The organism is Microbulbifer agarilyticus S89 (assembly GCF_000220505.1).
Classification (GTDB): domain Bacteria; phylum Pseudomonadota; class Gammaproteobacteria; order Pseudomonadales; family Cellvibrionaceae; genus Microbulbifer; species Microbulbifer agarilyticus_B.
The window spans coordinates 1-55,996 of the sequence record NZ_AFPJ01000055.1 but is presented as its reverse complement, the minus strand read 5'-3'; the positions used below and the strand labels follow the sequence as shown (position 1 = coordinate 55,996).

Sequence of the window (55,996 nt, the reverse complement as noted above, 5' to 3'; positions counted from 1 at the left end):
GAGTGGTAACAATCTGTCCGCAACCAGCGACAGCTTCACCATGGGCACCGCTGCCAGCTTGCAAGTGGCGAGTGACTTCGATGCGACCACCGCCAACGAGCAGCGTTACGCACTGGTGGATGTAGATGGCAATGCAGTTCTGACCGCCGGTGGCGATATCGCCTTCAGCGAAGCCGCTAACATCGGTGCCGACCTCACCATCGTCGATGGCGACAACCTGACCATGACCGACCACGTTGCGGTCACCGGCACTGCGAACCTCACCCTGCGCGGTGACGTCACTCAATCTGCCGGACAGCAGTTCACCATCGGCAACGACCTGACCGCTTCCGCGAACAGCTGGACCATGGGTGACAACGCTCTGCTGCAGGTTGGTGGTGCAATCGATATCGCCACTGTGGCAGGCATGCGTCTGGCGAGGGTGGATAGTGGCAGTGCACTGTCCCTGAGCAGTTCTATGTCTGACATCCAGCTGCGCGATCACCTGACTGCCGGTGGGCCTGTGCTGTTGTCTGCAGCGGGTGCTGTCAGCGTAGATCCCACTCTGGATGTGGTGAGTGGTGATGCATTTACCCTGAGCGCCAACAGCTTTGTGATGGGGCAGGGCAGCCTGTTGCAAGTAGCTGGAAATACTCAGCTCGATAGCGCGGGCGATGTTGTATTGGCCGAATTCATTGGCCAGGGCAACACCGAAATTACCGCCGGTGGAGCGCTTCAGCTGAATGAGCGTGCGGAAACCTTCGGTAGCATGAAGTTGGATATCGCCGCTGACATGGCTCAGGCCGAAGGTCAGCATCTGGTCGTGCATGGCGATCTGTCTGCATCGGCAGCAAGCTGGCAAATGGATAGCGATGCGCGCCTGCAGGTTGTCGGTGACGGCGATGTTACGCTGGTTGGCGATGCGGACCTGCAACTGCTGAATGTCGGTGGTGATTTCGCGCTCATCAATGGTGGTGACGTAGCGCTGCGCCGCGACGCGCATACCGGTGGCGCGCTGACCTTGCACGCTACTGGCGACATTGCCCAGTCTGCGAGCACCCTGGTGAGAGCGGGTGGTGCTGTGGCAATCGATACCAACCGTTGGACCATGGGCAGTGGTAGCCGCCTGGAGTCGCAAGGTGGTATCCGCGTGCACAGCTCCGAAAGCATGTTGCTGTCGGAACTGAGCAGTAGCTGGAGTGGCGATTACGCATTTGACCTGCTGAGCGGCAACGGCCGTATTGACGGACGCAGCGATGCCGACCTGCACCTGCAGGGTGTGGCCGGTGGTCGCAGCTACCTGAGCGCGGCAACGGGCATCGGCGATCCTCTGATCATGGATGTGCCCTGGTTCTCCGCTGTCACCGATGAAGGTGATATCAACCTGATCCTGTTAAACGACGCGCATGCGGAACTGCTGTCTGCGCAGAATGGCGACATCCATATGCGCGCCTTCGGCGATGTAGAAATTGCCGAGCTGATTGGTACCCCGCATCTGTGGATCGACGGCTTCCTGCTGGCGAACCAGATGACCATTCCAGAAGGCAGCTTTATCGCCGAGGAGGGTATCCAGATTGATCAGGTGTTGATGACCGCTTCTGGCGAGCTGGAGCTGCGGGCACCAACCATCGATATGAACGTGGATAGTCAGGGCAACCCGGAGCTGTTCCTGACGTTGACCAACATCGATGGCGCAGCCGCTCAGTGGGTAGGCGTCAATGTGGAAAACAATGAGCGTTTGACCATCGACCGCCTGATGACTGATTACGGCGCAATCTCCACCAGTGGTGACCTGCGGATTGAAAGTGCAGAAGTGATCTCTGAGCTGGATATGCAGAGTGGCGTGTTGAGTTTGACCCTGGATAACGTCGACCTGTCACCACAGGACCTGAATGGCCAGCTAGTTACGCCTTATGGGGAGTTCTGGTTGGATGTGCAGGGCAACTTGCTGCTCACCAACGCGCAGGTCACTCGCTATCGCGATCCTCTGGTTCTGACCTATCAGGGTAAAGACGGTGAGTATGCGATCGGTGACCCCGGCTTCAGCCGTCTTTCCATCGAGCACCAGCTGGAAAATTCCATCGACGGCGAACGTGCCGAAGGTCGCGACTTGTGGCGCTTGTGGTTCAGTCGTCCGCTGGATTATCTGAATGCGGAAGAGTACTTCTGGAACCCGGTCGATTGGCTGGACCCGGATGAGTACAGCGAGATGGATCCGGAAAGTGACGAACCCGGTTATGCGGAAATCTCTCGGGACGACACGCTGGCCATGCGCTAATTCTCTCCCCCTCGCTTGAGGGGGTAAGCGCGAACGACGTTTATATAGACGTTTATATAAAAAGATGTAATACGGCCGTTCCGGCGCGAACCGGCGGAAATTGGCGATAAACCTGAATGGTGGTGAAAGTGGCAAGGTTGGAATTTGGAAAACTCGCGCAGGCACTGGTGCTCGCAGTAGCGGCGCCCTGTGCCTGGGCGCAGACGGAAGTTGATCTGCCCGACCACATTCCAGGGGCTGATGCCGGCGAGCAGGCCGCGGAGATCCGTCGTCGCGAGCAGTTGCTGATGGATCGCCCTGCGATGCCCGCTTTGCGGTTGATTGATGAAGTTGAAGTGACCGGTGATCCCCGGGAGCTTGAGGGGCCGGTGTTCGAGTTGCGCAGCGTACGCTTCAGTCCATCGGAGCTACTTACCGAGCAGCAGCTGCGGGACATCGTCCTGCCGTACCTGGGGCAGCAGGTAGCGCACAGCCAGCTGATGGAAATCGTCGAGTCGGTTAACCGCACCTACCGCGAGTCGGGCGTCTACACCGCCGTAGCGGTCTTGCCGCAGCAGGAAGTAAAAGAGGGCGTAGTGTCGATTCGCCTGATTGAGGGCAAGCTGGGTGAAATCCGCTTTGAAGGCAACGAATACACGCCGGATGCCTTCTTCTCGGAATGGATGGTCAAGCACCAGGGGCAGGAAACCGTGGATATGCCGCTGCTGCAGGCGGATATCCTCGAGTTCAACCGCTTGCATGACGAACGCATCCGGGCGGAACTGCGCCGTGGTGAATCCTTCGGCCTGACCGATATTGTGGTCACGGTCCAAGAGCCCGAACGCGGCTTTTTCCAGACGTTCGCCGATAATTACGGTTACGAGAGTTCCGGGCGCGAGTCACTCGGCTTTATGTATCGCCGCCAGCACCTGTTGTCTGGTGGCGACCGCGCCATTGCTTACCTGTCGGGTAGTGAGGGGGCGCAGTCCCTCAGTCTCAGCTACAACCGGCCTCTGCCGGGTACCCTTTGGCGTGTCGGTGGCAGTGCGTCACTGACCCGTACCGACCTGACCGAAGGGGATTTCGCCACTTCCGATGTGCAGGGTGATTCTCACCGCCTCGGCCTCGAGTCCTCCTGGCTAGCGTGGTCCGGCGAGCGCGGCTGGCTGAATGTGCTTGGCGCCGCGGGCTATACCCGTTCTACCACTGAAATTGCTGGGGTTGTCTTTAGTGACGACGCTATCCTGCAGGGTCAGGTTGGTGTGAGTGTGAACTGGGTGGGGCGCAACTGGCAGCTGACCGGTCGCCAAATGCTGGCCTACACTGATTTTGACGACAAGTCGGACGTGGGGTCTGCGCGTCAGGCTACCCAGGAAACCCTGTATAACGGCGCCCTGACCGGATATCTGCGTGCAGGTACTACAGGTTTCTACGGCATTCTGCTTTCCTCCTGGCAGTACAGTAATGACGCACAGCTGCCGGGGTCGTTATCGTTCTCGCTGGGTGGTCCTACCAGTATCAGGGGCTATCTGCCCAGCGCTGTCAGCGGCGACCGAGGGTGGTACGGGCAGGTTGAGCTGCACTACGATGCCTGGCAGCCATGGGGGGTGACCGTCGAGCCGTACCTGTTCTTTGACTACGGTGAGGCCAAGTCCCTGGACCGCAGTCAGGACGGCTCCGGCAATATCAATGTCGAGACACCTCTGGGTGCCGGTGGGCTCGGAATGGCACTGTCCGGGTCTTCATGGTCACTGTCGATGAACTACGCGGAGCCCACCAAGGAAGCGATTCCGGAGCAGGAATCTGCCGTGTTTTATGCCCGCATGAGTGTTCGCTATTAGCGGTTGACAGCTCAAAACTTCGCCCGTAGAATTCGCGCTCCTTTTCGCCCGCCCTCGGGGTTGCGTAAAAGGACGTTCTTTAGTTTTTATTATTGGAGTTTGATTCCATGCAGGGTCAACGCATCCGAATTCGCCTGAAGGCGTTCGATCACAAGCTGATCGACGCGTCTACCCAGGAGATTGTTGAGACGGCCAAGCGCACTGGCGCACAAGTACGCGGTCCTATCCCGCTGCCGACTCGTAAAGAGAAGTACACCGTACTGATTTCTCCGCACGTCAACAAAGACGCGCGCGACCAGTACGAAATCCGTACTCACAAGCGTTTGCTGGACATCGTAGAACCTACCGAGAAAACCGTTGACGCGCTGATGAAGCTCGATCTGGCGGCCGGTGTTGAGGTTCAGATTAGTCTCGGCTAACACGTTAAATTAACTACCGAATCCCAGGCGAAAACGGTCTGGGTAGTGTAACGCTCTGAAATTGGGCGGCCGCAGTGGGTTAAAGCCCCGTGCACTGAGAGGTTGAAAAGATGACTATAGGTATTGTCGGCCGCAAGAGCGGCATGACTCGCATCTTCACCGAAGATGGCGCTTCTATCCCGGTAACTGTTATCGAGGTAGCTCCGAATCGCGTCACTCAGGTGAAAACTGTGGAAACTGACGGCTACTCCGCGGTTCAGGTAACTGTGGGTTCCCGTAAGGCTTCCCGTGTCTCCAAGCCCCAAGCGGGCCACTTCGCCAAAGCCAACACTGAGGCTGGCTCTGCACTTTTCGAACTGCGCACTGACGGTTCTGAAGAGTCCTTCGAAATCGGTTCTGAAATCACTGTATCTGGCTTTGAAGCTGGTCAGAAGATCGACGTAACCGGCACTTCCAAAGGTAAAGGTTTCCAGGGTGGCGTTAAGCGCTGGAATTTCCGTACCCAGGACGCTACTCACGGTAACTCCCTGTCTCACCGCGCTCCCGGTTCTATCGGTCAGTGCCAGACTCCTGGTCGTGTGTGGAAAGGCAAGAAAATGGCCGGTCACATGGGTGCTGAGCGTGTAACTACGCAAAACCTGGAAGTGGTTCGTGTTGATGCCGAACGTAACTTGCTGCTGGTTAAAGGTGCCGTACCTGGCGCTCCCGGTGGTGACGTAATCGTTCGTCCGGCAGTTAAAGCCTAAGTCTGAGGGGAAATAGATATGGAACTGAATATCGCTACTCCCGAAGGCGCTAAAGGCACTGTTGCAGTCTCTGAAGTGGCTTTCGGTCGTGAATTCAATCAGGACCTGGTGCACCAGGCAGTCGTCGCCTACATGGCTGGCGCTCGTCAGGGTACCAAGGCTCAGAAAAACCGCTCTGCGGTTTCCGGCGGCGGCAAGAAGCCGTGGCGCCAAAAAGGTACTGGCCGTGCTCGTGCCGGTACTATTCGCAGCCCGCTGTGGCGTTCCGGTGGCGTAACCTTCGCCGCTGAGCCGCGTGATCACAGTGTAAAGCTCAACAAGAAAATGTACCGCGCTGCACTGCGCTGTATTCTTTCTGAGCTGGCTCGTCAGGAGCGTCTGGTTGTAGTTGAGTCTTTCGACGTTGAAGCGCCGAAGACCAAGCAGCTGGTAACCAAGCTGGCACAGTACGATCTGTCCGACGCGTTGATCGTGACCGAAGAGGTTAATGAAAACCTCTACCTGGCCGCGCGCAACCTGCACAAGATCGATGTTCGCGATGTACAGGCTATCGATCCAGTAAGCCTGATTCGCTTTGACAAGGTCGTGGTTACCGTTTCTGCACTGAAGAAAATTGATGAGGTGCTGGGATGAACCAAGAGCGAATCTACAAAGTATTGCTGGGTCCGGTAATTTCCGAGAAGGCTGCTGTACTGGCGGATGCCGCCAACCAGGTAGTGTTTAAGGTGACCACCGATGCCACCAAGGCTGAAGTGAAAGCTGCGGTTGAAAAGCTGTTCAACGTTTCTGTTGAGCAGGTTCGCACCGTGAACGTTAAAGGCAAAACCAAGCGCACCCGCTACGGCATGGGCGTGCGCAACGATTGGAAAAAAGCCTACGTTCGTCTGGCCGAAGGCAGCGACATCAACTTCGAAGCTGCTGAGTAAAGGGGAAAGTTGCAATGGCTATTGTAAAAACAAAACCGACCTCTGCCGGCCGTCGTCACCTGGTTAAGGTTGTTAACTCCGACCTGCACAAAGGTGCGCCTTACGCTCCGCTGGTTGAGAAGAAGTCCAAGACCGGTGGCCGTAACAACAACGGTCGCATTACCACCCGTCACATCGGTGGTGGTCACAAGCATCACTATCGCGTAGTGGATTTCAAACGCAACAAAGATGGCATTCCAGCCACCGTTGAGCGTCTGGAATACGATCCTAACCGTACTGCGCACATCGCTCTGGTGTGCTACGCCGACGGTGAGCGTCGTTACATCATTGCGCCGAAAGGCCTCAAGGCCGGTGCCAAGATCCAGTCTGGCGACGCTGCGCCCATCGCTGTAGGTAACACCCTGCCGCTGCGCAACATCCCGGTTGGTTCTGTCATTCACGCCATCGAGCTGAAGCCTGGTAAAGGTGCTCAGCTGGCCCGCTCTGCCGGTGCCTCTGTACAGCTGGTTGCCCGTGAAGGTCAGTACGCGACTATCCGTCTGCGTTCTGGCGAAATGCGTAAAGTTCTGTCTGAGTGCCGCGCCACCCTGGGTGAAGTGAGCAACTCTGAACACAGCCTGCGCAAGCTGGGTAAAGCTGGTGCCAAACGCTGGCGCGGTGTTCGTCCTACCGTTCGCGGTGTGGCGATGAACCCGGTAGACCACCCGCATGGTGGTGGTGAAGGTCGTACCTCCGGTGGTCGTCACCCTGTGACACCTTGGGGCGTTCCGACCAAGGGTAAGAAAACGCGTAAGAACAAGCGCACCGACAACATGATTGTACGTCGTCGCGGCAAATAAGCCGCGCGATGTCTGAGCTGCTAGAGAGGAATCGACAGTGCCACGCTCATTAAAGAAAGGTCCCTTTATTGATCTGCATTTGATCAAGAAGGTGGAGGCAGCGATCGAGAAAAATGATCGCCGGCCGATTAAAACCTGGTCCCGCCGTTCCATGGTTATGCCGGAAATGGTGGGCCTGACGATTGCTGTACACAACGGTCGTCAACACGTGCCCGTTCTGGTCAACGAAGAAATGGTTGGCCACAAGCTGGGCGAATTCGCCGCTACCCGCACTTACCGTGGCCACGCCGCGGATAAGAAAGCGAAGAAGCGCTAAGCCGAGGTTATAGAGATGGAAGTGCAAGCAAAACTACGCGGTGCTCGTCTTTCGGCACAGAAAGCGCGTCTGGTAGCTGATCAGATTCGCGGCAAAGGTGTCGAGGAAGCCCTGGATATCCTGGCTTTCAGCCACAAGAAGGGTGCTGCGATCGTCAAGAAGATTCTGGAATCTGCAATCGCCAACGCCGAGCACAACGAAGGTGCCGACGTCGACGAGCTGAAGGTTTCCACCATCTTCGTGGATGAGGGTATGACCATGAAGCGCATTAAGCCGCGTGCAAAAGGTCGTGCCGATCGTATTCTGAAGCGTACTTGTCACATCACTGTGAAAGTAGCCGAGAAATAAGAGAGCAGGCGAGAAAACCATGGGACAAAAAGTACATCCTACCGGCATTCGTCTGGGTATCGTTAAAAAGCATACTTCTGTTTGGTATGCCGGCAGCGACGAGTACGCAGACAAGCTGTACACGGATCTGAAAGTTCGCGAATTCATTCGCAAGAAACTGGCCCACGCTTCTGTGAGCCGCATCGAGATCGAACGTCCGGCCAACACCGCTCGTGTGACCATTCACACTGCGCGTCCGGGCATCGTAATCGGTAAGAAAGGCGAAGACGTAGAGCGTCTGCGCAACGAGGTGAGCAAGCAGATGGGTGTGCCCGTGCACATCGACATCGAAGAAGTGCGCAAGCCTGATCTGGACGCCACTCTGGTTGGCCAGAACGTTGCTCAGCAGCTGGAGCGTCGCGTTATGTTCCGTCGCGCTATGAAGCGTGCCGTACAGAACGCCATGCGTCAGGGCGCAGAAGGTATCAAGATCCAGGTTAGCGGCCGTTTGGGCGGCGCCGAGATCGCGCGTACCGAATGGTACCGTGAAGGTCGTGTACCGCTGCACACTCTGCGCGCCAACATTGACTACGGCACCGCTGAAGCCAGCACTACTTACGGCATCATTGGTGTGAAAGTTTGGATCTTCAAAGGTGAAGTCATCGGTGACGAAGTTGCCGAAGAGAAGCCAGCGAAGCCTCGCAAAAAAGCTAAGTAAGGGGTGCGCAGATGCTACAACCAAAGCGTACAAAATTCCGCAAGGTACAGAAGGGTCGCAACCGCGGTCTTTCTCAGCGCGGCTCTAAAGTGAGCTTTGGCGAGTTCGGCCTCAAGGCCATCGGTCGTGGACGCATTACTGCGCGTCAGATCGAAGCGGCTCGTCGCGCAATGACTCGTCACGTTAAACGTGGCGGTAAAATCTGGATTCGTGTGTTTCCGGACAAGCCCATCACCAACAAGCCTCTTGAGGTTCGGATGGGTAAAGGTAAGGGTGGCGTTGAATACTGGGTTGCCCAGATTCAGCCAGGAAAAGTCCTCTATGAAATGGAAGGCGTTTCCGAAGAATTGGCTCGCGAAGCATTTGAGCTCGCCGCAGCCAAGCTGCCTGTAAAGACAACTTTCGTTAAGCGTTCGGTGATGTAATGAAGACTGCAGATCTACGCTCAAAGTCAGTTGAAGAACTGAACCAGGAACTGATTACTCAGCTTGAAGCACAGTTCAAGCTGCGTATGCAGAAGTCCACCGGTCAGCTGACTCAGACCCATCTGCTGAAGCAGACTCGTCGCGACATTGCTCGCATTAAGACTGTGTTGACCGAGAAGGCAGGTAATTAATCATGGCTGAAGCAAAACTGAAGCGTACTCTGACCGGTAAGGTTGTGAGTGACAAGATGGATAAAACCATCACCGTTTTGATCGAGCGCCGTGTTAAGCACCCGATCTACGGCAAAATCGTGAGCAAGTCCACCAAGCTCAAGGCACACGACGAAAACAATGAATGCGGCATCGGTGATGTTGTGACCATTGAAGAATCTCGTCCGCTGTCCAAGAGTAAGTCCTGGTCCTTGCAGACTATTGTAGAGCGTGCGGCGAAGGTTTAATCCTGGGCCCATTGACTGTGAAGACCTAAACAGGTTTTCGGAGAGGAACAATGATTCAAGCAGAATCCTACTTAGAAGTAGCCGATAACAGTGGGGCTCGCCGTGTCATGTGCATCAAGGTGCTGGGCGGCTCCCACCGTCGCTACGCTGGCGTTGGCGACATCATCAAGGTAACCGTTAAGGAAGCAATTCCCCGCGGTAAAGTGAAAAAGGGTCAGGTAATGACCGCTGTTGTGGTTCGCACCAAAAAAGGTGTGCGTCGCCCGGACGGCTCCCTGATCAAATTTGACGATAACGCAGCGGTGTTGCTGAACCAGAACCAAGCTCCGGTTGGCACCCGTATTTTTGGCCCGGTAACTCGCGAGCTGCGCGGTGAGAAGTTCATGAAGATCATCTCACTGGCTCCCGAAGTTATCTAAGCCACGAGCGGAGAAGAGTAATGCGCAAGATCAAGCGTGACGATGAAGTGATCGTTATCGCCGGTCGCGACAAGGGCAAGCGTGGCACCGTACGTAAGGTGCTGAACGATGGCCGTCTGATCGTGTCCGGTGTTCAGATGATCAAGAAACACCAGAAGCCGAACCCCCAGCTGGGTGTTGCCGGTGGAATCGTTGAGAAAGAAGCCGCTATTCAGGTTTCCAACGTAGCCATCTTCAACCCGAATACGCAAAAAGCTGACCGGGTAGGCTTCAAAGTACTGGAAGATGGCACTAAGATCCGCGTCTTCAAATCCAGCGGCGAAGCCGTTGACGCATAAGTCAGGTGGAAAACATGGCAAGGCTTAAAGAGCTCTACACCAAAGAACTCGCGTCCAAGCTGAAAGAAGAGCTGGGACTTGAGAACGTAATGTCCGTGCCGCGCATCACCAAAATCACCGTCAACATGGGTGTCGGTGAAGCCATTGGTGATAAGAAGGTACTGGAACATGCAGTCAATGACATGACTGCAATCACTGGTCAAAAACCTATTGTGACCAAAGCGCGCAAGTCTATCGCGGGTTTCAAAATCCGTGATGGCTGGCCGATCGGCTGTAAGGTAACTCTGCGCGGTGAGCGCATGTATGAGTTCCTGGAGCGACTGATCGGTATCGCTATCCCACGTATCCGCGACTTCCGTGGCATTAGCCCGAAGCAGTTCGACGGTCGTGGTAACTTCTCAATGGGTGTAACAGAACAAATTATCTTCCCGGAAATTGACTACGACAAAGTAGACAAAATCCGCGGCCTGGATATTTGTATCACTACTACAGCAGCTACCGACGAACAAGGTCGTGCACTGCTGAAAGCATTCAACTTCCCTTTCAAGGGTTAAGAGGATTCCATGGCGAAGAAATCCATGATTGCGCGTGAGAACAAGCGCGCTCGAACCGCAGCTAAGTACGCCGAAAAGCGTCAAGAGCTGAAGGCGATCATCGCCAGTGCCAGTGCTTCCGATGAGGAGCGCTGGGAGGCTCAACTCAAGCTGCAACAAATGCCGCGCGATGCAAGCCCGGTACGTCAGCAACGTCGCTGTCGTATCACTGGTCGCCCCCACGCTGTCTACCGCAAGTTCGGCCTGTGCCGTAACAAACTGCGTGAAGCCGCTATGCGTGGTGATGTCCCCGGTCTGGTTAAGTCCAGCTGGTAATACGGCAGACTTGAGGAGTCTTAAGTAATGAGTATGCAAGATCCGTTGGCAGATATGCTGACCCGCGTCCGCAACGCCTTGGCGCGCGGCAAGGGCAGTGTTTCTATGCCTTCTTCCAAACTGAAAGTAGCCGTAGCAAACGTCCTCAAGGGCGAAGGTTATGTTACTGACGTAGCTGTCAGCGAAGGTGCCAAGCCTGAACTGACTATCGAATTGAAATACTTCCAGGGCAAGCCGGTAATTGCTGAGCTGGATCGGGTTTCCCGTCCAGGCCTGCGTAACTACGCAGGTAAGAAAGCATTGCCGTCCGTTCGCGGTGGCCTGGGTATCGCAATCGTCTCCACCTCCAAAGGTGTGATGACCGATCGTGCTGCCCGTCAGGCTGGTGTCGGCGGCGAAGTGCTCTGCACCGTATTCTAAGCGGGGGTTAATATGTCTCGAGTAGCTAATAGTCCCGTAAGCATCCCCGCTGGCGTGTCCGTGAGCCTTTCAGGTCAGGACATCGCTGTGAAAGGTGGTAATGGCAACCTGAACTTCTCCGCACACAGTGACGTTGAAGTTAAACAGGAAGAGAATCAGCTGACCTTTGCTGCACGCAACGGTTCCAAGCAGGCTCGTGCCCTCGCCGGCACTACCCGCGCGCTGGTTAACAACATGGTGGTCGGTGTCAGTCAGGGTTTCGAAAAGAAACTTCAGCTGAACGGTGTAGGTTACCGTGCGAAAGCATCTGGTAAGACCGTTAACCTGACTCTCGGTTTCTCGCACCCGGTAGATTACGCACTGCCGGAAGGTGTTACTGCTGAAACCCCGAGCCAGACTGAAATCGTACTGAAGAGCAGCGATAAGCAGCTGTTAGGTCAAGTGGCCGCTGAGATCCGCGCATTCCGTCCGCCGGAGCCCTACAAAGGTAAGGGTGTCCGCTACGCCGATGAGCACGTGTATCGCAAAGAGGCCAAGAAGAAGTAAGGCATAGATATGAACGTTAAGAAGCAAACTCGCTTGCGTCGTGCACGTCGTGCCCGCGCCAAGTTCCGTGAGCTGGGCGCCGTTCGCCTGACAGTGAACCGCACTCCCCGCCACATTTACGCACAGATCCTGACCGCCGATGGCGACAAGGTATTGGCCACCGCCTCTACTCTGGATAAGGACCTGCGTGAAAGCAAAACTGGTAACGTCGACGCTGCTAAAGCTGTTGGCACCCTGATCGCTGAGCGCGCGAAAGCCGCTGGCGTTGAAGCGGTAGCCTTCGATCGTAGCGGTTTTAAGTACCACGGCCGTGTTAAGGCCCTGGCAGACGCTGCCCGTGAAGCCGGTCTGAAATTCTAAGGGTTGAGTTATGGCTAGAGAAAAAGTCGAGAAGAGCAACGACGAAGGCCTCCAGGAAAAGCTGGTCCAGGTCAATCGTGTTGCCAAAACCGTTAAAGGTGGTCGTATCTTCGCGTTCACCGCTCTGACCGTAGTTGGCGATGGCAATGGCCGCGTTGGCTTTGGTCGTGGTAAAGCACGTGAAGTGCCAGTAGCCATCCAAAAGGCTATGGAAGCTGCGCGTCGCAACATGATCCAGGTAGATCTGAATGGAGACACCATCCAGTACGCTACCAACGGTCGCCACGGCGGTTCCAAGGTATACATGCAGCCCGCTTCCCAGGGTACCGGTGTAATCGCCGGCGGTGCTATGCGCTCCGTACTGGAAATGGCTGGTGTCCACAACGTACTGGCCAAGTGCTACGGCTCTACCAATCCGGTAAACGTCGTACGCGCCACCTTCAGTGCGCTGGGCAAAATGAGTAGCCCAGAAGACGTTGCTGCCAAGCGCGGCAAGTCTGTGGAAGAAATCCTGAACTGATTCGGCTCGGGCTGCAGTGATCTGCTGCAGTCCGGTCTGAACTTGCTTTGAGTGAATGAGTCATGGCTAAGAAGACCATCAAAGTAACCCAGGTTAAAAGCATCAACGGTCGTCTGAAAAACCATCAGGCATGTGTTGCTGGTCTGGGTCTGCGCCGCATTGGTCACACTGTGGAAGTGGAAGACACTCCCTCTGTGCGCGGCATGATCAACAAAGTGAACTACCTCGTTAAAGTGGAGGAGGCGTAACATGCGTTTGAATGAACTGTCTCCCGCTGAGGGTCACAAGCACAGCGCCAAGCGCGTTGGTCGCGGTATTGGTAGCGGCCTGGGTAAAACCGGCGGTCGCGGCCATAAAGGTCAAAAATCCCGCTCCGGCGGTAGTGTTCGTCCGGGCTTCGAAGGCGGTCAGATGCCTTTGCAGAAGCGTCTGCCGAAGTACGGTTTCACCTCTCGCGTTGGCCGCTTTGTTGCGGAAGTGCGTCTGGCGGAGCTGGCGAAGGTAGAGGGTGACACTATTGATTTGGCAGCGCTGAAGAATGCCGATATTATCGGCAACCACATTAAGCGCGCCAAAGTGTTCCTTTCTGGTGAACTGACCAAAGCGGTTACCGTTAAAGGTCTGGGTGTCACCAAGGGTGCTAAAGCAGCCATCGAAGCTGCTGGCGGAAAAGTAGAAGACTAAATCGAGGCCCCAATGGCACGACCAGGAACTGGTGTTAACTCCCTGGGCAACGGCAAGGGATTAGGCGAGCTTTGGGCTCGCCTTCGTTTTCTGTTTCTCGCGATTCTTGTTTATCGCATAGGGACCCATATTCCGGTGCCCGGTATTGATCCGGAGAAGCTGGCGAATCTGTTCAATCAGAATCAGGGAACGATCCTGGGTCTGTTTAACATGTTTTCCGGTGGTGCACTGGAGCGGATGAGTATCCTTGCGCTCGGCATCATGCCTTACATCTCCGCGTCCATCATCATGCAGTTGATGACCGCGGTAACGCCTTCTCTGGAGGCGTTGAAGAAGGAAGGTGATGCAGGCCGTCGCAAAATCAACCAGTACACGCGTTATTTGACCGTGTTTCTGGCCCTGATCCAGGGTATCGGTATGACCTTTGGTCTTGCCGGTCAAAACCTGGCTTATTCCGCAGAGCCGGCATTCGGTTTCTACTTCGTGGCGGTAGTGTCACTGGTAACCGGTGCAGTGTTCATGATGTGGCTGGGTGAGCAGATCACTGAGCGCGGTGTGGGCAATGGCATTTCGATGCTTATCTTTGCCGGTATCGTTGCGGGTCTGCCCAGTGCCATCGGTCAGGCTTTCGAGCAGGCGCGTCAGGGTGAATTGCACATCCTGATGCTGCTGGCCATCGGTTTCGTAGCGCTGGCGGTTGTCTACTTCGTAGTGGTGATGGAGCGCGGTCAACGCCGTATTACCATCAACCACGCACGTCGCCAGGCGGGTCGTTACTCGCAGGCGCCTGCGGCACAGTCCAGCCACTTGCCGCTGAAGGTGAACATGGCCGGTGTGATCCCGGTGATCTTTGCTAGCAGTATCCTGCTGTTCCCTGCGACTCTTGCGCAGTGGTTCGGTCAGGGTGGCGAAGGCATTGGTGCACAGATTCTGCAGTGGATGGCACTGCAGCTGGGCCCGGGTCAGCCTTTGAACATTATTCTGTTCGCTCTGCTGATCGGCTTCTTCTGCTTCTTCTATACGGCGTTGATGTTTAACCCGAATGAAGTTGCAGACAACCTGAAGAAATCCGGTGCCTACGTACCCGGTATTCGCCCAGGTGAACAGACCGCTCGTTATATCGACAGCGTTCTGACTCGCTTGACCCTGGTGGGTGCCTGTTACATCGCATTGGTATCCCTGCTGCCGCAGTTCCTGGTAGTTGGGCTGAACATTCCGTTCTATCTGGGCGGTACATCACTGCTGATCGTTGTGGTCGTTGTGATGGACTTCATGGCGCAAGTGCAATCGCACCTGCTGTCCCACCAGTATGATGGGTTAATGAAAAAGGCAAATCTGCAAAGCTACGGCCGCCGTTAATCGGTAACCCGGGCAGCAGGATTGAATTGAGGTAAGGTCATGAAAGTACGCGCTTCTGTTAAAAAGATCTGCCGTAACTGCAAAATTGTACGTCGCAAAGGCGTTCTGCGGGTTATCTGCAGCGCTGAGCCTCGTCACAAGCAGCGGCAGGGCTAATCGGCACCGCTTGCCGATTAGTGACTCACCAGGGACGGTGAGTTCCGGTGTCTAGACATCGGAGAGGTTAGGAAACCAATTGTTCGTCAAAGAATTTGCCTCTTGGCACAGCCCCGTGTTAAAAGGCGCACCGCAGATTTAGATCTGTGGTGAGACTGCAAAGTCAGCGAAAGTTGTCTGGGCAGTCTCAAAAAGGGGGCGTTGACTGTCGTCCGTTTCACCCTGAGTTTCGGCTCTGGGAAGGCGGGCTATTGCAATTTGGTGTATGAAAAGCTATTCTTGCGCGCCTTTTTGGTGGTGCTGGTGGCTTTTTATTCGCTGTCAGCGCCGAATTAAGAATTGAATCGCGCCACAACCAAAGTTGTGCGGTTCACAATACGTGGAGTACGCCTCTATGGCACGTATTGCTGGTGTAAACGTACCAGACCACAAGCACGCCGTGATCTCCCTGACCCATATCTATGGTGTCGGACGCACTACGGCCAAGTCTATTCTGGCAGCGGTAGGTATCGCTGAATCCACCAAACTTCGTGATCTGTCCGAAGACCAGATCGAAACCATCCGCGGTGAAGTTGCGAAACTGACCGTTGAAGGTGATCTGCGTCGTGAAGTATCCATGAACATCAAACGTCTGATGGACCTGGGTTGCTTCCGCGGTCTGCGTCACCGTCGCAGCCTGCCGCTTCGCGGTCAGCGCACCAAGACTAACGCCCGTACCCGTAAGGGTCCGCGCAAGCCGATCCGTAAGTAATTACTTACATCGGCAAGTCTTCACAAGTACAGGATTTAGGATATAGGTATGGCTAAGCCAAAAACTACTGCTCGCAAAAAGGTCAAAAAGACCGTTGTCGACGGTGTTGCCCACATCCACGCATCGTTCAACAACACGATCGTGACGATCACTGACCGTCAGGGCAATACTCTGAGCTGGGCTACCGCTGGTGGTTCCGGTTTCCGCGGTTCTCGTAAGAGCACCCCATTCGCAGCCCAGGTTGCTGCTGAGCGCGCAGGCACTGCTGCTCAGGAGTATGGCCTGAAAAACCTTGATGTCGAAGTTAAGGGCCCTGGCCCCGGTCGCGAATCTGCTGTTCGCGCACTGAACAACTGCGGCTACAAGATCACCAACATCACCGACGTGACGCCGATCCCGCATAATGGTTGTCGTCCGCCCAAGAAACGTCGCGTGTAAGAGGGGGTTGACGAAATGGCACGTTATATTGGACCAAAATGTAAGCTTTCCCGTCGGGAAGGTACCGATCTTCAGCTGAAAAGTGGCGTTCGCCCACACGACTCTAAGTGTCGTGCAGAGACCAAGCCGGGTGTTCACGGCGCTGGTCGCGGCCGTCTTTCCGACTACGGCATTCAGCTGCGTGAAAAACAAAAAGTACGCCGTATCTACGGTGTGCTGGAAAAGCAGTTCCGCAACTACTATAAGGAAGCGGCGCGTCTGAAAGGTGCAACTGGTGAAAACCTGCTGCAACTTCTGGAAAAACGCCTGGACAACGTGGTTTACCGCATGGGCTTCGGCTCTACTCGTGCTGAAGCACGTCAGCTGGTATCTCACAAGGCGATCCTGGTGAATGGCGCTACCGTAAACATCCCTTCTTACTCTGTTAAAGAAGGCGACGTTATCTCCATTCGCGAGAAGTCCAAGAAGCAGATGCGTATCCAGAACTCCGTTTCCCTCGCTGCACAGCGCGGTGACGTAGAGTGGGTAGACGTGAACGCGAGCAAGCTCGAAGGTACCTTCAAGCGTGTTCCGGATCGCGTAGATCTGCCGGCAGAGATCAATGAAAACCTTATCGTGGAACTCTACTCCAAGTAAGGCTCTGTTCCATTTAAGGAATAAAACTGTAATACAGGTATGGCTATGCAGACTGCTGTCAACGAGTTTTTGACACCTCGTCGTATTGACGTCACCGAGTACAACCAGAACCACGCTAAAGTGGTTCTGGAACCGCTGGAGCGTGGTTTCGGCCACACTCTCGGCAACGCGCTGCGCCGCATCCTGCTGTCCTCCATGCCGGGCTGCGCCGTCACTGAAGTTGAGATCGACGGTGTTGAGCACGAGTACAGCGCAATTGAAGGTGTGCAGGAAGATGTAATCGAAATCCTGCTCAACCTGAAGGAAATTGCGGTGGTGATGCACGGCAAGGACCAGGCAGTGCTGAGCCTGAGCAAGAAAGGCCCAGGTGCGGTTACCGCAGGCGACATTCAGGTGGACCACGACATCGAAATCGTGAACCCCGAACATGTGATCGCAAACATCACTGGCGATGTTGAGCTCAACATTCGTCTGACCGTTGCGCGCGGCCGTGGCTACCAGCCCGCCGACGCACGTCGCGAAGACGAAGAAGAGACCCGCGCCATTGGCCGTCTGCAACTGGACGCATCTTTCGGCCCGGTTCGTCGCGTGTCCTACAGTGTGGAATCCGCACGTGTGGAACAGCGTACTGACCTGGACAAGCTGGTTCTGGACCTGGAGACCAACGGTACTCTGGACCCGGAGGAAGCGATCCGTCGCGCCGCCACTATCCTGCAGCAGCAGCTGGCAGTATTTGTGGACCTGGAAGGCGAGAAGGATGCCCAGCCTGAAGCGAAGGAAGAGGAAGTTGATCCGGTGCTGTTGCGCCCGGTCGATGACCTGGAGCTGACCGTCCGTTCGGCTAACTGTCTGAAGGCAGAAAACATCTACTACATCGGCGACCTGATTCAGCGTACCGAAGTAGAGCTGCTGAAGACTCCGAACCTGGGTAAGAAGTCTCTGACTGAGATCAAAGACGTTCTGGCCTCTCGCGGTCTCTCCCTGGGCATGCGTCTCGAGAACTGGCCGCCGGCCAGCCTCAAAGGCGATAGCAAGCTGAGCCCCCTGTAAAGCGTTTGTGGTGCGGGTGTTGAGCCCGGCCCTGTAAGAAACCCGAGTGGTGTGTGCCCATAGCAAATACCACTCACAAACGACTTGCTGAGAAAGCAATTCTAGTCGTGAGGAATTGAGTTATGCGTCATCGTTATAGTGGCCGTAAATTCAGTCGTACTAGCTCTCACCGCAAGGCCATGTTCAAGAACATGACCGCCTCTCTGGTAGAGCACGAGCTGATCAAAACCACACTGCCTAAAGCCAAGGAACTGCGTCGCGTTGCCGAGCCGCTGATCACCCTGGCCAAGAAAGACAGTGTTGCTAACCGCCGTCTGGCTTTCGCCCGTATCCGTGATAAGGATGCAGTGCGCAAGCTGTTCGACGAGCTGGGTCCTCGTTACGAAGCCCGTCCTGGTGGATACATCCGCATTCTGAAATGTGGTTTCCGCGCAGGCGACAAGGCGCCGATGGCCTACGTCGAGCTGGTGGATCGTCCGGTTGCGGACGAGACTGCAGAAGCTGCAGAAGCTTAAGACCTCGAGTCTTAAGTCATCGGTAAGCTACCGGTCTTAGGGCCGGTGGTCTCCGAGCAAAGGAAAGCCGGTCATTGACCGGCTTTTTTTTGGTGTGTCTGTCTCGTTGAATACAAAGGGGATTCGAAGATGTTTCAGTCGCTCGATGAACTATTGAAAATACTCAATCCGCAGATTGTCGGCAGCTTAAAGCGGGCAATTGAGTTGGGTAAATGGCCGAATGGTGTGGCGATAACCGCTGAGCAGAAAATGCTGTGTGCGGAAGCGGTTGCACATTGGGAGCAGCAGCATACGGACCCGAAAAGCCGTGTGGGTGTGGTTCCCCCCAAGTCGACGCCCTGCGCGGACAAGCATAATGACGATGAGTCTTCCATAACCTGGGTTGATTCTTGAACGTTGTTGACTCGTCGGCATAGCGCATTCGCGCTACTGACTGCCTTCCTTTCCCTGCTTGCATGGTGTTTCGTGCCAGCAATCCGTGCGGCTGTATCCGCATCTGTCCTCTTGCCGCGTGCCTGGCGTTCATGTATCGATATATCAACCGAGCGTCTGATCCTGGGTGAGTTGAGCCATTAGTGCGTGTTTGTCTCGCAGTACTCTATGGGCTGTATCCAGTGTTACACGGGTGAAGTTGATACGGTCATACGGTTTAAGCTGGCCAAGCAGGTGCTGATCGGCGCTGATCACGTGGCCAATACGCGGATACCCGCCGATTGTTTGCGCCTCGACAAATGAAATAATGGGTGTGCCACTCGGTGGAACCTGTATGGTACCGGGGCAAAGGCAGGATGAGGTCATTTGCGGTAAACCGCTGGTTTCTAACGGCCTACACGCCAAACGAATCCCCATGCGATTGCTTTGGGGTGAGACCTCGTAAGTCGCGCCGGTGAAGCGCTCACGTTCGCGTGGACTCAAGTAATGCGCCTCAGCACCGTCAATTATGCGCAGCTGGGGGCGCCCGGCGTAATTCAGTCGATATTCGGCCGGTAATCGGCGTTTGGCCGCCAAGCGGGTGTTACTCAGGGGGACTTTGTCGCCGCCCTTGAGTGCGCGGTTGTGGAAGCCGCCAAGACCAATCTGTAACTGCGTGGCAAGGCTACCGAAGACACGGGGAACCTGTATGTCTGCCGATATGGCGAGATAAGCACGGGCACCGCTGCGTAACCTGCCAAAGTTGAGGGTGTCACCCGGTTGGACATGGATGACAGTGTCGTTTTCGACCGGTATATCATTGAGTGTCAGGTCAAACCGTGCCCCACACACGGCAAGGCACAATTCCGCCTCGAATTGAATGCGCGGGCCTACCATGGTGACTTCAAGGCAAGCCGCTGCTGGCCGGTTGCCCAGCAGTCGATTTGCCAACGTCATGGCCACGGGGTCGGCCGCACCACCTGGCGCAACGCCATATCGCATCAAGCCACGATACCCGCCGTCTTGAATACTGGTTTGTAGTCCACCCGACAGGACAGTCAGCATGATGGTGTTTTCCCAGGCTGCTCCTGCGCCGGATCTTGCGCCGACTCCTGTGCCAAGATCAGAGCCAGGGCCTTAAATTTTTCTGCCGAAATAGGGACAAACCGAACACGATCTAGGGGGCGCGCGACAAAAGGGTATTCTCGCGTTGGATCAAATAATCGAATCGGTGTGCGGCCAATGATCTGCCAGCCGCCAGGCGTCTCCTGTGGATAAATACCCGTTTGGCTACCACCAATGCCAACCGAGCCTGCCGCGAGCTTCACTGCGGGTTGCGACTTGCGCGGGCAGGTAAGTTCTGGGTCAAGGCCACCAAGATAGAGAAACCCGGGTGTGAAACCCAGCATATGCACCAGGTAGCAGGGGGCGCTGTGCCGGCGAATCACTTCATTGCGGGTAAAACCGACGCGTGCGCACAGCGCATCCATATCAGGCGCGTAATCGCCTTCATAGCAGACCGGGATTTCGATCGTAGTGCTACCTGCCGACGGGCTGGGAACTCGGGCTTTATCGCTTGTAACAATGAAATCGCGCACCAGCGTATGCAGCCGCTCCCTCAGCGGCGGCTGGTCTTGAGGAGAGGGCTGCAGCGGGTCGTAGCATACAGTGAGGCTGCGGTACGCTGGAATCAGTTCGATAACTTCGGGCCAATCACCGCTCGCTATCTGTTGCTCAAGATGGGTTTCGAGACCAATAATTAGCGCGCTCAATGCCTCAGATACTGCGCCGTCAAAACAGATATCCCAGGCGGAGTCGCCGTTGCTCTGAAGAACGTAGCCGGGGAGTTGCAGTGATTCGATCATGTGCCGACGTGGATGCCTTCGCGCTGCAGGGCGCCCACCAGCTTTTCCGCTATTTGCACAGCATTGGGATTGTCACCGTGCAGGCAGATGCTGTCTGCGGTGAATGAGAGCTCAGTGTCGTCGATGGAGGGGAAACCGTGGCCGCGGATGAGCCCCAGAGTTTGTTGGATACAAAGGTCAAAGTCTGCGATCACGGCGCCGGGCATCGACCTCGGGGACAGCCGCTGCTTGTTGAGATAGCGGCGGTCCATAAAGCCTTCACGAATAAATGGGTGTGCGAGCTCTTTTGCGGCTGTTTCCATCGCGCCGTTTGCAAGCCCAAGAATACCCAGGTCGGGAAACTTGCGATGGATCAGGTCGGTGAGAAGTGACGCCAGTTTCGGATCGGCCTCGGCATCGTTGTAGAGAGCGCCATGCAGTTTCACGTGATCAAGCGTGACGCCCTGTTGCCTGGCGAGAACCGTGAGAGCCTCGATTTGTGTGGATACCGATGTGGCGAGTTCTTCTGCTGAAATATCGAGACTTCTACGGCCAAAATTCTCGCGATCGGGATAGCCAGGGTGCGCACCGATGGAAAGGCGATGTTCCAATGCATTTTCCAGTGAAATGGCCATGGTTTGCGGGTTACCCGCATGGCCACCACAGGCAATATTACAGCGGGAAATATAGGGCATGAGTAGCGCATCCCGCGCGCAGTCCTCCGCGGTGCTCCCCTCGCCGAGATCGCAATTGATATCGATATTCACGCGTAGATTCCTCCCCCAAATGGCCTTCCAAAGTTCCAGATTATGCAGCCAGCGTACTGGGGCGCGTAAATCTGGATGGAGGAGCTGCAGTGCGCGAAAGGCCTCTCACTCCCCGGATTGATTCGACTCTTGTGCTTGCACAGGATGCGCCGGCCTGGGCCTGAATCCCATGCGGCATTTCTCTCTCAGCAGCTGACAGGCAAACGCGCAATTGGTTACCAGGTAGCGACGCCACATGCGGCGTGGCTCTTGCAGCAGGCGGAATAACCACTCCAGACCAGCCCGTTGCATCCACTTGGGTGCACGCTGCACCTTGCCTGCCACCACATCAAAGGTGCCTCCAACGCCCATAACAAAGTCGACATTGAGTTGATCACGCCAGCGGTGGATAAAATTTTCCTTGTGTGGCGATGTGATGGCAACGAACAATAATCTCGCCCCGGAACGGCGGATATCGTCGACCACCGATTGCTCGTCTTCCCAGAAGTAGCCGTGGTGCCAACCGGCCACTTTAAGCTGTGGATAGCGCGATTTTAGCCGTAATACGGCTTTTGATACTACCGCCGCACGGGCGCCCAGAAAATAGACAGGGAAGCCCTTTTCCGCGCTCATTTCCAACAGACTATAAAACAGGTCGATACCCGCTACCCGTTCAGGAACATCGTGACCAAGAAAACGGGCACCCCATACCACGCCAGTGCCATCGATGTTTATGATGTCACATGACCCGACCGACTCCGCGAGCGCGGGGTCACTCTGCATGTGGATCAGCTTTGCAACGTTGACAACCACATGCTGGGTAAATGTATGGGATTGAATCCTGTCGCCAATCAGCGCTACCGTATCTTGCCGCGATGCAATATCCATGGGCGCACCGAGCAATTCAATTCTATGCATGGGGGATCCTTTTTCTTTACGTATTCGTGTAACCCACAAGAGTCAATGGCATACGCATATGCGGGGCCATTGCGGAGGGTGAACTATTCGTGGAGTGCCTTTCTGGCCAACGCGATGGCATCCGCTTGGGCGGGCGGCGGCCGGTGATAACCCGATAGCTGGAGCCCCTCGCTGTACACGTCTTGCAGCCAGCTATTCAGCTGGTTGAGGCTGAAAGGGGTAAGGGATTTCGGGTGCCCCATCGCGATGAAACATTCCTGCCGCTTGCGCCTTGCCTCGCTGAATGCGCGCTGCAACAGGCTTGCTTTAAAGCCATCCACCGATACAGCCATGTGCGAATAATGCGTGAGCAGGTGCAGCAGATCCGTACGGCTGTTGCCCAGCGCGTAACCATCCCCGAAGCGTGTGTGGTATTCGCCGCGCGCGAGCAGCCGGTTCAGGGCAAAGCGCCAGTAAAAGAGCGGGGATACCCGGTGAGAAGAGATCGCCACCTCGGTAAATACGCCGTTAACCATGGGGCGGCATGGATCGCGATCAAATTTCCAGCGCGCACCGGTGGGAGCAGAGCGGAAGTCAAATTCGTGTGCTTGCGAGCTGGCGCCACCGCCGTGATAGACCGAGCTGTCTATGTGGATGCCATTGTCGATCAGTGGTTGGGCAAGTGGCATAAATGGTTGTACACACCAGCCGCCGGCACGAAACACAAATACCTTGTGTTGGAGGTGCCGGTTCAACTCCGAGGTGCATCGATCAATAATAGAGACGATATCCTGCTCAGGCCATTGCGAGAGCCTGTAGCGGTCGATCACTGTATGCCACTGCTGACCGTCGTGCCATGAGTCAAACCAGTGCGGATGTATGTGCAGCTGAATTTGATGGCCGCGCGCTTCCAGCTGGCGGATGTGCGCTACCACCGCAAGATACTCTTGCTGCAGGTGTGGAAACTGGTGTGTAAATTCGCGCAGACGGACCAGATAACTGGCGTCGACAAAGAATACCGCGGGTGCTGAATATGCCTCGAGGACACGTAACAGGGCATCGCAGGGCTGAATCAAGCAAGCGTCAGGGGTTCCTGTCTGCCTGCCAAAGAACAGCTCATAATCCAGTGTTAATGCGATATCCATACGCGGCAATCCGGCGTAGCTATTCAGATATTCAGCTATTCAGCTATGTCAACTATGGTCGTACAGCTAGCCACAGGCTCTGCCTGTTTCTCGAGCCGCGGAAGTAACCCGCGTGTATCGACCACCGTTTTCCCAGCGAGCAGACCACTGTCGATATCGAGAAATGACGAGTGATCGACGAGCACTACAACGATATCTGCGTGGGCCAGCGCCTCATCAAGCGACACAAGGGCGACTCCTTTTGATGAGAGCTCCACTGGTAAGCTGTCGATATTTGGTTCTACGGCAAGCAATTGATTATCACTGCGCTCCGATAGTTCTTTCACCACGTCCAAGGCCGGGCTTTCCCGCAAGTCATCGATATCCGGCTTAAATGCGAGCCCGAGACAGGCGATGATTGGGTTTGCATGCTTCTGTGTCGCTTGGAACACCTGGTCCGCTACGTAAGCCGGACGCGCATCATTGACTTTGCGCGACTGTGCGATGAGCTTTGCCTGTTGCGGCGCACTACTGACAATAAACCAGGGATCCACGGCGATGCAGTGACCGCCCACCCCCGGCCCGGGGTTGAGAATACTGACTCGCGGATGCCGATTGGCCAGCCGAATCAGCTCCCAGACATTCACACCGAGCTCATCGCAGATAAACGCCATCTCATTGGCAAATGCGATGTTTACGTCCCGGTACGCGTTCTCCGTCAACTTGGACAGCTCGGCCGTGCGTGCATCGGTGATGATGCAGTCGCCTTCAACAAATAGTTGATAAAGGCCGAGTGCGGCAAGACTACAAGCCTCACTCACCCCGCCAATGATTCGATCGTTAGCGACCAGTTCCTCGAGCGCTTTGCCCGGCAGGATGCGTTCGGGACAGTAGGCAACGTGCACATCTGTCGCCCCGAGTTCACCTTGAACCGGGAAAGAAAGATCAGCGCGCGCATTGCGCAACCAGCCCATCAGCTTCTCTGTGGTCCCCACCGGAGACGTGGACTCCAGGATAACCAAGTCACCCGGTTTCAAAACCGGTACTATCGACTCTGCGGCGGCCTGGATATAGCTTAAGTCGGGCGCTGGCGTTTCAGACTGTTCCGCTTCGACGAATGGCGTTGGTACCGCAATAATGAAAGCGTCAGCGGGCTCAGGGCGCGTTACTGCGCGCAGTTTTCCCGCGCCAACCACCTGGTTTACCAGTCGCTCCAAACCGGGTTCGCTAATATGCACTGTGCCTGCATTTACTGCTTCCACTGCGGTAGCTACGACATCGACCCCAACGACATCAATGCCTCTTGACGCAATAACCGTCGCGGTGGGCAGGCCTATATAACCAAGCCCAATAACGGAAATCCGATTAAACGGCAACTTCCTGCGTTGCATGCAAAATTCCTTTCAATATCTTCTCGCAGGCGAATCCATCGCCGTATGGGTTTACTGCTGCACTCATTGCCTCATAGGCAAATTCATCATTGAGCAGCGTGTTCACCCCGGCGACGATTTTCGCACTGTCGGTGCCCACTAGCTTCACCGTCCCCGCCCTCACCCCTTCGGGACGTTCGGTGACATCGCGCATGACCAGTACTGGCTTTCCTAAAGATGGCGCTTCTTCCTGAATTCCGCCGGAATCGGTCAAAATAAGGTGCGCACGGTGCATCAGGTAAACGAAGGGAAGGTAGGTAAGTGGGCTTATCAAATGCACATTGTCGAGCTCTGATAGCATTTGATTGACCGGCTCCTGTACACGTGGGTTGAGATGCACAGGATAGACAAACTGTACGTCATCTCGTGCGGCGAGCTCACGGATAGCGTGGCAGATATTCTCCAGACCGGTGCCAAAGTTTTCCCTTCTGTGACCGGTAATCAGGACAATCTTTTTGTCCGGATGCAGGAACGGGAACTGAGACTCGAGTTCTGCGCTCAGCTTGTCATCCGTTTCAATGCGGCGTACCACATCAATGAGTGCGTCGATGATGGTGTTGCCAGTGACCGTGATCTTCTCTTCTGACACAGATTCATTGAGCAGATTCTGACGAGACAAGGTGGTGGGCGCGAAATGGTATTCAGCGATGGCCCCGGTCAGCTTACGGTTCATTTCTTCCGGCCAGGGACTGTAAATATCGTCCGTACGCAAGCCGGCTTCCACATGGGCAACGGGTATCTTGCAATAGTAAGCTGACAGGGAAGCGGCAAGGGTGGTCGTCGTATCGCCATGCACGAATACTCGGTCGGGCTTGCAATCGTTCAGTACATCCCGCATACCCAGCAAAATACGTGAGGTTACCTGAAAGAGATCCTGGTTCGGCGCCATAATATCCAGATCATAATCTGGCTCAATCTCGAATAGCGACAACACCTGGTCGAGCATCTCCCGGTGTTGTCCGGTGACACAGACCTTGGTGTCGAATCTTGAGTCTCCACGTAACAGATTCACCAGTGGAGCCATCTTGATTGCTTCGGGTCGTGTTCCGAAAACAAGTAATACACGCATAACTTGTCGATTCCAGCCTAGGGAAATGTATTAACACCGCTTCTTTCTTTATAGCTGTGAGCCGTCCGCTTGGCCTGTTTTATTCCGAAAAACCTGAGGGAATAAATGCCCTTATTTTTGGGCGCATTTTCTTGTTTACTGGAAGTGGATGGGGAGAAGGACCACTAAATCGAATCGATGTTGCGCAGGGCACATCATGAATGATCGAATTAAATACAGCAGAGAGGCTGCGAGGGATAGGTGCCTGTAGCCACGTATATTCGTGACTACAGGCAGGTGTGCTTAGGGAATACATACTTTACCGGTGACGCACCCGCGCGATGTATCCCAGTGGATCACTTCTTGGCTGCACGTTTGGCGCGGGCACGCTTTTTACGTTGTTTCCTTTTTGCCCGTGATCGTTGACTTCTCGGGGAGCGAGACTTCTTTTTTGGCTTGTCGTCACTAACGGGATTTGTCTCCTCCTCGATCTCGCCCTCTGCAGAGGATGTATCGTCTGCGCACTCATCAGAATCAAATTGCGGCAGTGTGAAGCCTTCGGCGTCGGTGAAAAACTCACGCTCAGTCGTAGCCTCCGCTGTACTCTCTGCTTGGGAAGCGAGCATGCCAGACGAATCGCTCGCGGTGATATTGTCCGCAGTGCCATTTAATCTGCTTGCAGTTGTCGTCTCCTGGAAAGTTTCTTGGGAAGTTTCCTGGGAAGTTTCCTGGACAATTTTTTGGGTAGTTTCTTGGGCAGTTTTCTGGACAGTTTCTTGAGTATTCTCCGCGATAGTCTCTTCGATGACCTGCGGAAGAGCGTCTTGCGCAACTTGTTGTGCAGTCTGTTGGGCAAGATCCGTATCGACACCCGTATCAATGGCCACATCGTCACCATTGATAAATTCATCCGGTACGTGATCCTCGGCACGTACGACTACAATTTCCTCGGTCTCTATCGCAACCTCTGCGGTGAGTTGATCCTCCTCTACCACTGCGGCATCCGTCGCTGCTAACTCGACGTCTTGCGTCATCGCTAGCTGTTCTTGCGACTCATTATCTGGTGCAGAAACAACGGCAACATCGTCATCAAGTGCCAGGGTAGTTGACGCCCGACTATGCGCGGTAATATCGACATTACCCGTGTGCACCGATGTGCGACTATCACGCTTTTCTGGGCGAGAGAGAGCATGGGCATCGTCCGTGGCGGCCGCCGTGAATCGGGCAGACGTTGAGCGTGGATGCACATCAGGGACGAAGGACGACTCAGTCGGCTGGGAGCTCGCAGTAGACACGTTCACTGGCGCACTGTCGCGTCGGCTGTTGCCATAGTCGTAGTCATAATACTCATCGGCGTAGATCGCGTCCTTGCTGGTATCTACGTGCGTGAGCACTACTCCATCTATCTTGCTGTTGAGCTTGGTGAGTCGTTCAACGCCGCGTGAAACAGTCCGCTTATTGGTGGAGTCATACTTCACCACGTAAAGCAGGGCATCCGCCAGGCGTGAAATGATCAGTGCGTCGCTTACGGCCTGGACCGGTGGGCTATCAATGACAACCCGATCATAGTCCTGAGCCAGCGTGCTGATGGTTTCCGCAAAGCGCGCAGACACCAACAACTGTTGTGGGTCTGGCAGGTGGCTCCCAGATGGCATTACATGCAAGTTACTGCCAATGTCCTTGTAGACGCAGTCTGCCACTGACTTGTTACCCTGAATTAAGTCAGTAATTCCAGGGTGGTTGGAGCCAATACGAAAATCTGCGCCGACTGTGGGCTTGCGTAGGTCCAAGTCTACCAGCAGCACACGTTCAACCTGGCTGAGAGCGAAAGCAAGATTCTCGGCGACTGTTGTTTTGCCCTCTGCGGGAACGGAGGATGTCACCAATATGGTGCGCATGGACTTGCCCAGGCCGGTCAGTACGACTCCAGTACGCAGTGTGCGGACCGCCTCACTAAATGTGTAATGATCCGGGTCGAAAAAGGTGCGCAGATTTAGTTTTGAGCCTTTGGGCGTACTGACTTCTGGCAGCAAGCCGATCAGGTTCTGACCGAGATGCACCTCGACATCTTCCGGGCTGCGTACTCCCAGGCGAATGAAGTCGAGTAACAGGGCGATTGCCGTTGCAAACACGGCGCTCAGGGCGAGTGCCATCATTGCCAAGAGCTTTTTGTTGGGCTTGGTCGCGGTATTGGGAGGCACCGCTGAATCAAGGAAGCGCGCCGGAGCGATTTCGAAGCCAGATGCCTCGCGTGTTTCGTTCGCCCGGGTGAAAAAGGTGTCGTAGAGCTGACGGTTGACTTCTACTTCTCGCACCAGCTCCTGATAGCGGAACTCTTTTTGTGAAACGTTCTGGTAGGCAGCTTTTGCCCGTTGCACTTCCTGTTCTTGCGCTGCAACTCGTGCCTGCGCCGTGTTGTACTGGCTTTCGATGGATTCCGCCAGAATGCGGACTTCACTGGCTAACTGCTCGCGGATCATGTCCAGTTCATTACTGGCCGCAATCATCGTCGGGTGCTTGGGTTTGTAGCGCCTGGCCAACTCCGCAACATTGCGTTCAGCGGCTGCCTCATTGCGCTTTATCTCTTGGATCAGCGGATTACTGATTACCTCTGGCAAATTGGCTAGCGCCAGCTCATTGCCTTTGAGACGCTCAAACTGGTTGAAGATACTGGCAATTTGCTTGAATTCCCGTCGTGTTTCCTGGAGTTGGCTGGTAGCAGAATTCAAGTCCTGCTCGGAAAGACCACGCACACCACTAAGATCAACGAGATCTTCGGTCTCGCGAAAGTTTTGTAAGTTCTTTTCCGATGCTTCCAGCTTGGAACGCAGGGTTTCCTGCCGCTCGTTTAGCCAGGATGTTGCACGATTTGTGAACTGCTCTTTCGCTTCCGATTGGAAAAATATGAACTCCTCGACCAGGGCGTTGGCAACGTCGGCAGAGAGCTTTGCCGATTGGGCTTCAAACTGCACCTTCACCAGGTTCGTATTGCGCGCTGGAGATATAGTCAAACGCTTGAGAAATGTCGAGGTGACCTTCTCGAGCGAGGCCGTTCCTTTCGCATCCGACACCGGGCTGCCTGTCGTATTGCGGCTTGCAAATAAAGTGGATAGCCCGGACTTCTCCTGTGGCGCGAATTCAGGGTGATTTACCAGGTCGAGGCGTCTGATGACCCGCTCGGCCAGCTGTCGTGACTTTAGCATCTCTGTTTGTGTGAGAATGTAGTCACGGCGCTGTGCGCCAAGATCGTAGATTTCCTCGACCGAGACCGGATTGGCTTGATCCACTTCAAAAACCAGCGATGCGGTGGCCTGATAGCGCGATGGCATTTTGTAAATAAATGCGATCGCGACAGCGGAAATAGCCACACTGAGGCCAAAGATCAGCCAGCGCCTGGCGAAGAGAATTTTCCAGTAGCGCAGTAGATCCAGGCTTTGTTCCTGTGGTAGTTCGTCGCCACCATTGCCCTGTGCATAGTTCATATGGTTTCTCTACTAAAAAAAGCTCTGCTTTACGGTAATAATGTCACCGGGATATAGCTTGGTATCCAGGTCCGCTTCGATCGTGATTTGCCCGTTGCCCTGGCCGCGCTTGATCAGAATCTTGTCTCGTGATGCGCGCGGGGTAAAACCACTGGCCATTGCGACGGCTTTGTTGATCGTGAGTCCCGGCAAGTAGGCGTAGCTTCCTGGCGTGTTGACCTCGCCATCCACAAAGAATGACCTGTATTGGGTGATCGTGACCTCGACGCTGGGATTCACCAGATAGCCGTCAAGCAGTCCGGCTGCAATTTTTTTCTCGACAAGTGACGCACTGAGGCCGGCGACCTTTACCTCGCCAAGGAAGGGGTAGTTGATAACCCCGCTATCACTGAGGCGCACTTCAAGCGAAAGCTCCTCTTCGCCAAATACACGGATGTTAATGACGTCGCCGGCACCAAGTTGATACTGGTCATCAAGTAATTTTGAAGACACCTCGGCATTCGCCTGGGTGATGATTGCAGCTATAAACCATGGAGCTAGTAAGCACATGGTCCAGCGGATTCTATATTTGCGCATAAAATCTCCTCACATCTTTAGTAGGACGCGTCAAATCCGATGAATACTTGGTTGCGTTGGTAGGAAAACAGTTGGCTGGTTGCCCCTTGATTCAGGGTAGATATGCCAGTTCGAAGGTCCATCCAGGGACGGAATTGGTAACGCAAGGTGGTACCCCAGCGACGGATGTTTTCAGTCAATTGCGTGCCGGTAAAATCGGCCTTCGTGTAACGGAAGAACAGATCGCTTTCGATTTTTTCATTCCACGAATGTCTCCACGCGACCGAAGCGGAAGTTGCATCTACAAAGTTTGCGATACCAGCTGCCGAATCGACAGGACGCCGTTCCGCAGTGAGTAGTAATTCACTTGTCTCCAATGGGCTCCAATTCAGCGATGCTTGCCAGCGTGGCCGGCGATAGTCTGTGATCGCGGAGTCGGTGTAGCTCTTTTTGACCAGGCCGCCGAGAATTGTGGCGGTGATTTTTTCGGTTTCGCGCTCAATACCGACCATCAGGCTGGTTTCATCGTTATCGCGATCTAGTAGGTCGCCCACAGGCGTGTCGTAACGGATTCGCCGTCCTTCGAGATTCGCGAGAAGCGCGGTTTTACCGCCGATGTTTGCGGAAAATGTACCGTTGATAAACGGAGAGCGTCGATCACGTGCGACGATTTCTTCCCGGTAGTCTCGGTTACTGGTACCCAGGGTGACGCCGAGAAATCCACGTGCGCCTTCTGCACCGAAGCCATAGGACACGTACAGGTCGGACTGCCGATAGCGGTCTCGCTCGAAAATGAGGCTTTCGAGGTCATCTACCACTTGATCGTTGAACTCGTCATTGATGCTGAGGTAGGCAGCACCGAAGGTCAGGTTGTGCCTTCTTCCCAGGTCCCAATCCGCAGTACCGCTTAGTGCGTGATCGGTAAATGAGCTGCGTCCACTATTCAGGTAATTGCCATGGGAAAGTGCATACTCCATCGAGTAGACAATAGCCCCGCGATCGTACTCGAGCCCCATGCGGGGTGTGGTGAGTAACAGAAAGCTGTCGATTCCATCTTGGGGCGCGTTGTTGATGTTGTCGTCGTATCGCAGATCCATACCGACGGCGGGCGTCAGCAGTATTCCAGATCCAAGTTTTATGGGATCGGCAGAGGCGACAACACAATATGCAGAGAGCGCGGTGGCAATAATACCTGTTGCCAATGAGCGGGTACTGGAGAGCATATATGTCCTTCCTGCTTGCGATATCGCGTTGAGGCGGGGACTGCTACTAACCCGTCTATAACAATTGCGGTGGTTCTTTTCTTCTGAAACCTGAGTTTAGAAGCACCTGCGAAGTGTGCACATCAACTGCACAAAAACAGCCAATAATCGGCGCGGTGTTAATTCAGTATGCATTTTTGCCGACGAAACCACGTGACACAGTGAGGCATAAGATTCGCAGGTCGAGGAATATCGACCAGTTGCGAATGTACTCCAGATCGTGTTCGACACGTTTGTGCATTTTTTCCAGCGTATCGGTTTCACCGCGCCAGCCATTGATTTGTGCCCAGCCGGTAATACCGGGCTTCACTTTATGGCGCAGCATGTAGCCGCTGACGATGGAGCGAAATTGTTCGTTGTGCGCTACCGCGTGAGGGCGTGGGCCGACGATGGACATAGAGCCACCGAGCACATTGAATAGCTGTGGCAATTCATCCAGTGAAGTGCATCGCAAGAAGCGACCGAAGGGGGTAACTCGCGCATCGTTTTTTTGTGCCTGTTGGATGTGAGGCCCATCTTCGGTGCACGTCATGGAGCGAAATTTCCAGACGTCGATGGTATGCCCGTTCAGACCATAGCGACGCTGCTTAAACAGCACTGGGCCCGAGCTGGTGAGTTTTACACCAAGCGCGATGAGTAACATTAATGGGCTCAAAAGGACTAATGCCAGTGTCGAAACCAGAAGGTCTTCGAGCCGCTTTAACCAACTGTTGATTCCTTGAATAGGGCTGTCATAAATACTCAGGACCGTGCTGCCTCCGATCCGCTGCCAGCGCGTTTGCAGTAAATTACTACCGAAGATGTCTGGTAGAAGAAAGACGGTGGCCGTGGTATCCCCTAAAGCCGCCAGCAGTTCGCCAATATGACGTGCCTCTCCCATTGGCAACGCGATGTAGATCAAATCGAGATCGCCAGCCCTTGCCGCGGATAACGCCTGTTCTAATTCACCTGCGAGCAGGTGGGCGTTTTCATGCGTGATCGCATCAGTGTCTCCGTCGTACCCGGGAAGCCGGTAGATACCCTGTAGTCGAATACCTAACTGGGGGTTGCGCTGTAATTCCTCGGCCAGCCTGACTGCCGCCTGATTGAACCCAAGAATTGCAGCGGAACGGGTATTGTGATCATTGACCCTCAGGTAGTGGAGCAGTTGCCGCAAAGCGAAGCGCCATAACCCCAGCCCTAGCAGAGTCAAGCAGAACCAACTGCCCACCACGAGACGAGAATAAATAGCTGCCTGCGCAGAGAAGTAGCCGATGAGTAGCAGCAGCAGGCAGACCACGGCCCAGGCGAGTGCGGTCGTCAAAAGCATATTGCGAAAGCTTTCTGTCCGCCATGATCGGTACAGCTCGAGTGATTCCCCGATAAATGCAAACAGTATTACCGCGGTAAGGCCGGCAATGAGCCAATCCTTATCGAGAGCAATACCACTGACGAGTGTGCAGACCAATAAGGCGCCGAGTATCAGCGCACCATCAAGCAGACGATAAACAGCGGCCAAATCACTTTGATGGGTGCGGATCCATCCCTGCTGCACTGCGCTACCTCCGGGATTACTTCTACAACTTGCTGCTGATAATTCAATCGGGTTGGTTGCCAATTAAACCGGTTGAGCATCTTTTGCACATAATATTGGACGAGTATCCGAAGCCCGCAAGGGTGTCTGGAAAGTATTGTCACCAATGATTGCGTGTGCGTGGATTCCGCCAATTTTTCTGTCTACACCAACGACGCAGGCGTCTCCTTACTTCCCTAGCCAGCCACCAGCCAACAGGGATTCCAGCGATACCAGCAAAGAAATCGGCGGTGGAAGCGGCACGCCGTGCCAGCAGTGCGCCCTGTGCCGCCTCAATGAAAATCGCTGCGATGAACAGCGCAGCGATGACCCAGTGGCGCAACGGTGGGCGGAATGCGAATACGGTGACATAAGCAACACCCGCACAGGCACTGAAGTGCAGTAACAGATCAAAGTTACGAAAGAGTTGGGGAATCGGGTTTGGCCGCAAGCCGGCATATAAACAGATGAGCAGTATCGAAAACAGTAGTAGTCGCCACTTTCCCTGGTGGCGTTCAGAAGTATCCTGGAGGTTGAGTTTCACGCTTGAAAGTTACCGCTTACAGCAAGGGAGTAAAAATCGGGTCGATAGTCATTAGTGTATGTGTCACCAGGTGAAAAGTGTGGGCTGCTATCTATGTCCAGCCGCCACTTTATCGAGCGCTTATCGGTGTGGGGGAATTGACCATCCTAAGGAAGGCAGCAGGTCTATCCTGACTAGGTTGTGTACAAATATCGCGATATATGGGTAATAGGTGCTGAACGTGAAGTTTCCGGTGATTTTTCTCTACATAGGTTTGTTACTGACATTTAGCGCGAACCTTTTCGCCGACTATCACGTTGATGGAAAAAATGGCGACGATAACAACCGTGGTACGGCGGATTCACCCTGGGCGACGCTTGAAAAAGCGCGCCGCACACTCAAAGGACCGGCACGAGTTGTTGTGCATGATGGTGACTACCGTGCATTTGTCGAGAATGAAGCCAGCGACTCAAGCGCGTTTGTCGAGTATGTGGCTGCGCCAGGTGCTCGTCCGCGACTGGAGGGAATTGAAATTCACTATCCAGAACCCGCGGATAGCTTTATTTCTTTTGATGGATTTGACATCTTCAGTACGCGTCGTCTGCGACTGGTGCAGGTCATTAATGCGCGCTATCTGGTAATCCGCAACAGTACATTACACTCGGATCATTGGTCACGCGGCCCGGATGATGGCGTGTATGCGATAAACCTGCGCCGTACTGAAAACGTGCTAATCGAAGGGAACAAGTTTTATGAGGTATTTCGAGGGGTTCTGATTCGCAAGTCAAATGACGTCACGGTTCGGGGAAACTTTATCACGGTCACTGGATCTTCGGGGATCATTTATATGAGCCGGAGCCGCAACGGGCTCATTGAAAATAACCATATAACCGGCAGGGATTTCGTGCGCTATCCCGAGGACCCTTTGGCGTACCATAAGCCCCATCAGAGTATTATCGCGATTAGCGCCAACGACCTGGTCGTACGCGGTAATCTCTTGCATGGCATCGGTAACTCCTCTGGCATGATGCTGTACCAAAATGACATCCCCGCTGATGTCACGGCCTATCGAAATATTCTGATAGAAAGTAATGCGCTGTACGATACATCGAATAACAGCGCACTGCGGATCTACAATCTCGGCGAGAACGTTGTGCTGCGCAATAATTTTTTCTTTTCGAAAAAACGACCCGGCAAGTGTAACGGTGTGACAAATGATGGCCATTATCGCTATAACGTTGCGTTAAACGTCCACTCCATTGCCGAGGGATTCGACGGGTCCGGACTCAAGCTTTACAACAATATTTTTCTGGGGGCAGCCATGATTCCCCCGGCTGCAGAGGAACGCAGTAATTTCTTCTGGTCCCTGAAGCGCGGTAAAAAGTGGCAGATCCAGCCTGTAGACTCTGCGTCACACCTAGTTGTTGGGCGCGACCTCGGCTGTGGGGAGCATCCGATGCTGATGGAAAATGGCAAGTTTTTCCGCGTGCGAAATGATTTAACCTTCCCGGAGAAGTCGATACTTGATTTGACGTTGTCTGGTGGGGAAGAAAATTCGCAAAAGGTGGCGGCAGATCAACTGCCGGAATACTTTCTTGCGCCGCTACAGGACAGCGGGTTCCTGGGTGCGCCCGTGGCGCGAAGCCGGGTTCTACGGCCGGTGCCGGGACCTGTGCAGTTTACTGCATCAGCAGAAGCGGAAACTTCTGAAGCGCAGTCTAATAATGCCAGTCCATGACTCCCCGCCAGAGGACTGGCTAAACCTGAGCCCGCTGGCTGGATCGCGTCTTGCGCGCATGTAACGCAGAGCGAATACGTTTGATCTGATCCTTGAATTCCACCGGCAGCATGCGGCGTATTTCTTCCGAAAGAAAAAGCAATTTGGCAAACCCTGTGGCGCGGTTGAATGGTGTATCCAGCAATTCAGGCCAGAGGTGCCGGTAAACGGCGGGAATCAAGTCTCCCTTGGCGCGCACTTGTTCAGAGACGGACAAAATCGCCCGGTAGTAGCGTGCGCTATTGAAAGGGCTGATAGACGGGAAGGATATATCGTGGCCAAACATGCTGGGACCGGCCCAGCAACCCAGCCGCAGTTCGATATAGGCGAGGTCGAGCAGATTCCCGGCGCTGATATCCGCTGGGAATTCAGCTATCCATGCCTCTGCCAGTCTGGTGGTGATATCGTTTTCGGGGAATTCAAACCGGCGCAGTAGTCCCTGAGTCGTCAGTGTGGCCAGGTTTTCATCTCCCGGGTACCAATAGGGGCTTTTCAATGCTTCGCCGCAGGTGCCGGTCATTTCGTGGCAATGATTATTGTGAATGCGCGCGGTAGTACACAGCTGGGTTACTGCGTCCTCTACGCAGTAGCCGGTACGTTGACGCCATGCATGGACTTCTTCGTCTGTGGGCTGCTGAAACTGCAGAGTACTGTAATTGAGTCCAAACTTCTTGGCGATTCTTCCGGCGATATGGTTATCCAGACGTGTGCCGACATCATCTGCGCTCACCGTCTGGAAGCGCATTTGGTCACAAAGATCTCTGGATGCTGCCAGTATCATTCTGGAGTCGACACCGCCGGTTAAGTGGGCCACATTATGTCCTGCGTGTACCAGTGCCGCGACGTTTTGCTTTACCCAACCAGCGATCATGCCCGTAACATTATCGATATCTGAGCCGTCGATAAGTGATGCACATGAATAGGGTGCGCTTGAATGGATTGAATCCATTGAATCTATCGAATCGATGTTTCGATTGCTAGCGCTGACAGAGTAAGGATATATCCGCTCGACACGCCAATCACTCAGCGTAAGTCGATGGTTGGGGAGTAGTCGCGCGACGCCGTGATAGGGGGTAACGCCAAATGGCAGCCATTTCTTCGGGCTGCCGGCTGTTAGCGCGTCGAAGGTTAACTGGTCAAACCTCAGTTCCTGAATCAGTTGCAGCACGGCTGGGGTTGATGCAGCCGCTTCCAGCTCGGCACTGTAGACCAGTGACATCATGCCGCCAGCGTCCGTGATTACTGCTAGTTGCTGGTGGAGCGCGTACAGGTACACAAAGCGCCCACAAAACGCGTCATACTCCACTGCGACGCCGTCAGTCTGATTGGTGGACTGGATAACGTCGCCATCCTGTAGCAGTTTTCCCTGCCAGATCACCCAGCCAACGATTCGTCCGATCGAGTTACCGTCGAGGTCCTCAACCGTAACCAACGGCACTTCCTTGGCGAGGGATAAGCACCACCCCAGATATTCAATGTTGCGCCAACCGGAGAGCGCCGAGACGGGTTGCTTCGTGATCAGGTATTGCTTGGGTAGGTGCATGGTGTTTGTTTCAGATGTCATTGTTGATAAGTGATTGTTCTGGGGACTTTGTGTCACGCGTCCGTTGCCAGAGATGACGACACTCTCTGCGCAGGTGGGGATCTGTCAGCGCAAGAAGGCTGGCCAGGAGCAGGGCGATAGCGCCACCATAGAGGAGCTGAAGAATGAGGCCCGAAAGCCCACCGGCTGTTGTCTGCGTGGGGGCCAGTCCAATCGTGACGGTCGCAATTGCAACACCGCATGCGGAAAGCAGGAGTAGTCGCCGTACGAACACGACTTTTCCATGTTTGATCGGCGCTAGATACACCGAGATACCCAGTGCAACGGCCTCCCCGGCAATGCCACAGGCGGCAACAGCCTGCACTGAGTGCCCGGTGACGGCGAGGTAGGCGGCAACAGGCAGCGCCAGACTGCGAAAGATATTCGCGATCATCGCATTCTCTGTGCGTCCCTGACTGTTGGCGATGATGGATGGTGCGATACGTAATACCCGTAAAGCCTGCATGATGCTCAGTATGACGATAACGCTAGCTGCCTGAATGTATTGGTCACCAAAACTCAGCTGAATCAATGCGGAACCCGCCAGAGCAAACCCCAGTACCATGAGTAGACCAAAGGCGGCGCATGCGGTGAGGCTCATGGTGCAGCAAGGAACGAATATTTCACTGTTATCGCGATTGCGGGAAAGTATTGGCATCAGTATGGATGCGCTGAGTTTCGCGAAAATGATTGTTGGCAGCATGCAAAGTGAAAAAGCCACGCTGTACCAACCCAGCGTATGCATATCGAATTGCGAGCCGATGATGACACGATCCCCCTGGAAGATTCCGAACATCAGAAAACCATTGATTAGCAATGGCCAGCCGAACCGCAGTTTGCGCCGCGCCAGCAGCCAGTTGAAGGTCCAGCGATACGGACGGCGTGCGAGCAGATGGGATGCGACCACACTGAGCATGGCCTGCAGCAGGATCACCGTGAGCATCACGCGGTAATCATCGAATACCAGGGTCGCCAGCAGGGCGACTAACAAAGTGAGTAGCTCAGGCAAGGTGTCGAATAAGGCGGTTGGGAAAAAGTCCAGTTTGCGCTGTCGCACGACAAAATCGAAATGCATCAATCCGTGCAGAGCGGGGATTAGGGCCACCAATTGAAACACATGAACCAGATGGGGTAGGCCAAACAGGTTCGCCACCGGGCCGGCGATCGCGACCAATACCAGCGCGATCAGGATTCCTTTGGTGAACTGCATCAGATGCGCCGAACTCAGCATGGCGTCACTGTCGCCTTCATCATCCTGCACCAGCACGCGATCCAGTGCCAAATTACTGGTCATTTCTACCAGCGAAATGGTCAGCGCAAACGTCGTTGCAATACCAAAATTCTCACTATCTATATGGCGGGCGATAATAATGTTGCGCAGCATTGAGCTGATCGCAACGATTCCCTGGCTGGCACTGAGTATGGATGCGCCTTTGACAATGCTTGAACGAACGGACAAACCTGACTCCCGCGTGCAGGGCACATAGTGATGGTGTGGCTTTTGTGCATCGTCCGACGACGCACTCGTAGGCAATGCTCAGGACTACCCACCAAGACCCTCGCTAGTTTAGGTCCAAAAGCAATTTTGACGGGCTAATAAATGCCAACTATCCAGCGGGAAATATCTCGTCAATTTCGAATTGCGCAGCGGCACATTTTTCGAAATATCTTTTATCCCCGTATGAACTAATCTTCTGCGAGTGCAAATAACTATTGCCGATCGCAACCGCTGTGCACAGTGTCGTGCGTATCTGTGTCGGCAAAGTACTCCAAAAGGCAAATCTCCAATGACCAGCATTTCACTACTGGGTGCTGCGCCGGATACCGGGAATCTCGGTGTGAATGCGCTCTCGAACTCGGTCGTACACGCTATTCAGGAACGTATTCCCGGAGCGGACTTATGCGTATTTGATAATGGAAAAGGTATCCGTCGCAGAAACCTCCGTATTGGTGATAGCGAATGGTCACTGCGTGGCTGTGGGCTGATCAATAGTCGGCGTGTCTACAAACGTGAGAGCCTCGCGCACATGCGCCTGAGTCAGGTATTCCCGGGGTTGATGAATCCCGGGATACAAACTATCCAACAGTCCCGCGTCGTGCTTGATATCAGCGGTGGTGACAGCTTTACCGACCTGTATGGCAGTCGCCGCTTTGAATTGATTAGTCGACCGAAAGAGATCGCACTGGCCGCACGCAAACCACTGATTCTACTGCCGCAAACCTATGGTCCGTTTCGTACGAAAAAAGCGCATGCGCGCGCGGCCGAAATTGTCCGGCGGAGTCATGCAACCTGGGCGCGGGATGCCCGTAGCTTCGAAGTCATGGTGGACTTGCTCGGTCCGGAGTTCGATAGTGCACGACACAAATGCGGTGTTGATGTGGCTTTCCTGTTGCCCGCAGTATGTCCCCGACAACTGGAAGGCGCGGTTGCAGACTGGCTGGGGCGGGACACACATGGCGCCGGCCCCGCTGTCATAGGCATAAATATCAGCGGGCTTATTTACAACGGCGGTGACTCCGCCGCCCGCCAATATGGGATATCTGCGGACTATGCGAGGGCGGTGCAGTGTTTGGTCGAGCGCCTGCTAAAAGAGTCCGACGTCAATATTTTGCTGGTGCCACACGTCAATGTTCCTCAGGCTGAGGTCGAGTCCGATTTGAGAGCCTGTCGACGGCTACAGGATCAGCTGGGTGGGAAAGCGGCGGATCGTGTACGCGTGCTCACCGGGCAATACAGCGAAATGGAAATTAAGTGGATTATTGCGCGATTACAGTGGTTTTGCGGTACGCGCATGCACTCAACCATCGCTTCCCTATCGTCCGGTGTACCCAGTGCAGCGATTGCCTATAGCGACAAAACGCTCGGGGTCTTCGCGAGCTGTGGCCAGCAGGAGCAGGTATTTGACCCTCGGATTACGCAAACACAGGAACTGGTTGATTGCGTATTCGATTCTTTTGCGCAGCGGGCGCAGATTGCGCCGGTGCTGCAAGAAAAGCTTCCCCGGGTACTCTCCATTGCCCGATCACAGATGGACACCATTGCCGACTGCTGCGCAAACCTGTGAGGTGACGCCACAGGTTAGGTAGCCGGTGAGCACGTGCTGGTTATATGCGCCGTTTTCTATGCGCGGCACCGAGCAAAACGCGGGTTGAGCTAATATTTTCATGGTCTATAAGGTCTGGGCGATGCCGCTGGCATCGATGCCGACTTAGTTTTCTGACTGATGCAGTTACGAAGAAGTCTTTCGGATATAGAAGTTCATGCAGAAAATCAACACGATTGAAGATGTACGGAATTATCAGCTGTGCACCGGTTGCGGTGTGTGCGCAGAGCTTGAGAGTAACCGGTATTCCATGGTGGATGTCCCCGGTGAGGGGATTCGTCCAACGGTAAAAAATGCCGATGTTGAGAGCAGCGGAAAAGCATTTTCGGCGTGCCCAGGCGCGCAGCTAAAGCATGAAACCAGCGTGAAAGACCCACAGCTGCATGAGGATTTGAGAGCCGGCTGGGGGCCTGTCTACGATGTGTTGGAAGGTTACGCTGCGGACGAAGAGGTGCGGCGCGGTTCCTCCAGCGGCGGCGCAATCACTGCGCTCGCCCTGTTTTGCCTCGAGCGGGAGAACATGCGTGGCGCGCTCCATACTGCTGCCGATCCGGAGCAACCCTATCGGAACCGCACGGTGTTCAGCCGGGATCGCACATCGCTACTTGCGGCAGGTGGTTCACGCTATGCACCCTCGAGTCCCTGCGCGGAGCTGCAACAGATATCTCAAGCCGATGGTCCCTGTGTGTTTATTGGCAAACCGTGTGATGTAGCGGCGGTACACGCGGCACAAAAGGTATCCCCAGCACTGAAGGAAAATCTGGGTGTCAGTATCGCTTTATTCTGCGCCGGTGTGCCTTCAACCAATGCGTCTTTGAAGCTTGCCGAGATTCAGGGGGCAAAATCGCCAGAGTCGATTCGTTCGCTGCGCTACCGCGGCAATGGCTGGCCAGGTGTCTGGTCACTGGAGTTTATGGACAGTAACAATGAGCTCCAACGGCGCGAGATGACTTATGCGGAATCCTGGGACTATTTACAGCGTCATCGGCAGTGGCGCTGTTACATATGTCCCGATCATACCGGTGAATTTGCCGATATTGCCGTGGGCGACCCCTGGTATCGGGAGATCGCCCCGGGCGAGCCGGGCAGCTCTCTGATCGTGGTTCGCAGCCAACGGGGCAAGGAGATTGTCGAGGCAGCTATTGCCGCGGGCTATCTGAAAATTACCGCGCGCGATGCATCATTACTGCCGCGGTCACAGCCAAACCTGCTTGCGGCGCGCGGCAATTTATGGGCGCGTTTACATACTCTGCGACTGTTTGGTGCTGCGGTACCCAATTACGTAGGGTTTGCATTTTTTCCATTCTGGTTGGGCGAGCTCAAACTGATGGACAAGTTGCGTTCGTTCGTGGGAACGATAAGACGAATTTATCGAAAGCGGCTGCGTGAGCCTGTTGTTGAATCGCGCTAGTGCGTCGAAATCACAAGGAGCGAAATCCGGGGCATGGCAATGGGCGCGTTTTTCTGAGATGTGTTTATGGAAGGTGTATCTGGAAGGAATTTCTGGAGTAATCGTGGATGACTGAACGTGTAATGCCGGAGCATTTTGGGGGCGCCCTTTGGGCGGACCAGACAATGGTCCACCCCATAGGACTGGCCGCGCTGCTGGCCGCCCTGCTCGCATTATTTGTGCTGCCGCGCCGCTTCCAATTGATACCTCTGCTACTGATCGCTATCGCGTTACCCGGTGCCCAGCGGATCGTTGTGCTCTCCCTCGATTTTACCTTTGTACGTATCATGATTATGGCCACGCTCACTGTGGCAATGCTGAATGGGCAGCTACGCACCATACGTTGGGGGCTGGCGGATTCTCTGATCCTGGCGGCCACGATGTGGAATATGCTCGCATCGGGGATGCTCGTTGGCAGTGTCGATGGCGTGATTACCAGTGCCGGCGGTGCCTTTGATACCTTCGGGGCCTATTTAATTGGCCGGGCGTACTTACACTCGTTCGCCGATATGCGGCGATTGCTGCTGTGCTTTGCGTTCGTATCCTTGCCGATGCTCGCATTCTTCATGCTGGAACAGCTCAGCGGCCGCAATGTGTTTTCCATATTTGGTGGCGTGCCAGCGGAGACGCTTGCCCGCTATGGCCGGCTGCGGGCCCAGGGTCCCTTTATGCACCCGATTATGGCGGGCATTTGCTGGGCGACGATTCTGCCGTGTCTTGTCGCCCTGTGGCAGGGAAAAGTCGGTACCCGCCTGCTCATTGCTGCCGGTATTGCCAGTATGCCGTTGATCGTACTGGCGACTGCGTCCAGTACGCCAGTGGTAGCCCTAATGTGTGGTTTCGCCGGACTCGCCTGCTACGCATTCCGCCATTATATGCGCGCGATGGCCCTGAGCATGGTTGCCGTGCTTACCATTCTGCATTTTTCCATGGATACCCCCGTCTGGCATTTGCTCTCAAGGATTGATATTACCGGTGGCTCGACGGGCTGGCATCGCTACAACCTGATTCAGCAGTCCATCAATCATGTCGGCGAGTGGTGGGCCTTCGGCACTATCGCAACCGCACATTGGGGCTGGGGCATGCAGGACATTACGAACCAGTATGTACTCGAAGGTGTCGATGGCGGGATCGTCCAGCTGTTACTGTTTTGCTGCTTCCTGTTGACCCTGTTTGTCCGCCTTGGCCGTGCGCAGCGATTTACCCGCTCTCATGCGCAGAGCCGGCTGCTGTGGGGTATGGCGGTGGCGTTGTTTGTACATTGTGTCAGTTTTCTCGCCGTATCGTATTTTGGCCAGATGGTGTGCCTGTTCTATCTTTTCTGCGGTGCGGTTGTTGCGGTAACCGAACTCCGTCGCCCACTGCCTGGTGGGGTGAAAACAGCGCAAAACGCGCTGGTCCCAGCGACGTCAAGCTAGACGTTATTTCAATAAATTCTGGAGATGGGTGTGTCCAATATGACCCGGCTCAATATTGTTATTGTCTGTTACAACTGTGGTGCCGACATTGTCAGGTTGCTTAGGGACATCGATGACGGTGACTTGCCTCCGGAAGTGATCAAGTTCATTGTTGTCGACAACGCTTCGATGGATGATTCGCTGGCTATCCTGAGCCCCCTGTCTCCAAAAATTCAGCTGATCGAATCGGAGCGGAACATTGGCTTCGCCGCTGGCTGCAATCTCGGTGCCGCGGCAATTGATAATCCGGCGCCGATTCTGTTTCTCAATCCTGATGTACGCCTGCAGCACGATAGCCTGGCTAACTTGCTGGCCTTCGCGACGGCCACGCCCGGTGCCGGGATCTGGGGCGGTGTAACCTGTGACGAGCAGGGGGCCTATGACGGCAAGTCCGCGTGGCGGGAACCTTCCCTGGTCGACTTGCTGAGCTGGAGTCTCGGTGGGGACTTCCTGTTGCGCAGGACCCTCGGACGCACTAGCGGTGGCTATTCTCCGCGTACCTTGTGCAAGGGGGCAGGGGTAGATGCGGTATCTGGCTGCTTTCTACTGATCGATCAGGCTCTGTTTCGAATGTTGAATGGATTTGATGAGGAATTTTTCCTGTATTCCGAGGAAATAGATCTTTGTCGGCGGGCGCGTGCCCTCGGTGCCCAGCCGCGGGTCACCGGTAGTGCCGTGGTATTGCACGCAGGTAGTAAGACGCTCTCTGGCATCAACAAGCTCAACCACCTGTATCGCGCGAAATTCCAGTACTTCGCCAAGCATGGCTCCCCGATGAGCGTGGCGGTTGCGCGTGGGTTGGTCGCGCTGGGTTCCGCGTTGCGCTTTGCGGCTTTCTCGACGCTGGTGTACCTGGGCAAAGGAAGTAAGGAGCAGCAGTCCGTGTGGAGAAAGTTTTTGGATGACCAGTGGCAATGGCACAAGGCGCGCCGGAATGCTTGACCCGCACAAGCCTGCGATCATTATCCCTGCATACAACGAGGCGCATTCGATCGCGACCTTGTTGGAAGCGGTGAATCCCGGAGTGTTGCTCGGGCACTATTCCGTGCTGGTTGCCTGTAATGGCTGCACAGATGCCACTGCGGAGATAGTCCGCCGCGAGTTCCCACAGGTACATTGCCTGGATATTCAGCGTGCGGGCAAAACGCATGCAATTAATGAGGCAGAAAAACTAGATCTCGGTTATCCCCGTATTTATGTCGATGCGGATGTCAGTATCGATGACATATCACTGCTGCACCTGCTGGATCAGTGCCGCGAAAACAGCAGCGATACGGATCCGGTCGTGGTTGCGCCCGAAGGCATAATGGATATGGCGCGCAGTAGCTATCTGGTACGTTGCTACTATGCCGCCTGGCAAAAAACGCGCTTCTGTAGCGATTTTGGCTATGGTGCGGGGGTCTATGGACTGAACCGCGCCGCGCGTGAGCGCTTTACGCAATTTCCGGATATTATTTCTGACGACGGCTATGTGCGCGCGGTTTTCGGTTATGAAAATATTGTGGTGAGTCGGAAAAGTCAGAGCCGCGTCGTTGCACCAAAAGGTATCCTGGATCTGCTGAAGATCAAGACCCGTAGCAAACTGGGCAAGCTGCAGCTATTGCAGTTGGCTGAATGCCATACGCCCAAGACGCGCAGTCATGCGGTGTTTACACAGCGCCCGAGCATGTTGGAGTTGCTGGTATATTACGGGATTAATGCTCTCAGTTACCTGAATGCCTGGCGCTACCGATATGGAAATGCGCGGTATCGCTGGCAACGGGATGAGTCCAGTCGCGAACTTGCCTAGTCGGTGCGGGGTACCCGTCGCCGCCAGATACCGTTTCGCTATTTGCTGCGATGCTCGAGACGACGGCGCCATTGGCGTTTCGTCCAGGCCATCAGACCGCTTTTCACCAGCAAAGCGCGCACCCACTGCTTGCCCACCCGCGTCACCCCATCCGCCAGTCGCGTGATCTGCGCCGCGATAGAGTTGCTGTAGAAGTGCAGAGTGACTTCCCTGTCATTCTTATTGCCGTATAACGCCTTGTAGCTCGCATCACCAAAACCAAAATCAAACCAGCGCACGCCCTCGGCTTGTAGTTTTTCCAGGATCCGACGCAACAGGTAACCACCGGGGGCAATTTCACGATGTTCGGGCAGAAAAGAGGCGGCCATATAGCAGAAGCAGCCGTTGCACAAACCGCCGACCGCATACGCAATGTTCTTCCCATCCGCTTGTAACAAGAAGCCCCTTAACTGGCCATTGTCTGCAAGAATACGCAAAACATTCCGCCAGTGAGGATTGTCGCGCACGCCGACACCCAGGCTGCCCTGATAGCTCTGGTCACCAATGTTGCTGGCTGCGGTGATCAGGGACCTTATCTGGTCAGCGTGAGTGATTTCAACGATATGGATCTTGTTGTCGAAGTGCCGCTCCAGCTTGCGATCTTTGCGCCGGAAGGAACCGCGTGTTTTCGAGGAGTTGGTGATCACCGCCTCGCCGTTGCAATCGGTTAGCTCGGTGTACCAATGCTCCGTATGAACCGGATTGCCTTCGTCTGCCTGGCGCAGACCGTGCGACAAGGCTTCCCCGGGTGCACTGTCGCAGCGAAGATGGTGTACTGCGACACAATCGATTTCCTTGCTGGCCAATAGGTCGCGAAGGTACTGCAGCTGCTGTTGTGCTACCTCGGGACTGTCGGCGATGAATCCGCCGTGTACGATTTCCAGGGTCTTCAGTAGTGGCATTGGCAGCGAGACTGGTCCCAGCGAGCACTTGGCTCTGGTCATCGCGATACGGGCGATTAAAATTCCTCGAGGAGCAGTAGCGGAATCCCAGAGAACCACACGCGGACTTCGGCAAGCGCTATTGGATGTAGCGAAAGGTAGATAGAAACTGGAATGTGCGTGGAGTGAGCTGGGTGCATCGCCGTACGACGGGGAAAATGACTCCCAGCGCCACAATAGCAGGCGCGCCTCATCCTCTGTACAAGCGACCTGTGGTGCGAAGTCATCATCAATCGATGCACTCTGCGTATCTGCTGTAGCAGAGACGAAGCTTGCTTGTTCAAGTTCGGCGCTCGTCTCCGGCTGCATAGTCGTTTCAACTTCCGACGGCATTATCAGGTCCTTTCTGATTTAGTTTTGGCATATCGATGAGCAATTCACATGCGCCTGATTACCGAATGCGTTCTCCCTCCAGAGGCTTCAAAAACTCCCGACGGCTATGGTGTAGCTGCCTGCCGGACATACTCCACCACTGTAGCTCCAGCAGTTTGGCAATGGTGTCTTGCGAAAAACGATAGCGTACGACCCGTGCCGGGTAGCCGGCTACGACTGCATAGGGCGGCACGTCTTCGATAACCACAGCACCTGCGGCGATCACTGCACCGTCCCCGATTTTTTGCGTTGGGTAGAGTATTTTTGCTCCGTCGCCGATCCATACATCGTTGCCTACTTCGATATTGGTGCGATCAAGTTCGTAACCCGTACTGAAACCAAGACGGGAATGATAAAAAATGCCGTGGGTAGACAGGGTATTGCGGGGGTGGTCTGCGGTCTGGAATTGGACCGTCGGATAAATTGTGGAGTACTTGCCAACGCGGGTGTAGCGCTTCAACTTGGACGGTTCAAACCGGACACTGGTGAAGTCACCCACCTGAATATCGTAATACTTGCGATAGAGGTCCCGCATGGTCAGGCTGAATGTGGAGCCGCCCTCCAGTTTCAGTATCAGCTTCTGTAAGGCGGTACGTACCAGATGCCGTTTTATTGCGAACAACGGCGCCAGCAGCCTGCTCGCAATTTTGGAACGCTGCATCTTCATGCCATGGGGAAAGCTCGGTAGATCACTAGCCTGCTGGTTGTCGCGCAAACGCGTCAGGATGCTGTTGACCTGCAGCTCCGTTTTCTCATCGATGGTTGCCGTGGCAAGCACTTGTGCCTCGGTTTTTCCATCGCGGAATTGGGAGATGGCCTGTGATAGTGCACTGACACTGGGGAAGTCGAACAATAGTGTCGGTGGCAGCTCAAGCGCAAAAAGCTTGTTCAGTTGTGCAATCACGTTGAGTGCTGAAAGGGAGTGACCACCTAGATCGAAGAAACTGCTTTCCATACTCGTTACGGAGATTTTGAGCTGACTTTCGAATACATCCCGAATGATTTTACTGATTTCTTCGGAGGTTGCTGCTGCCTTGGAAGTTTCACCAACTGTTTTGCTTTGTTGTTCGATCACAGTGCTGGGTGTAGGGTGCGGCTCAGTGGATTGAACATTTGCGCCAGTATCCGGAGCAGTAAACGCCTTGCGGTCCACCTTGCCATTGGGAGTGAGCGGAAATGACTGCACCGCGATAAACAGGGATGGCACCATATACTCCGGGAGGGTGAGGCGAAGCTGCCGGCGCAGGTCCTCACTCGTGGGTATATGGAAGGAAGGTATGTCGGAGGAAGGTATGTTGGCAGTAGTTGGCTCGGAATTCTCTGGGTGCTGGCCGAGCAGATAGGCTGCCAAGTATTTTCCACCGGACTCGTCGTCGTGTGCGATGACCACACACTGTCGCACCGACGGGATTTCGGCAATGCGTGCTTCGATTTCGCCAACTTCGACTCGGAATCCGCGGATCTTAACCTGATGGTCCATACGTCCGAGATATTCGATACGGCCATCGCGATGGCGCACCGCCAAGTCGCCGGTGCGGTATAGCCGCTCACCATCGAGGGCCTCGCAAGAGAAAAATCTTTCTCGGGTGAGCTGCTCGCGTTTGTAGTAACCGATCGCAACCCCTGCGCCGCCAATACATAGTTCACCTGGTACACCCACCGGCAGTGGCTGGGCTGCGGAATCCAATACGTAGAGTGTGGTATTCGCAATGGGCATGCCAATAAATGCCGCGTCCTCCGGAGATTCCACGGCACAGACGGATGACCAGATTGTGGTTTCGGTGGGCCCGTAGAGGTTCCAGACCTCCAGTCCACAATCCAGCAGCCGGCTCGCCAGGTCCTTGCCCATGGCCTCGCCGCCACACAGGACTCGCACTGCAGGATCACCTTGCCAGCCGTGGTCAAGGAGCATGCGCCAGGTAGACGGTGTCGCCTGCATCACGCGGATATTCTCGCGCTGCAAGGTTGCCTGTATTGCCTTGGGATCGCGTGATTGCTTCCAGTCCTGAATCACCAGCCGGCCACCGCTCAGTAGAGGGAGGAACAGTTCCAGCAGGGCGATATCGAAGCAGACCGTGGTGAGTGCGAGCAGCGTATCGTCCGCGGAGAAGCCAGGTTCTTTCTGCATGGAACAGAGAAAATTTACCAGGCTGCGCTGGGATATCTGCACGCCCTTCGGGCGGCCGGTAGAGCCGGAAGTGTAAATAACATAGGCCGGCGCATCTGGCTGAGCTTGCGGCGAAGAGACTGCCTGTGATGGATGCTGTTCACAGGCTTTGAATTCGCAGTTTTCGTCCAACAAGATTGTTTCACCGGTGAACGCGGGTAGCTTGTCGCGGCTGGCATTGTCAGTTACCAGCAACTTGGTACCGCTGTCGTCCAGGATGTGGCCGAGCCGTTCCGCGGGAAACATCGGGTCCAGAGGAACAAAGGCACCACCCGCCTTCCACACCGCCAGTAGCGCCACCATCAGGTTGGTCGAACGCTGCATACATATGGCGACCAAAGCCCCGGGCTTAACCCCGCGCGCGCGTAGTTCCTGTGCAAACCCTTCCGCGCGCAGGTTGAGCTGTTGGTAACTGAGCTGGGTATCCGCGCCGATTACTGCGGTTTTGTCTGCATGGACCTTCACCTGCTGGTGGAACTGCTGTGGCACCGTGGCTTCCATGGGGAGCTCTGCCTGGGTCTGGTTCCACTGCTGGGTTACCTGACGGTACTCTTCCGCAGCGAGTAATGGCAGTTCTGCGAGTGGCTTGTCAGGCATGGCCGCGATACTGCTCAACAGTTGTTCCAGATTGAGCGCAAGATTTTTTGCTGTTTGCCGGTCGAACAGTGCCGAGCGATATTCCAGTGTGCCGGCGAGGGTCGAATCTCCCTCCAGTATCGAGAGCGTGAGATCAAATTTTGCGCCGCCAGCATGGGTAGTTAGTGGCGTCACACGAAGCCCTGGTAGTTTCCATTGTCCGGCGCGTTCTTTGCGGTGAATAAACAGGTGGCGGAAAAAGGGCGGTTCACCGGAGCCGCGGGGTGGATTCAGCTCGGCTACCAGATCCTCAAACGGGACCTGATCATTGCTGAAGGCGTCGATGGTGGTTGAGCGCACCTGCCGCAACAAATCCCGGAAGCAGTTGACCACGGAAAAATCCGTGCGCATCACCAGGGTATTGATAAACAGACCAATCATGTTTTCGGTCTGAGTATGTGGGCGGCGACCACTAGGAGTGCCAACGAGGATATCGTTCTGCTGTGTATATCGATGTAGTAAAAGCTGCCACGCGGCCAGTAATAGCATAAAGCTGGTGGCGGACTCCTGGCGGGCCAGGAGCTGTAGCTCTGCGGTCAGGGTTGCGGGTAACTTGAAGGTCACCATGCCGCCACTGAAATCCGGTGTCGCGGGGCGTGCGCGGTCCGAGGGAATATCGAGGGGGGAGGGCAGTGCCGCAAGTTGGTTGCGCCAGTAGTTCAATTGCTCGCGATAGGTTGGCGATACTCCCCTTTGCTGCTCCCAGTAGGCATAGTCTGCGAACTGCAGTGATTGCGATGGCAGTGCAATTGTTTTTCCGGTATCCAGTGCGCCGTACAGCTTACCCAGTTCCGTAAAGAATATTCCACTGGACCAGATGTTGTCGTAAATGATGTGGTGGAAACTCAGGGCCAGGATCGCCGTTTCGTCTTCAATCCGAATCAGGTGGGCGTGAAATAACGGGCCCTGCGCCAATGCGTCCGCTTCTCGCAGCAGTTTCTGGCAGTAGGCAAGGGCGCGGGTGGCGCGCCCTTTTTGTGGTTCCCGGCGCAGGTCGATGGTGTTGAGACTGAACGAGGTGCGCGGCAAGACCTGTTGATAGGGCCCGTCCGCGTCTTCCGGGAATACCGTTCTCAGTATGTCGTGACGCTCCAGTACGGTGGCAAGCGCTTGCTCCAGCGCAGTGATATTCAGTGCTCCACGCAGCAATACTGAGTTGGAGATCTTGTAGGCGCGGCTATTTCCCCACAGTTTTTCTGCTAGCCACATGCGCTTCTGCGCCGAACTCAGTGGAATGCGTGTGCCCACGGGTGCTGGGGCAATCCCTTGTTCAATTCCGTGAATCTCACTACCACTGTCGCTACCGTTGTGTGTGCTGCTATTTGTGCTGCTGCGTTTGCGGGCACCTGCGTGAGTGGTAACAAGGGTGTCGATGTGGGCGGCGAGTGCGCTAAGATCTTTTTCCTCGAAGATACTGCGCATACTCAAGTTCACATCAAACTGCTCATTGATGCGCGCCAATAATTGCGTGGCGTTGAGTGAATGGCCACCGAGGGCAAAGAAGTTGTCGGTGATACTGACGGCGTCTTTGCCGAGGAGCTCCTGACAGTACTCGACCAGGCGGGCTTCAGTTTTCCCCTGTGCGGGCATGTAGGGTGTGCCGGGTAATGTAAGGCTTTCGGTTACCGACGGCAGCGCGTTGCGATCGACCTTGTTGTTCGGAGTTTTTGGTAGTTGCTCGAGCTGCACGTATAGCGTCGGGATCATGTAGTAGCTGAGTGTTGCGCTCATATGATCGCGTAACTGCTGCACGCTTGGTGCTCTGCCTGCCACCGGCACCAGATAGGCCACCAGTTGCGTTTCCCGCTGGTGTTCGCGTGCAACGATGACGGCTTCGACAATATCTGGATGTGCCAACAGTCGTGCTTCGACTTCGCTGACCTCCACGCGAAACCCTCGAATTTTCACCTGAAAATCCCTGCGTCCACGGTGGTGCAGCAGGCCATCGGCGTCCATCTGGCCGAGGTCGCCGGTGCGGTAAATCGTGATTCTCGGGTCCTGGCGATCGCGGCTAAATGCCTTGGCGCTGGCCTCCAGGTTTTTCCAATAGCCAAGTGCCAGGTAGCGACTGCGTGCAGTAATTTCACCGACCTGTCCCGGCGCGACTTCTACACCGTTTTCATCCAGCAGCAGTATGTCTACACCCTCTACCGGGTAGCCAATGGGCACGACGTCGCCATCGAGCGCGGTGTCTGGGCCTATGTGGTAGTAGCGGATGGTGCCGGTCTCGGTGGAACCCAGCCCGGTATAGAACTCGATGTCGGGGGAAAAGACTTTTCTCGCCAGCTCGATGTCGCTGGTCAGGACTCTTTCACCGCCGAAGGTCACAAGCCGAATAGCGAAGTGGTTGTCTTCTTCCGGCCGGTACTGGGCGGCGAACTCCCGGAACAGAGAGGCCACCGAGTGATAAATCGTGATGCGCCGTGACTGCATCCAGTCCGCCAGTTTTGCCACACCCTCTTTGTGGAAATCGTAGGGAAACAGGGCCGCACCATTGAGCAGGGCGCCGAAAATACAGTAAACCGAGGCGATGACGCTGCAGGAGTACAGCAACGTCATGCGGTCTTCGGGGGTCACATGTTGCAGGTTACTGCGCCGCATACAGCCGTGCAGCAAATTGCGGTTGTTCTGCACCACGCCTTTTGGGGTGCCGGTAGAGCCTGACGTGTAAATAATGTACGCCAGCGTGTCCGGCGAGACGGAGACGCCCGGGTTGTTGCTGTCGTTATGCTCGGGCACGGCATCGAGATTGAGCACTGCGGTGTCATCGCCAGCCAGTTCCTGTGCCGCTGCCAGGCTTGCGCCATTGCTGATGATCAGGGCGGCCTGGGACTCCTGGTAGATGTATCGATTGCGCGCTTGCGGAAAGGCGGGGTCGATGGGGACATAGGTGTGGCCGCATTTGAGTATGGCCAGAATGGCGGCAATCTGCGGAATCCCTTTTTCCAGATACAGGGCCACCCGCGCCGGTTTCTCGGCGGGAACCCGGGCGATAATCTGGTGTGCAAAGCGGTTCGCCAGCTGATTGAGTGCGCTGTAGGTAACCGACCCGCTGGTGTCGGTTATCGCCAGGCGTTCTCCGTAACGCTCTACCAGTGTTTCAAAACGCTGGGCGACAGATTGCTCGGTATCTGCGAGGGTAAATTCGGTGGCGTTCTGTGCGGTTGCTTCGACAGTAGTCATACGGTGGCCTTTCGATAAATAGTGCAGTGTTCGCGAATCCATTCGCGAGAGCGGCGGCTGAATGGTTTTCTGCCCCAGTAGGCGCCAGCCCAGCCGTCACCGCGGTCACGGCGGGCATCGTTGTGAATTTCTTCGATCAGGTAGTCTTCCGGTTGCAGCCGGAATTTCTTGGTGAGCTGCACGCGCATGTCCATATCCATGCCATTGACAAACAGCGCACCGCCCGGCGCAACCAGCTTCTCCAGGTGCGCAAATGCCTGGCGGGCGTTGGCGGCCGGCAGGTGGAACAGGACGTTTTGGGCAAACACCAGATCCGCTTGCCCGAGTTCCGCGATGAAGTCTTTGTCCAGCATGTCGCCGACATGGAACTGGATGTTTGCCAGTATCTCGGGTTTTACCCGGTATTCTTCGCCCTTGATATCGAAGGTTCTGCTGACAAAGTCCTCGGTGACAAATGGACCCTGGTAGACCTCTTCATGGGAATAGACCGGGTTTTGTGCGCGCTCGATTACTTCCGGCACTATGTCGAATGCTTCGATACGAAAATCGAGATCTGGGAAGTGGCGGCGCAAGGTAGTGGCCAGGGAGATTGGCTCGGCGCCACTACAGCAGCCGAAAATCAAGACGCGTAATTGCGCAGCTGGAGCGGGGGTTATTTGCGGCAACACACGTTCCACAAGAGCGCGGTACTGGTGCGGAAACCGGTAGAACTGGGTATAGACACGGTTGGTACGCGGCGTGGTTTTCACGACATACCAGTGCTTCAAATGCCGCAGCAAATTTTTGATAGGCGATGGGTTTTCCATGTAGGAGAACATCCTTTGTCGGCTTGTCACGGTAATACGCTTCCGCGCCGGCAATTACTGTTATTCGACGGGAAGATTCGTAAGAGCTTCGTTGCTTTTTGGGGCGCCGGAGATGATTTGTGTAGTGTGGGAAGATCACGACTGTGCGCGTTTGCCGCTCCGGTTCACCGCGAAAATTATAGATATTGGTTGCGGTATCACCGGCGCAGTAGATGAATGACCGGACAATTAATTATTGGCGGAATTGACCGGCCAGACAGGTTCGCTGCTTTACCTGTCGCGCAATGGGCACGAAACTGACGACTTATTTGCAATAAGAAAATAACAATGCGCTTGCTCACATCTCTACTGGCCGCTTCCGGCTGCCTTGCAGTAGCCTGGTATGCCGCCGAACAGAATTTGCCGGCCTCGATCGACGCCACCTTGCGTGCCCAGATGGAAACGGCCGCGGACCGCTACAATGCGGAGATCCTGCGCGACGAATGGGGCATTCCGCATGTGTTTGGCGTCAGCGATGCCGATGCATCGTTTGGCCTTGCCTACGCCCATGCCGAGGATGATTTCGCCACCATTCAGGACGTAATCCTGGCAACGCGCGGCCGCCTGGCGACGCACAAGGGCTGGTCCGCGCTCAAGACGGACTACCTGGTGCAGTGGATGGGGGTATGGGATGCGGTAAACAGCGGCTACCAGCAGCGCCTGTCACCGGAAGGGCGGGCCATGGCCGAAGCCTATGCGGCGGGTATTAACCTGTATGCGGTGCAGCATCCGGATGCCGTGGCACGCGCGCTGTTGCCGGTTACCGGGAAAGACCTTGTCGCCGGCTTCACCTTCAAGACACCAATGTTCTATGGCTTCGACAAAGCTCTCGGCGAGTTGCTGAACAGTGAAGAGCCCCTCGAGCTTGCGGTGGCCGGTGACGACGCGCTGAGCTGGCAGCCGCGCAGCAACCTGCCCATTGGTAGCCAGGGCATTGCCGTGGCCCCCCATCGCTCGTCGGATGGCGCGACCCGATTGCTGGTGAACTCGCACCAGCCGCTGACCGGGCCGGTGGCCTGGTATGAAGCGAGTATTCACTCCGATGAGGGGCTGGATATGGCGGGGAGCACTTTCCCCGGCTCGCCGGTGATTATTCACGGCCACAACCGCGATGTTGCCTGGGCCAACACGGTGAATAAGCCGGACCTTGTGGATATCTACCGGCTGAGTATTAACCCGGAAAACGCCAACGAGTATCGGTTGGATGGCGAGTGGGTAGAGTTTGAGCGCGAATCTGCCTCGATGACGGTGAAGTTCCTCGGGCCATTGCACTGGACCTTTGACAAGGAGGTGCTGCGCTCACAACACGGGCCGGTGATGGAAACCGAGCACGGTGTTTATGCACTGCGTTGGGCGGGTATGCAGGAATCCCGCACGCTGGATTTTATGCTGGCACTCAATAAGGCGGAGAACCTGCAGGACTTCGAGGCCGCGTTGCGGTTGCAGGCGATGCCCAGCATCAACTATGTGTTCGCCGATCGCGCGGGGAACATTGCCCATTACTACAACGCCCAGTTTCCGCAGCGGCTTGAAGGTTGGGACTGGTCCAAGGTCTTGCCCGGTGATCGCTCCGAGTTGATCTGGCAGGGGTACCGCCCGTTTGCGCAGATGCCGAAAACCGTTAATCCCGTTTCCGGTCTGGTATACAACGCGAACAACCCGCCGTTCCAGGCAACCGATGGCGACGACGACCCGCGCGCTGGGCAGTTCCCCGCATCAATGGGCATTGAGTCGGTAATCACCAACCGCGCGTTGCAGATCGAAGCCCTGTATGGCGATAGCGAGCAAATCTCTCCGCAGCAGTTTGAAACCTTCAAGTACGATGCCGACTATCACCCGGACTCTTATCAGTTAACCGGTTTGAACGCATGGTTAAGTGGTGCCCACGAGCGATTCGCTGATACCGACTATGCCGCCGCGCTGGAGGATTTGCGCAGCTGGTCCGGCAGCTTTGCGCAGACCGATAATCTGGCGGCGCTGGCGGCGTTGACCCTGGCCCCGTTCCAGGCTGCGAACTCTGCGCAGGTTGCCGACGCGTTGGTGGACGAAGCCTTCCGTACTGCGGTGGATGACCTGGTTGACGCGCACGGGCAGTATCGGGTGCCTTTCGGCGAGGTTAACCGGCATGTGCGCGGTGATCTCAGCCTGCCACTGAGCGGCGCTGCGGATACGCTGCGCGCGGTTTACGGGGGCGAGTTAAACGACGAGGGCTTCTGGGAGAATCGCGCCGGCGACAGCTACGTGATGTTTATCAGCTGGCCCGCAGGTGGTGAGGTGCAATCGCGCGCTGTGCATAACTTTGGCAGCGCCACGCTGGATACTACCTCACCGCACTACGCGGATCAGGCAACCCTGTTTGCCAATGAGCAATTGCGTGCGGTGTATTTTGATCGCGCAGAGATTGAGCGACAGGCAGTACGTCGCTATCGCCCGCAGCAGTCGGATTCTGCTGCAGGCGAATAAGCCCAGATCTTAAACCAAGCTCTTAAACAGAGGTCTAACCGAGCATCGGCCCAAGGAAGCGGCCGGTGTGGGAGCCCGCTACCTCGGCGACGTCTTCCGGCGTGCCGGTGGCAATAATCTGGCCGCCGCCGGAGCCGCCCTCCGGGCCGAGGTCGACAATCCAGTCCGCGGTCTTCACGACATCCAGGTTGTGCTCGATCACCACAATGGTGTTGCCGTGATCGCGCAGCCGGTGCAGTACATCCAGCAACAGCTGGATATCGGCAAAGTGCAGGCCGGTGGTGGGTTCGTCGAGGATATACAGCGTTTGCCCGGTATCCCGTTTGGAAAGTTCACGGGAGAGTTTTACCCGCTGCGCTTCACCGCCGGAAAGTGTGGTGGCGGCCTGGCCGAGCTTGATATACGACAGGCCCACATCCATCAGTGTCTGCAGTTTTTTCGCGATGGACGGAACCGGGTCGAAGAATTCCCGCGCGTCCTCCACGGTCATTTCCAGGACTTCGTGGATGTTCTTGCCTTTGTACTGTACCTCCAATGTTTCCCGGTTGTAGCGTTTGCCTTTACAGGTATCGCAGGGCACGTAGATATCCGGCAGGAAGTGCATTTCCACCTTGATCACGCCGTCGCCCTGACATGCCTCGCAGCGGCCGCCCTTGACGTTGAAGCTGAAGCGCCCGGGTTTGTATCCCCGTGAGCGGGCTTCCTGGGTACCGGCAAACAATTCGCGGATGGGGGTGAAAATACCGGTATAGGTGGCGGGGTTGGAGCGCGGTGTACGGCCGATGGGGCTCTGGTCGATATCCACACATTTGTCGAAGTGCTCGAGCCCCTCAATTTTTTTGTGCGGCGACGCCTTGAGCGTGGTGGCCTTGTTCAGTGCGGTGGCAGCCAGCGGATACAGAGTGGTATTGATCAGTGTGGATTTGCCGGAACCGGAGACACCGGTGATACAGGTGAACAGACCCACCGGGATTTCCAGATTGACCGACTGCAGGTTGTTACCAGT

The 55,996-nt window shown here is 55.2% G+C and carries 56 protein-coding genes; 38 read left to right on the top strand and 18 right to left on the bottom strand.

Annotation, left to right across the window (positions count from 1 at the left end):
* The 31 genes from AS89_RS18825 to AS89_RS0116225 all read left to right on the top strand — a co-directional run.
* A partial coding sequence (locus tag AS89_RS18825) for a hypothetical protein (RefSeq protein WP_010133852.1) occupies window positions 1-2,257 on the top strand: 2,257 nt, incomplete at its 5' end.
* Between the two features lie 128 nt (window positions 2,258-2,385).
* Complete coding sequence (locus tag AS89_RS0116370) at window positions 2,386-4,077, top strand: ShlB/FhaC/HecB family hemolysin secretion/activation protein (RefSeq protein ID WP_158217380.1); 1,692 nt, start codon at window positions 2,386-2,388, stop codon at window positions 4,075-4,077.
* Window positions 4,078-4,184: 107 nt separating this feature from the next.
* A complete protein-coding gene (gene rpsJ, locus AS89_RS0116365; RefSeq protein ID WP_010133849.1) occupies window positions 4,185-4,496 on the top strand; it encodes a 30S ribosomal protein S10 in 312 nt (103 codons plus the stop codon).
* Between the two features lie 110 nt (window positions 4,497-4,606).
* Window positions 4,607-5,242: a 50S ribosomal protein L3 gene (rplC, locus tag AS89_RS0116360; protein WP_010133848.1), complete on the top strand. Its 636-nt coding sequence runs from the start codon at window positions 4,607-4,609 to the stop codon at window positions 5,240-5,242.
* 18 nt (window positions 5,243-5,260) lie between these two features.
* Complete coding sequence (gene rplD, locus AS89_RS0116355) at window positions 5,261-5,875, top strand: 50S ribosomal protein L4 (RefSeq protein ID WP_010133847.1); 615 nt, start codon at window positions 5,261-5,263, stop codon at window positions 5,873-5,875.
* Window positions 5,872-6,168 (top strand): 50S ribosomal protein L23, encoded by a 297-nt coding sequence (rplW, locus tag AS89_RS0116350; RefSeq protein ID WP_010133846.1) that lies wholly within the window; start codon window positions 5,872-5,874, stop codon window positions 6,166-6,168. The genes rplD and rplW overlap by 4 nt, the downstream gene beginning before the upstream one ends.
* Before the next feature lie 14 nt (window positions 6,169-6,182).
* Entirely contained in the window at window positions 6,183-7,007 is an 825-nt protein-coding gene (gene rplB / locus AS89_RS0116345) for a 50S ribosomal protein L2 (protein ID WP_010133845.1), read from the top strand.
* Window positions 7,008-7,044: 37 nt separating this feature from the next.
* Window positions 7,045-7,323 (top strand): 30S ribosomal protein S19, encoded by a 279-nt coding sequence (gene rpsS, locus AS89_RS0116340; RefSeq protein WP_010133844.1) that lies wholly within the window; start codon window positions 7,045-7,047, stop codon window positions 7,321-7,323.
* Between the two features lie 15 nt (window positions 7,324-7,338).
* Window positions 7,339-7,671, top strand: a complete 333-nt coding sequence (gene rplV / locus AS89_RS0116335; protein WP_010133843.1) for a 50S ribosomal protein L22 — start codon at window positions 7,339-7,341, stop codon at window positions 7,669-7,671.
* A gap of 19 nt (window positions 7,672-7,690) precedes the next feature.
* Window positions 7,691-8,368 (top strand): 30S ribosomal protein S3, encoded by a 678-nt coding sequence (gene rpsC / locus AS89_RS0116330; protein WP_010133842.1) that lies wholly within the window; start codon window positions 7,691-7,693, stop codon window positions 8,366-8,368.
* Window positions 8,369-8,379: 11 nt separating this feature from the next.
* Window positions 8,380-8,793, top strand: a complete 414-nt coding sequence (gene rplP, locus AS89_RS0116325; protein WP_010133841.1) for a 50S ribosomal protein L16 — start codon at window positions 8,380-8,382, stop codon at window positions 8,791-8,793.
* Complete coding sequence (gene rpmC, locus AS89_RS0116320; protein ID WP_010133840.1) at window positions 8,793-8,984, top strand: 50S ribosomal protein L29; 192 nt, start codon at window positions 8,793-8,795, stop codon at window positions 8,982-8,984. Before rplP ends, rpmC begins: the two co-directional genes overlap by 1 nt.
* A gap of 2 nt (window positions 8,985-8,986) precedes the next feature.
* Window positions 8,987-9,250, top strand: coding sequence for a 30S ribosomal protein S17 (rpsQ, locus tag AS89_RS0116315; protein ID WP_010133838.1), 264 nt, complete (start codon window positions 8,987-8,989; stop codon window positions 9,248-9,250).
* Between the two features lie 50 nt (window positions 9,251-9,300).
* On the top strand, window positions 9,301-9,669 hold the full coding sequence (gene rplN, locus AS89_RS0116310) for a 50S ribosomal protein L14 (protein WP_010133837.1): 369 nt from the start codon (window positions 9,301-9,303) through the stop codon (window positions 9,667-9,669).
* 20 nt (window positions 9,670-9,689) lie between these two features.
* Window positions 9,690-10,007: a 50S ribosomal protein L24 gene (rplX, locus tag AS89_RS0116305; protein ID WP_010133836.1), complete on the top strand. Its 318-nt coding sequence runs from the start codon at window positions 9,690-9,692 to the stop codon at window positions 10,005-10,007.
* A gap of 14 nt (window positions 10,008-10,021) precedes the next feature.
* Entirely contained in the window at window positions 10,022-10,561 is a 540-nt protein-coding gene (gene rplE, locus AS89_RS0116300) for a 50S ribosomal protein L5 (protein ID WP_010133835.1), read from the top strand.
* 9 nt (window positions 10,562-10,570) lie between these two features.
* Window positions 10,571-10,876 carry a 30S ribosomal protein S14 gene (gene rpsN / locus AS89_RS0116295; RefSeq protein WP_010133834.1) on the top strand — a complete coding sequence of 102 codons (306 nt, stop codon included), beginning with the start codon at window positions 10,571-10,573 and terminating at the stop codon, window positions 10,874-10,876.
* Between the two features lie 27 nt (window positions 10,877-10,903).
* A complete protein-coding gene (gene rpsH, locus AS89_RS0116290; RefSeq protein ID WP_010133833.1) occupies window positions 10,904-11,296 on the top strand; it encodes a 30S ribosomal protein S8 in 393 nt (130 codons plus the stop codon).
* 12 nt (window positions 11,297-11,308) lie between these two features.
* Window positions 11,309-11,842, top strand: a complete 534-nt coding sequence (gene rplF, locus AS89_RS0116285) for a 50S ribosomal protein L6 (RefSeq protein ID WP_010133832.1) — start codon at window positions 11,309-11,311, stop codon at window positions 11,840-11,842.
* Between the two features lie 9 nt (window positions 11,843-11,851).
* A complete protein-coding gene (rplR, locus tag AS89_RS0116280) occupies window positions 11,852-12,202 on the top strand; it encodes a 50S ribosomal protein L18 (RefSeq protein ID WP_010133831.1) in 351 nt (116 codons plus the stop codon).
* 10 nt (window positions 12,203-12,212) lie between these two features.
* The gene (rpsE, locus tag AS89_RS0116275; protein ID WP_010133830.1) at window positions 12,213-12,722 is read left to right on the top strand and encodes a 30S ribosomal protein S5; all 510 of its coding nucleotides are present in this window, start codon (window positions 12,213-12,215) and stop codon (window positions 12,720-12,722) included.
* 62 nt (window positions 12,723-12,784) lie between these two features.
* Entirely contained in the window at window positions 12,785-12,970 is a 186-nt protein-coding gene (rpmD, locus tag AS89_RS0116270; RefSeq protein WP_010133829.1) for a 50S ribosomal protein L30, read from the top strand.
* A 1-nt stretch (window position 12,971) separates the two neighbouring features.
* The gene (gene rplO / locus AS89_RS0116265; RefSeq protein WP_010133828.1) at window positions 12,972-13,406 is read left to right on the top strand and encodes a 50S ribosomal protein L15; all 435 of its coding nucleotides are present in this window, start codon (window positions 12,972-12,974) and stop codon (window positions 13,404-13,406) included.
* A gap of 12 nt (window positions 13,407-13,418) precedes the next feature.
* On the top strand, window positions 13,419-14,765 hold the full coding sequence (gene secY, locus AS89_RS0116260; protein WP_029250111.1) for a preprotein translocase subunit SecY: 1,347 nt from the start codon (window positions 13,419-13,421) through the stop codon (window positions 14,763-14,765).
* A gap of 39 nt (window positions 14,766-14,804) precedes the next feature.
* Window positions 14,805-14,921 (top strand): 50S ribosomal protein L36, encoded by a 117-nt coding sequence (gene rpmJ / locus AS89_RS18500; RefSeq protein WP_010133825.1) that lies wholly within the window; start codon window positions 14,805-14,807, stop codon window positions 14,919-14,921.
* 394 nt (window positions 14,922-15,315) lie between these two features.
* Window positions 15,316-15,672 carry a 30S ribosomal protein S13 gene (gene rpsM / locus AS89_RS0116250; RefSeq protein WP_010133823.1) on the top strand — a complete coding sequence of 119 codons (357 nt, stop codon included), beginning with the start codon at window positions 15,316-15,318 and terminating at the stop codon, window positions 15,670-15,672.
* A gap of 48 nt (window positions 15,673-15,720) precedes the next feature.
* Window positions 15,721-16,110, top strand: a complete 390-nt coding sequence (gene rpsK / locus AS89_RS0116245) for a 30S ribosomal protein S11 (RefSeq protein ID WP_010133822.1) — start codon at window positions 15,721-15,723, stop codon at window positions 16,108-16,110.
* 15 nt (window positions 16,111-16,125) lie between these two features.
* Window positions 16,126-16,746, top strand: coding sequence for a 30S ribosomal protein S4 (gene rpsD / locus AS89_RS0116240; protein ID WP_010133821.1), 621 nt, complete (start codon window positions 16,126-16,128; stop codon window positions 16,744-16,746).
* Between the two features lie 45 nt (window positions 16,747-16,791).
* Window positions 16,792-17,796 (top strand): DNA-directed RNA polymerase subunit alpha, encoded by a 1,005-nt coding sequence (locus AS89_RS0116235; RefSeq protein WP_010133820.1) that lies wholly within the window; start codon window positions 16,792-16,794, stop codon window positions 17,794-17,796.
* A 122-nt stretch (window positions 17,797-17,918) separates the two neighbouring features.
* Window positions 17,919-18,311, top strand: a complete 393-nt coding sequence (gene rplQ, locus AS89_RS0116230; protein ID WP_010133817.1) for a 50S ribosomal protein L17 — start codon at window positions 17,919-17,921, stop codon at window positions 18,309-18,311.
* Between the two features lie 129 nt (window positions 18,312-18,440).
* Window positions 18,441-18,704, top strand: a complete 264-nt coding sequence (locus AS89_RS0116225; protein ID WP_010133816.1) for a YeaC family protein — start codon at window positions 18,441-18,443, stop codon at window positions 18,702-18,704.
* A 144-nt stretch (window positions 18,705-18,848) separates the two neighbouring features.
* On the opposite strand, the gene AS89_RS0116220 is transcribed toward AS89_RS0116225, so the two are convergent.
* The 12 genes from AS89_RS0116220 to AS89_RS18735 all read right to left on the bottom strand — a co-directional run bounded on the left by AS89_RS0116220 (window position 18,849) and on the right by AS89_RS18735 (window position 33,206).
* Window positions 18,849-19,787 (bottom strand): biotin-dependent carboxyltransferase family protein, encoded by a 939-nt coding sequence (locus AS89_RS0116220; RefSeq protein WP_010133815.1) that lies wholly within the window; start codon window positions 19,785-19,787, stop codon window positions 18,849-18,851.
* Window positions 19,781-20,587 (bottom strand): 5-oxoprolinase subunit PxpB, encoded by an 807-nt coding sequence (gene pxpB, locus AS89_RS17955; RefSeq protein ID WP_010133814.1) that lies wholly within the window; start codon window positions 20,585-20,587, stop codon window positions 19,781-19,783. The genes AS89_RS0116220 and pxpB overlap by 7 nt, the downstream gene beginning before the upstream one ends.
* Complete coding sequence (locus AS89_RS0116210) at window positions 20,584-21,333, bottom strand: LamB/YcsF family protein (protein ID WP_010133810.1); 750 nt, start codon at window positions 21,331-21,333, stop codon at window positions 20,584-20,586. Before AS89_RS0116210 ends, pxpB begins: the two co-directional genes overlap by 4 nt.
* A gap of 105 nt (window positions 21,334-21,438) precedes the next feature.
* Entirely contained in the window at window positions 21,439-22,230 is a 792-nt protein-coding gene (locus AS89_RS17950; RefSeq protein WP_010133809.1) for a WecB/TagA/CpsF family glycosyltransferase, read from the bottom strand.
* Window positions 22,231-22,313: 83 nt separating this feature from the next.
* Window positions 22,314-23,354 (bottom strand): polysaccharide deacetylase family protein, encoded by a 1,041-nt coding sequence (locus tag AS89_RS0116200; RefSeq protein WP_010133808.1) that lies wholly within the window; start codon window positions 23,352-23,354, stop codon window positions 22,314-22,316.
* 35 nt (window positions 23,355-23,389) lie between these two features.
* Window positions 23,390-24,724: a UDP-N-acetyl-D-mannosamine dehydrogenase gene (gene wecC / locus AS89_RS0116195; RefSeq protein ID WP_010133807.1), complete on the bottom strand. Its 1,335-nt coding sequence runs from the start codon at window positions 24,722-24,724 to the stop codon at window positions 23,390-23,392.
* Window positions 24,699-25,832, bottom strand: a complete 1,134-nt coding sequence (gene wecB / locus AS89_RS17945) for a non-hydrolyzing UDP-N-acetylglucosamine 2-epimerase (protein WP_081475762.1) — start codon at window positions 25,830-25,832, stop codon at window positions 24,699-24,701. The genes wecC and wecB overlap by 26 nt, the downstream gene beginning before the upstream one ends.
* Before the next feature lie 335 nt (window positions 25,833-26,167).
* Window positions 26,168-29,293: a GumC family protein gene (locus AS89_RS17940; protein WP_010133805.1), complete on the bottom strand. Its 3,126-nt coding sequence runs from the start codon at window positions 29,291-29,293 to the stop codon at window positions 26,168-26,170.
* A gap of 12 nt (window positions 29,294-29,305) precedes the next feature.
* Window positions 29,306-29,869, bottom strand: a complete 564-nt coding sequence (locus AS89_RS0116180) for a polysaccharide biosynthesis/export family protein (protein ID WP_010133803.1) — start codon at window positions 29,867-29,869, stop codon at window positions 29,306-29,308.
* Between the two features lie 17 nt (window positions 29,870-29,886).
* Complete coding sequence (locus AS89_RS0116175; protein WP_010133802.1) at window positions 29,887-31,071, bottom strand: outer membrane beta-barrel protein; 1,185 nt, start codon at window positions 31,069-31,071, stop codon at window positions 29,887-29,889.
* Between the two features lie 163 nt (window positions 31,072-31,234).
* Entirely contained in the window at window positions 31,235-32,644 is a 1,410-nt protein-coding gene (locus AS89_RS0116170) for an undecaprenyl-phosphate glucose phosphotransferase (protein ID WP_010133801.1), read from the bottom strand.
* Between the two features lie 139 nt (window positions 32,645-32,783).
* On the bottom strand, window positions 32,784-33,206 hold the full coding sequence (locus AS89_RS18735) for a hypothetical protein (RefSeq protein WP_138976431.1): 423 nt from the start codon (window positions 33,204-33,206) through the stop codon (window positions 32,784-32,786).
* A gap of 220 nt (window positions 33,207-33,426) precedes the next feature.
* Here AS89_RS18735 and AS89_RS0116160 point away from each other — a divergent pair, with 220 nt between their 5' ends.
* Complete coding sequence (locus AS89_RS0116160) at window positions 33,427-34,923, top strand: right-handed parallel beta-helix repeat-containing protein (protein ID WP_158217379.1); 1,497 nt, start codon at window positions 33,427-33,429, stop codon at window positions 34,921-34,923.
* Window positions 34,924-34,942: 19 nt separating this feature from the next.
* Here the strand turns inward: AS89_RS0116160 and AS89_RS0116155 are convergent, their stop codons facing one another.
* Window positions 34,943-36,505, bottom strand: coding sequence for a hypothetical protein (locus tag AS89_RS0116155; RefSeq protein WP_010133799.1), 1,563 nt, complete (start codon window positions 36,503-36,505; stop codon window positions 34,943-34,945).
* 10 nt (window positions 36,506-36,515) lie between these two features.
* Complete coding sequence (locus AS89_RS0116150) at window positions 36,516-38,003, bottom strand: oligosaccharide flippase family protein (protein ID WP_158217378.1); 1,488 nt, start codon at window positions 38,001-38,003, stop codon at window positions 36,516-36,518.
* Window positions 38,004-38,331: 328 nt separating this feature from the next.
* Between AS89_RS0116150 and AS89_RS0116145 the strand changes: the two genes are divergently transcribed.
* The 5 genes from AS89_RS0116145 (at window position 38,332) to AS89_RS0116125 (ending at window position 44,344) form a co-directional block, all read left to right on the top strand.
* The gene (locus AS89_RS0116145) at window positions 38,332-39,609 is read left to right on the top strand and encodes a polysaccharide pyruvyl transferase family protein (RefSeq protein WP_010133797.1); all 1,278 of its coding nucleotides are present in this window, start codon (window positions 38,332-38,334) and stop codon (window positions 39,607-39,609) included.
* Window positions 39,610-39,805: 196 nt separating this feature from the next.
* A complete protein-coding gene (locus AS89_RS0116140) occupies window positions 39,806-41,059 on the top strand; it encodes a Coenzyme F420 hydrogenase/dehydrogenase, beta subunit C-terminal domain (RefSeq protein WP_010133796.1) in 1,254 nt (417 codons plus the stop codon).
* A 107-nt stretch (window positions 41,060-41,166) separates the two neighbouring features.
* A complete protein-coding gene (locus tag AS89_RS0116135; protein ID WP_010133795.1) occupies window positions 41,167-42,516 on the top strand; it encodes a hypothetical protein in 1,350 nt (449 codons plus the stop codon).
* Between the two features lie 39 nt (window positions 42,517-42,555).
* Entirely contained in the window at window positions 42,556-43,497 is a 942-nt protein-coding gene (locus tag AS89_RS17935; RefSeq protein WP_237709716.1) for a glycosyltransferase family 2 protein, read from the top strand.
* On the top strand, window positions 43,490-44,344 hold the full coding sequence (locus tag AS89_RS0116125) for a glycosyltransferase (protein ID WP_010133793.1): 855 nt from the start codon (window positions 43,490-43,492) through the stop codon (window positions 44,342-44,344). Before AS89_RS17935 ends, AS89_RS0116125 begins: the two co-directional genes overlap by 8 nt.
* Before the next feature lie 38 nt (window positions 44,345-44,382).
* Here the strand turns inward: AS89_RS0116125 and AS89_RS0116120 are convergent, their stop codons facing one another.
* The 3 genes from AS89_RS0116120 to AS89_RS0116110 are packed head-to-tail and all read right to left on the bottom strand — an operon-like array spanning window position 44,383 to window position 52,488.
* Window positions 44,383-45,657 carry a GNAT family N-acetyltransferase gene (locus tag AS89_RS0116120; RefSeq protein WP_081475759.1) on the bottom strand — a complete coding sequence of 425 codons (1,275 nt, stop codon included), beginning with the start codon at window positions 45,655-45,657 and terminating at the stop codon, window positions 44,383-44,385.
* A gap of 58 nt (window positions 45,658-45,715) precedes the next feature.
* The gene (locus AS89_RS0116115) at window positions 45,716-51,682 is read right to left on the bottom strand and encodes a non-ribosomal peptide synthetase (protein ID WP_010133791.1); all 5,967 of its coding nucleotides are present in this window, start codon (window positions 51,680-51,682) and stop codon (window positions 45,716-45,718) included.
* A complete protein-coding gene (locus tag AS89_RS0116110) occupies window positions 51,679-52,488 on the bottom strand; it encodes a CheR family methyltransferase (protein WP_010133789.1) in 810 nt (269 codons plus the stop codon). Before AS89_RS0116110 ends, AS89_RS0116115 begins: the two co-directional genes overlap by 4 nt.
* 327 nt (window positions 52,489-52,815) lie before the next feature.
* On the opposite strand from AS89_RS0116110, the gene AS89_RS0116105 reads away from it, so the two are divergent.
* The gene (locus AS89_RS0116105) at window positions 52,816-54,990 is read left to right on the top strand and encodes a penicillin acylase family protein (RefSeq protein WP_010133788.1); all 2,175 of its coding nucleotides are present in this window, start codon (window positions 52,816-52,818) and stop codon (window positions 54,988-54,990) included.
* 34 nt (window positions 54,991-55,024) lie between these two features.
* Here AS89_RS0116105 and AS89_RS0116100 read toward each other — a convergent pair.
* Window positions 55,025-55,996 (bottom strand): ATP-binding cassette domain-containing protein (locus tag AS89_RS0116100; protein ID WP_010133787.1); only part of this gene is annotated, 972 nt, incomplete at its 5' end.

What these genes read in the sequence shown, in the direction of transcription:
- rpsJ (WP_010133849.1), top strand. Translation starts at nt 4,185, where the DNA reads ATGCAGGGTCAACGCATCCGAATTCGCCTGAAGGCGTTCGATCACAAG.
- rplC (WP_010133848.1), top strand. Translation starts at nt 4,607, where the DNA reads ATGACTATAGGTATTGTCGGCCGCAAGAGCGGCATGACTCGCATCTTC.
- rplD (WP_010133847.1), top strand. Translation starts at nt 5,261, where the DNA reads ATGGAACTGAATATCGCTACTCCCGAAGGCGCTAAAGGCACTGTTGCA.
- rplW (WP_010133846.1), top strand. Translation starts at nt 5,872, where the DNA reads ATGAACCAAGAGCGAATCTACAAAGTATTGCTGGGTCCGGTAATTTCC.
- rplB (WP_010133845.1), top strand. Translation starts at nt 6,183, where the DNA reads ATGGCTATTGTAAAAACAAAACCGACCTCTGCCGGCCGTCGTCACCTG.
- rplV (WP_010133843.1), top strand. Translation starts at nt 7,339, where the DNA reads ATGGAAGTGCAAGCAAAACTACGCGGTGCTCGTCTTTCGGCACAGAAA.
- rpsC (WP_010133842.1), top strand. Translation starts at nt 7,691, where the DNA reads ATGGGACAAAAAGTACATCCTACCGGCATTCGTCTGGGTATCGTTAAA.
- rplP (WP_010133841.1), top strand. Translation starts at nt 8,380, where the DNA reads ATGCTACAACCAAAGCGTACAAAATTCCGCAAGGTACAGAAGGGTCGC.
- rpmC (WP_010133840.1), top strand. Translation starts at nt 8,793, where the DNA reads ATGAAGACTGCAGATCTACGCTCAAAGTCAGTTGAAGAACTGAACCAG.
- rpsQ (WP_010133838.1), top strand. Translation starts at nt 8,987, where the DNA reads ATGGCTGAAGCAAAACTGAAGCGTACTCTGACCGGTAAGGTTGTGAGT.
- rplN (WP_010133837.1), top strand. Translation starts at nt 9,301, where the DNA reads ATGATTCAAGCAGAATCCTACTTAGAAGTAGCCGATAACAGTGGGGCT.
- rplX (WP_010133836.1), top strand. Translation starts at nt 9,690, where the DNA reads ATGCGCAAGATCAAGCGTGACGATGAAGTGATCGTTATCGCCGGTCGC.
- rplE (WP_010133835.1), top strand. Translation starts at nt 10,022, where the DNA reads ATGGCAAGGCTTAAAGAGCTCTACACCAAAGAACTCGCGTCCAAGCTG.
- rpsN (WP_010133834.1), top strand. Translation starts at nt 10,571, where the DNA reads ATGGCGAAGAAATCCATGATTGCGCGTGAGAACAAGCGCGCTCGAACC.
- rpsH (WP_010133833.1), top strand. Translation starts at nt 10,904, where the DNA reads ATGAGTATGCAAGATCCGTTGGCAGATATGCTGACCCGCGTCCGCAAC.
- rplF (WP_010133832.1), top strand. Translation starts at nt 11,309, where the DNA reads ATGTCTCGAGTAGCTAATAGTCCCGTAAGCATCCCCGCTGGCGTGTCC.
- rplR (WP_010133831.1), top strand. Translation starts at nt 11,852, where the DNA reads ATGAACGTTAAGAAGCAAACTCGCTTGCGTCGTGCACGTCGTGCCCGC.
- rpsE (WP_010133830.1), top strand. Translation starts at nt 12,213, where the DNA reads ATGGCTAGAGAAAAAGTCGAGAAGAGCAACGACGAAGGCCTCCAGGAA.
- rpmD (WP_010133829.1), top strand. Translation starts at nt 12,785, where the DNA reads ATGGCTAAGAAGACCATCAAAGTAACCCAGGTTAAAAGCATCAACGGT.
- rplO (WP_010133828.1), top strand. Translation starts at nt 12,972, where the DNA reads ATGCGTTTGAATGAACTGTCTCCCGCTGAGGGTCACAAGCACAGCGCC.
- secY (WP_029250111.1), top strand. Translation starts at nt 13,419, where the DNA reads ATGGCACGACCAGGAACTGGTGTTAACTCCCTGGGCAACGGCAAGGGA.
- rpmJ (WP_010133825.1), top strand. Translation starts at nt 14,805, where the DNA reads ATGAAAGTACGCGCTTCTGTTAAAAAGATCTGCCGTAACTGCAAAATT.
- rpsM (WP_010133823.1), top strand. Translation starts at nt 15,316, where the DNA reads ATGGCACGTATTGCTGGTGTAAACGTACCAGACCACAAGCACGCCGTG.
- rpsK (WP_010133822.1), top strand. Translation starts at nt 15,721, where the DNA reads ATGGCTAAGCCAAAAACTACTGCTCGCAAAAAGGTCAAAAAGACCGTT.
- rpsD (WP_010133821.1), top strand. Translation starts at nt 16,126, where the DNA reads ATGGCACGTTATATTGGACCAAAATGTAAGCTTTCCCGTCGGGAAGGT.
- AS89_RS0116235 (WP_010133820.1), top strand. Translation starts at nt 16,792, where the DNA reads ATGCAGACTGCTGTCAACGAGTTTTTGACACCTCGTCGTATTGACGTC.
- rplQ (WP_010133817.1), top strand. Translation starts at nt 17,919, where the DNA reads ATGCGTCATCGTTATAGTGGCCGTAAATTCAGTCGTACTAGCTCTCAC.
- AS89_RS0116225 (WP_010133816.1), top strand. Translation starts at nt 18,441, where the DNA reads ATGTTTCAGTCGCTCGATGAACTATTGAAAATACTCAATCCGCAGATT.
- AS89_RS0116220 (WP_010133815.1), bottom strand. Translation starts at nt 19,787, where the DNA reads ATGCTGACTGTCCTGTCGGGTGGACTACAAACCAGTATTCAAGACGGC.
- pxpB (WP_010133814.1), bottom strand. Translation starts at nt 20,587, where the DNA reads ATGATCGAATCACTGCAACTCCCCGGCTACGTTCTTCAGAGCAACGGC.
- AS89_RS17950 (WP_010133809.1), bottom strand. Translation starts at nt 22,230, where the DNA reads ATGCATAGAATTGAATTGCTCGGTGCGCCCATGGATATTGCATCGCGG.
- AS89_RS0116200 (WP_010133808.1), bottom strand. Translation starts at nt 23,354, where the DNA reads ATGGATATCGCATTAACACTGGATTATGAGCTGTTCTTTGGCAGGCAG.
- wecC (WP_010133807.1), bottom strand. Translation starts at nt 24,724, where the DNA reads ATGCAACGCAGGAAGTTGCCGTTTAATCGGATTTCCGTTATTGGGCTT.
- wecB (WP_081475762.1), bottom strand. Translation starts at nt 25,832, where the DNA reads ATGCGTGTATTACTTGTTTTCGGAACACGACCCGAAGCAATCAAGATG.
- AS89_RS17940 (WP_010133805.1), bottom strand. Translation starts at nt 29,293, where the DNA reads ATGAACTATGCACAGGGCAATGGTGGCGACGAACTACCACAGGAACAA.
- AS89_RS0116180 (WP_010133803.1), bottom strand. Translation starts at nt 29,869, where the DNA reads ATGCGCAAATATAGAATCCGCTGGACCATGTGCTTACTAGCTCCATGG.
- AS89_RS0116175 (WP_010133802.1), bottom strand. Translation starts at nt 31,071, where the DNA reads ATGCTCTCCAGTACCCGCTCATTGGCAACAGGTATTATTGCCACCGCG.
- AS89_RS0116155 (WP_010133799.1), bottom strand. Translation starts at nt 36,505, where the DNA reads ATGCACCTACCCAAGCAATACCTGATCACGAAGCAACCCGTCTCGGCG.
- AS89_RS0116145 (WP_010133797.1), top strand. Translation starts at nt 38,332, where the DNA reads ATGACCAGCATTTCACTACTGGGTGCTGCGCCGGATACCGGGAATCTC.
- AS89_RS0116140 (WP_010133796.1), top strand. Translation starts at nt 39,806, where the DNA reads ATGCAGAAAATCAACACGATTGAAGATGTACGGAATTATCAGCTGTGC.
- AS89_RS0116135 (WP_010133795.1), top strand. Translation starts at nt 41,167, where the DNA reads ATGACTGAACGTGTAATGCCGGAGCATTTTGGGGGCGCCCTTTGGGCG.
- AS89_RS17935 (WP_237709716.1), top strand. Translation starts at nt 42,556, where the DNA reads ATGACCCGGCTCAATATTGTTATTGTCTGTTACAACTGTGGTGCCGAC.
- AS89_RS0116125 (WP_010133793.1), top strand. Translation starts at nt 43,490, where the DNA reads ATGCTTGACCCGCACAAGCCTGCGATCATTATCCCTGCATACAACGAG.
- AS89_RS0116120 (WP_081475759.1), bottom strand. Translation starts at nt 45,657, where the DNA reads ATGCCGTCGGAAGTTGAAACGACTATGCAGCCGGAGACGAGCGCCGAA.
- AS89_RS0116115 (WP_010133791.1), bottom strand. Translation starts at nt 51,682, where the DNA reads ATGACTACTGTCGAAGCAACCGCACAGAACGCCACCGAATTTACCCTC.
- AS89_RS0116110 (WP_010133789.1), bottom strand. Translation starts at nt 52,488, where the DNA reads ATGGAAAACCCATCGCCTATCAAAAATTTGCTGCGGCATTTGAAGCAC.
- AS89_RS0116105 (WP_010133788.1), top strand. Translation starts at nt 52,816, where the DNA reads ATGCGCTTGCTCACATCTCTACTGGCCGCTTCCGGCTGCCTTGCAGTA.